This window comes from Paracraurococcus lichenis, assembly GCF_030657435.1.
GTDB classification, from domain to species: domain Bacteria; phylum Pseudomonadota; class Alphaproteobacteria; order Acetobacterales; family Acetobacteraceae; genus Paracraurococcus; species Paracraurococcus lichenis.
Genome location: NZ_JAUTWS010000021.1, coordinates 1 through 56,380 on the forward strand (window position 1 = coordinate 1; position 56,380 = coordinate 56,380).

The 56,380-nt window shown below is 72.9% G+C and carries 49 protein-coding genes and 2 pseudogenes (1 of these 51 cut by a window edge); 13 read left to right on the forward strand and 38 right to left on the reverse strand.

Annotation, left to right across the window (positions count from 1 at the left end):
* Positions 1-104 precede the first annotated feature (104 nt).
* From Q7A36_RS20585 to Q7A36_RS20615, 7 genes are all read right to left on the reverse strand, one after another.
* Positions 105-257, reverse strand: a complete 153-nt coding sequence (locus Q7A36_RS20585) for a hypothetical protein (protein WP_305105620.1) — start codon at positions 255-257, stop codon at positions 105-107.
* Between the two features lie 8 nt (positions 258-265).
* The gene (locus Q7A36_RS20590) at positions 266-1,000 is read right to left on the reverse strand and encodes a DUF1028 domain-containing protein (protein ID WP_305105621.1); all 735 of its coding nucleotides are present in this window, start codon (positions 998-1,000) and stop codon (positions 266-268) included.
* Between the two features lie 51 nt (positions 1,001-1,051).
* A complete protein-coding gene (locus tag Q7A36_RS20595; protein ID WP_305105622.1) occupies positions 1,052-1,759 on the reverse strand; it encodes an ABC transporter ATP-binding protein in 708 nt (235 codons plus the stop codon).
* A complete protein-coding gene (locus Q7A36_RS20600) occupies positions 1,756-3,618 on the reverse strand; it encodes a branched-chain amino acid ABC transporter ATP-binding protein/permease (protein WP_305105623.1) in 1,863 nt (620 codons plus the stop codon). The genes Q7A36_RS20595 and Q7A36_RS20600 overlap by 4 nt, the downstream gene beginning before the upstream one ends.
* Before the next feature lie 13 nt (positions 3,619-3,631).
* Entirely contained in the window at positions 3,632-4,468 is an 837-nt protein-coding gene (locus Q7A36_RS20605) for a branched-chain amino acid ABC transporter permease (protein ID WP_305105624.1), read from the reverse strand.
* 15 nt (positions 4,469-4,483) lie between these two features.
* On the reverse strand, positions 4,484-5,704 hold the full coding sequence (locus tag Q7A36_RS20610) for a substrate-binding protein (protein WP_305105625.1): 1,221 nt from the start codon (positions 5,702-5,704) through the stop codon (positions 4,484-4,486).
* Between the two features lie 753 nt (positions 5,705-6,457).
* Positions 6,458-8,242, reverse strand: a complete 1,785-nt coding sequence (locus tag Q7A36_RS20615) for an MDR family MFS transporter (protein ID WP_305105626.1) — start codon at positions 8,240-8,242, stop codon at positions 6,458-6,460.
* Between Q7A36_RS20615 and Q7A36_RS41610 the strand changes: the two are divergent.
* Positions 8,199-8,348, forward strand: a pseudogene (locus tag Q7A36_RS41610) (FAD-dependent oxidoreductase); the annotation flags it as partial. The gene Q7A36_RS20615 and the pseudogene Q7A36_RS41610 overlap by 44 nt on opposite strands.
* Positions 8,349-8,385: 37 nt before the next feature.
* On the opposite strand, the gene Q7A36_RS20620 reads toward Q7A36_RS41610, so the two are convergent.
* The gene (locus Q7A36_RS20620) at positions 8,386-9,303 is read right to left on the reverse strand and encodes a patatin-like phospholipase family protein (RefSeq protein ID WP_305105627.1); all 918 of its coding nucleotides are present in this window, start codon (positions 9,301-9,303) and stop codon (positions 8,386-8,388) included.
* Between the two features lie 192 nt (positions 9,304-9,495).
* Entirely contained in the window at positions 9,496-10,017 is a 522-nt protein-coding gene (locus tag Q7A36_RS20625) for an IS630 family transposase (protein ID WP_305105722.1), read from the reverse strand.
* A gap of 142 nt (positions 10,018-10,159) precedes the next feature.
* Between Q7A36_RS20625 and Q7A36_RS20630 the strand changes: the two genes are divergently transcribed.
* Complete coding sequence (locus Q7A36_RS20630) at positions 10,160-10,513, forward strand: hypothetical protein (RefSeq protein WP_305105628.1); 354 nt, start codon at positions 10,160-10,162, stop codon at positions 10,511-10,513.
* Positions 10,514-10,568: 55 nt separating this feature from the next.
* Here the strand turns inward: Q7A36_RS20630 and Q7A36_RS20635 are convergent, their stop codons facing one another.
* The 3 genes from Q7A36_RS20635 to Q7A36_RS20645 all read right to left on the reverse strand — a co-directional run bounded on the left by Q7A36_RS20635 (position 10,569) and on the right by Q7A36_RS20645 (position 16,229).
* The gene (locus tag Q7A36_RS20635) at positions 10,569-11,198 is read right to left on the reverse strand and encodes a 3-keto-disaccharide hydrolase (protein ID WP_305105629.1); all 630 of its coding nucleotides are present in this window, start codon (positions 11,196-11,198) and stop codon (positions 10,569-10,571) included.
* A 127-nt stretch (positions 11,199-11,325) separates the two neighbouring features.
* A complete protein-coding gene (gene putA, locus Q7A36_RS20640; protein ID WP_370655689.1) occupies positions 11,326-14,796 on the reverse strand; it encodes a bifunctional proline dehydrogenase/L-glutamate gamma-semialdehyde dehydrogenase PutA in 3,471 nt (1,156 codons plus the stop codon).
* Positions 14,793-16,229 carry an MFS transporter gene (locus tag Q7A36_RS20645; protein WP_305105631.1) on the reverse strand — a complete coding sequence of 479 codons (1,437 nt, stop codon included), beginning with the start codon at positions 16,227-16,229 and terminating at the stop codon, positions 14,793-14,795. The genes putA and Q7A36_RS20645 overlap by 4 nt, the downstream gene beginning before the upstream one ends.
* A 131-nt stretch (positions 16,230-16,360) precedes the next feature.
* Between Q7A36_RS20645 and Q7A36_RS20650 the strand changes: the two genes are divergently transcribed.
* Positions 16,361-17,497, forward strand: coding sequence for an NADH:flavin oxidoreductase/NADH oxidase (locus tag Q7A36_RS20650; protein ID WP_305105632.1), 1,137 nt, complete (start codon positions 16,361-16,363; stop codon positions 17,495-17,497).
* 64 nt (positions 17,498-17,561) lie between these two features.
* Positions 17,562-19,268, forward strand: a complete 1,707-nt coding sequence (locus Q7A36_RS20655) for a class I SAM-dependent methyltransferase (RefSeq protein ID WP_305105633.1) — start codon at positions 17,562-17,564, stop codon at positions 19,266-19,268.
* A gap of 80 nt (positions 19,269-19,348) precedes the next feature.
* On the opposite strand, the gene Q7A36_RS20660 is transcribed toward Q7A36_RS20655, so the two are convergent.
* Both Q7A36_RS20660 and nth read right to left on the reverse strand, forming a co-directional pair.
* Positions 19,349-20,566: a glycosyltransferase gene (locus Q7A36_RS20660; protein WP_305105634.1), complete on the reverse strand. Its 1,218-nt coding sequence runs from the start codon at positions 20,564-20,566 to the stop codon at positions 19,349-19,351.
* Positions 20,567-20,782: 216 nt separating this feature from the next.
* On the reverse strand, positions 20,783-21,427 hold the full coding sequence (nth, locus tag Q7A36_RS20665) for an endonuclease III (RefSeq protein ID WP_305105723.1): 645 nt from the start codon (positions 21,425-21,427) through the stop codon (positions 20,783-20,785).
* A 148-nt stretch (positions 21,428-21,575) separates the two neighbouring features.
* On the opposite strand from nth, the gene Q7A36_RS20670 reads away from it, so the two are divergent.
* Positions 21,576-22,085, forward strand: a complete 510-nt coding sequence (locus Q7A36_RS20670; RefSeq protein ID WP_305105635.1) for a DUF2244 domain-containing protein — start codon at positions 21,576-21,578, stop codon at positions 22,083-22,085.
* Between the two features lie 51 nt (positions 22,086-22,136).
* Here Q7A36_RS20670 and Q7A36_RS20675 read toward each other — a convergent pair whose 3' ends face one another.
* The 5 genes from Q7A36_RS20675 to Q7A36_RS20695 form a co-directional block, all read right to left on the reverse strand.
* Complete coding sequence (locus tag Q7A36_RS20675) at positions 22,137-22,589, reverse strand: helix-turn-helix domain-containing protein (RefSeq protein WP_305105636.1); 453 nt, start codon at positions 22,587-22,589, stop codon at positions 22,137-22,139.
* 207 nt (positions 22,590-22,796) lie between these two features.
* A complete protein-coding gene (gene lnt / locus Q7A36_RS20680; protein WP_305105637.1) occupies positions 22,797-24,353 on the reverse strand; it encodes an apolipoprotein N-acyltransferase in 1,557 nt (518 codons plus the stop codon).
* A gap of 47 nt (positions 24,354-24,400) precedes the next feature.
* Positions 24,401-27,037: an MMPL family transporter gene (locus Q7A36_RS20685; protein WP_305105638.1), complete on the reverse strand. Its 2,637-nt coding sequence runs from the start codon at positions 27,035-27,037 to the stop codon at positions 24,401-24,403.
* 39 nt (positions 27,038-27,076) lie between these two features.
* Positions 27,077-28,738, reverse strand: coding sequence for a CopD family protein (locus tag Q7A36_RS20690; RefSeq protein ID WP_305105639.1), 1,662 nt, complete (start codon positions 28,736-28,738; stop codon positions 27,077-27,079).
* A 9-nt stretch (positions 28,739-28,747) separates the two neighbouring features.
* The gene (locus Q7A36_RS20695) at positions 28,748-29,149 is read right to left on the reverse strand and encodes a copper resistance CopC family protein (RefSeq protein ID WP_305105640.1); all 402 of its coding nucleotides are present in this window, start codon (positions 29,147-29,149) and stop codon (positions 28,748-28,750) included.
* Between the two features lie 156 nt (positions 29,150-29,305).
* Between Q7A36_RS20695 and ispH the strand changes: the two genes are divergently transcribed.
* The 3 genes from ispH to Q7A36_RS20710 all read left to right on the forward strand — a co-directional run bounded on the left by ispH (position 29,306) and on the right by Q7A36_RS20710 (position 32,956).
* Complete coding sequence (gene ispH / locus Q7A36_RS20700; protein ID WP_305105641.1) at positions 29,306-30,256, forward strand: 4-hydroxy-3-methylbut-2-enyl diphosphate reductase; 951 nt, start codon at positions 29,306-29,308, stop codon at positions 30,254-30,256.
* Between the two features lie 173 nt (positions 30,257-30,429).
* Positions 30,430-31,599 (forward strand): adenosyl-hopene transferase HpnH, encoded by a 1,170-nt coding sequence (gene hpnH, locus Q7A36_RS20705; protein WP_305105642.1) that lies wholly within the window; start codon positions 30,430-30,432, stop codon positions 31,597-31,599.
* A 55-nt stretch (positions 31,600-31,654) separates the two neighbouring features.
* Entirely contained in the window at positions 31,655-32,956 is a 1,302-nt protein-coding gene (locus Q7A36_RS20710) for a hypothetical protein (RefSeq protein WP_305105643.1), read from the forward strand.
* Between the two features lie 7 nt (positions 32,957-32,963).
* On the opposite strand, the gene Q7A36_RS20715 is transcribed toward Q7A36_RS20710, so the two are convergent.
* Positions 32,964-33,602 (reverse strand): Fe2+-dependent dioxygenase, encoded by a 639-nt coding sequence (locus tag Q7A36_RS20715; protein WP_305105644.1) that lies wholly within the window; start codon positions 33,600-33,602, stop codon positions 32,964-32,966.
* A gap of 63 nt (positions 33,603-33,665) precedes the next feature.
* Here Q7A36_RS20715 and Q7A36_RS20720 point away from each other — a divergent pair, with 63 nt between their 5' ends.
* The gene (locus tag Q7A36_RS20720; protein WP_305105645.1) at positions 33,666-34,391 is read left to right on the forward strand and encodes a hypothetical protein; all 726 of its coding nucleotides are present in this window, start codon (positions 33,666-33,668) and stop codon (positions 34,389-34,391) included.
* Between the two features lie 80 nt (positions 34,392-34,471).
* Entirely contained in the window at positions 34,472-35,233 is a 762-nt protein-coding gene (locus tag Q7A36_RS20725) for an SDR family NAD(P)-dependent oxidoreductase (RefSeq protein ID WP_305105646.1), read from the forward strand.
* An 88-nt stretch (positions 35,234-35,321) separates the two neighbouring features.
* Here the strand turns inward: Q7A36_RS20725 and Q7A36_RS20730 are convergent, their stop codons facing one another.
* Both Q7A36_RS20730 and Q7A36_RS20735 read right to left on the reverse strand, forming a co-directional pair.
* Positions 35,322-36,506, reverse strand: coding sequence for an MFS transporter (locus Q7A36_RS20730; protein WP_305105647.1), 1,185 nt, complete (start codon positions 36,504-36,506; stop codon positions 35,322-35,324).
* Between the two features lie 75 nt (positions 36,507-36,581).
* Entirely contained in the window at positions 36,582-37,403 is an 822-nt protein-coding gene (locus Q7A36_RS20735; protein WP_305105648.1) for a class II aldolase/adducin family protein, read from the reverse strand.
* 138 nt (positions 37,404-37,541) lie between these two features.
* On the opposite strand from Q7A36_RS20735, the gene Q7A36_RS20740 reads away from it, so the two are divergent.
* Entirely contained in the window at positions 37,542-38,441 is a 900-nt protein-coding gene (locus tag Q7A36_RS20740; protein ID WP_305105649.1) for a LysR substrate-binding domain-containing protein, read from the forward strand.
* A gap of 45 nt (positions 38,442-38,486) precedes the next feature.
* Here the strand turns inward: Q7A36_RS20740 and Q7A36_RS20745 are convergent, their stop codons facing one another.
* The 5 genes from Q7A36_RS20745 to hpnA all read right to left on the reverse strand — a co-directional run bounded on the left by Q7A36_RS20745 (position 38,487) and on the right by hpnA (position 44,180).
* A complete protein-coding gene (locus Q7A36_RS20745; protein ID WP_305105650.1) occupies positions 38,487-38,747 on the reverse strand; it encodes a hypothetical protein in 261 nt (86 codons plus the stop codon).
* Positions 38,748-38,978: 231 nt separating this feature from the next.
* On the reverse strand, positions 38,979-39,635 hold the full coding sequence (locus Q7A36_RS20750; RefSeq protein ID WP_305105651.1) for a phosphorylase family protein: 657 nt from the start codon (positions 39,633-39,635) through the stop codon (positions 38,979-38,981).
* Positions 39,636-39,742: 107 nt separating this feature from the next.
* Positions 39,743-41,758, reverse strand: coding sequence for a squalene--hopene cyclase (gene shc / locus Q7A36_RS20755; RefSeq protein WP_456306819.1), 2,016 nt, complete (start codon positions 41,756-41,758; stop codon positions 39,743-39,745).
* A gap of 183 nt (positions 41,759-41,941) precedes the next feature.
* A complete protein-coding gene (locus Q7A36_RS20760; protein WP_305105653.1) occupies positions 41,942-43,105 on the reverse strand; it encodes a glycosyltransferase in 1,164 nt (387 codons plus the stop codon).
* Positions 43,106-43,187: 82 nt separating this feature from the next.
* Complete coding sequence (hpnA, locus tag Q7A36_RS20765) at positions 43,188-44,180, reverse strand: hopanoid-associated sugar epimerase (protein ID WP_305105654.1); 993 nt, start codon at positions 44,178-44,180, stop codon at positions 43,188-43,190.
* Positions 44,181-44,292: 112 nt separating this feature from the next.
* Here hpnA and Q7A36_RS20770 point away from each other — a divergent pair, with 112 nt between their 5' ends.
* On the forward strand, positions 44,293-44,895 hold the full coding sequence (locus Q7A36_RS20770) for an ABC transporter substrate-binding protein (RefSeq protein WP_305105655.1): 603 nt from the start codon (positions 44,293-44,295) through the stop codon (positions 44,893-44,895).
* A 64-nt stretch (positions 44,896-44,959) separates the two neighbouring features.
* Complete coding sequence (locus Q7A36_RS20775) at positions 44,960-46,096, forward strand: hypothetical protein (RefSeq protein WP_305105656.1); 1,137 nt, start codon at positions 44,960-44,962, stop codon at positions 46,094-46,096.
* A gap of 166 nt (positions 46,097-46,262) precedes the next feature.
* Here Q7A36_RS20775 and Q7A36_RS20780 read toward each other — a convergent pair.
* The 11 genes and pseudogenes from Q7A36_RS20780 to Q7A36_RS20830 form a co-directional block, all read right to left on the reverse strand.
* A pseudogene (locus Q7A36_RS20780) lies at positions 46,263-46,540 on the reverse strand (ISAs1 family transposase); the annotation flags it as partial.
* A gap of 205 nt (positions 46,541-46,745) precedes the next feature.
* Positions 46,746-47,087 carry a carboxymuconolactone decarboxylase family protein gene (locus Q7A36_RS20785; RefSeq protein ID WP_305105657.1) on the reverse strand — a complete coding sequence of 114 codons (342 nt, stop codon included), beginning with the start codon at positions 47,085-47,087 and terminating at the stop codon, positions 46,746-46,748.
* Positions 47,088-47,134: 47 nt separating this feature from the next.
* Positions 47,135-48,325, reverse strand: a complete 1,191-nt coding sequence (locus Q7A36_RS20790) for an NnrS family protein (RefSeq protein ID WP_305105658.1) — start codon at positions 48,323-48,325, stop codon at positions 47,135-47,137.
* Positions 48,322-49,035 carry a carbonic anhydrase gene (locus Q7A36_RS20795; RefSeq protein ID WP_305105659.1) on the reverse strand — a complete coding sequence of 238 codons (714 nt, stop codon included), beginning with the start codon at positions 49,033-49,035 and terminating at the stop codon, positions 48,322-48,324. The genes Q7A36_RS20790 and Q7A36_RS20795 overlap by 4 nt, the downstream gene beginning before the upstream one ends.
* Before the next feature lie 10 nt (positions 49,036-49,045).
* Positions 49,046-50,335 carry a molybdopterin molybdotransferase MoeA gene (locus tag Q7A36_RS20800; RefSeq protein WP_305105660.1) on the reverse strand — a complete coding sequence of 430 codons (1,290 nt, stop codon included), beginning with the start codon at positions 50,333-50,335 and terminating at the stop codon, positions 49,046-49,048.
* Between the two features lie 13 nt (positions 50,336-50,348).
* Positions 50,349-50,864 carry a hemerythrin domain-containing protein gene (locus Q7A36_RS20805; protein WP_305105661.1) on the reverse strand — a complete coding sequence of 172 codons (516 nt, stop codon included), beginning with the start codon at positions 50,862-50,864 and terminating at the stop codon, positions 50,349-50,351.
* Positions 50,865-50,866: 2 nt separating this feature from the next.
* Positions 50,867-51,613 carry a peptidylprolyl isomerase gene (locus tag Q7A36_RS20810; RefSeq protein ID WP_305105662.1) on the reverse strand — a complete coding sequence of 249 codons (747 nt, stop codon included), beginning with the start codon at positions 51,611-51,613 and terminating at the stop codon, positions 50,867-50,869.
* Between the two features lie 8 nt (positions 51,614-51,621).
* The gene (narI, locus tag Q7A36_RS20815; RefSeq protein WP_305105663.1) at positions 51,622-52,332 is read right to left on the reverse strand and encodes a respiratory nitrate reductase subunit gamma; all 711 of its coding nucleotides are present in this window, start codon (positions 52,330-52,332) and stop codon (positions 51,622-51,624) included.
* 6 nt (positions 52,333-52,338) lie between these two features.
* Complete coding sequence (gene narJ, locus Q7A36_RS20820; protein WP_305105664.1) at positions 52,339-53,061, reverse strand: nitrate reductase molybdenum cofactor assembly chaperone; 723 nt, start codon at positions 53,059-53,061, stop codon at positions 52,339-52,341.
* Between the two features lie 2 nt (positions 53,062-53,063).
* Entirely contained in the window at positions 53,064-54,692 is a 1,629-nt protein-coding gene (gene narH / locus Q7A36_RS20825; RefSeq protein WP_305105665.1) for a nitrate reductase subunit beta, read from the reverse strand.
* A protein-coding gene (locus tag Q7A36_RS20830; RefSeq protein WP_305105666.1) for a nitrate reductase subunit alpha crosses the window boundary here: on the reverse strand, positions 54,692-56,380 show its end. Its footprint extends 2,019 nt past the window's final position; only the last 1,689 of its 3,708 coding nucleotides appear in the window; its start codon lies beyond the right edge, outside the window; its stop codon occupies positions 54,692-54,694. Before Q7A36_RS20830 ends, narH begins: the two co-directional genes overlap by 1 nt.

A 56,380-nucleotide genomic window follows, 5' to 3' on the forward strand; every position in this document is an offset into this window, starting at 1 on the left:
CGAATACCGCGTCCGCTTGCCCGTCATCCGGGGCCGTCCTTCTCACAGGCGAACCGAGCTTACCCGCCTGTCCGAAATCCGGGGACCACCTCAAGGCACGGCGCCTACCTCATGCCGTCATGTTTGGCGCGAGCGCTGACAAAGCCCTCAGCGATGGTGCGGAAAACCGCGAGCTCGGCCTCATACTGTTCCGGCGGAAGCTCAAGGCCGAGGATGTCGCGGAAGGGGTCCATACCTTCGTTCGTTGCCTGCGGCATGGCCGGCCTCACGCGCTTCCACCGCCGCCCGGGCGGTAGGGTGGCGGGGTGAGGAGGAGCGAGGTCACTGCCTCCGGCGCGGCGCCGGCGGGCTGGCCCCGCTTCGGCATCCCGGTCAGGAAGGGACGCACCTGCTGCAGGAAGATGGTCCAGATACGCCGCAGTTCCGGCACCGGGTGCCGGTGTTCATCCACCCGCAGGTCCACCCAGGGATAGTCCTCCTCGTGATAGACGAGTAACGCGGCGGACTGCTTGCCGCGCTTGTCGCCACCCGCCGCCTGCCCCGCCTCGAGCGCGAGCAGCAGGCGCTCGGCCAGCTCTGAGGCCTCGCTGCCGAGGAGGGCCGCCTCCATCCGGTCGACGACCTCGGGGCCCGTCAGCATGTTGCCTTGGATCGCGTAGCCCGGGCCGGTGCGGTGGCCGAACCACGGGGTGCAGTCCTCACCCGACCAGGACGCCGCGCCGCCGCGCGCATCGACGATGCCGAGCTGGCGCGCATGCTTTGCGTCGTCGCCGGCGAGGACGCCCTCCAGCACCTCCTGTGCCCCGGCGCCGGAACCGAGACGATCAATCGCCTCGAAACCGAGATAGGGATTGACCCAGGACTGGGTAGTGACAGCTCCGACCCCAGGGCGCACATGCGGGCAGAGCGCGCCCACTGCGGGAACGGCTGTGCTGACCGCCACGCCGAGCATGCCTGTCCGTGGGCAACGGGCGGCGATGGAGAAAGTATTCAGTTGCACGGATCGGTCTCCTCCTCTCTCCGGCGCCGCCCCACCCGGCAGTGTCCGGTGTCAGACCGCAAGATGGGTATGGATCCGCTCCTCGGTGTCCGGCGCGGTGGCTGAGCCGGCATCGGCGATCTCACCGCGGGCGAGCACCGCGTAGCGGTCAGCGACTGAGAGGGCGAAACGGACATTCTGCTCGATGAGCAACACCGCCACGCCGAGTTCGTGCCGCGCATGGCGCAGCGCCTCTGCCATGCGCAGGACTACCGAGGGCTGCAGTCCCTCGGAGATCTCGTCCACCAGCATCAGCCGCGGGCGCGGCAGCAGCGCGCGCGCAATTAGCAGCATCTTCTGCTCGCCGCCACTCAGCGTGCCGGCGCGCTGGCGCCGCCGCTTCGGGAGAAAAGGAAAGGGGGCGGCGACGCGCTCGAACTCGCGTTCGAAATGGCGATCGCTGCGCAGGCCAAGTCGCAGGTTTTCCTCGACCGTCAGATCTTGGAAGATCGCCTGGTCCTGCGGGCAATAGGCGACGGCATGCGCCGCCATCCGGTGTGGCGCCGCCCCGGTCATGTCCTCGCCTAGGATGCAGATGCGCCCGGTCCGGGCCGGCAGGAAGCCCATGATAGTCTTGAGCAGCGTACTCTTGCCCATGCCATTCTTGCCGACCACGGCGAGGATCTCGCTAGCCGGCACTGCCAGCGCCACGTTCCGCAGCACCATGGCCTCACCATAGCCGCTGGTGAGGTCGACGACCTCGAGCGCCGCGCTGCTCACGATGGTGAGCTCCCGTTCGGGAATGCCCTATGCCGGCGGTCCTCCGTACCTGGCGGTCCGACCTCACCGAGTGCCTGCGGCTCCCCCGTGTAGATTGTTCGCACCAGCTCGGAGGACACGACCTCCTCGACTCCACCGTCGAGCATGATCCGGCCCTGGTGCAGAACCACGATACGCGAGCTGATCTCGCGCACGAATTCGAGGTCGTGCTCGATGATCAGCACGCAAAGCCCATGGTTACCGACCAGGTCGACAAGGATGCGGCCGATCAGGGTCCGCTCGGGCTTGGTCAGTCCGGCCGTGGGCTCGTCGAGCAGCAATACGTCGGGTTCCATGGCAAGGACCATGGCGAGCTCGAGTGCCTGCTTCGAGCCGTGCGAGAGGTGGCGCACCTCGGTGCCCAGCTCGCGCTCGAGGCCGGTCGCGCGGACCACCTGCATTGCCGCCTCCGGAAGCCGGATCTCATGATCGCGCCGCCAGCGCGAAAGCCTTTCGTGCCGTGTCCGCGCGATGCGTAGCGACTCGGCCACGGTGAGTGCGTCGAAGACGTTGGGGGCCTGGAATTTGCGTCCAAGGCCGAGGCGAACACACCGCTCGGGCGGCATGCGGCCGATCTCCGTGCCACGGATGACGACGCGCCCCGCCGTTCGTTCCCGGCCATCGCTGATGCAGCGGATCAGCGTCGTCTTCCCCGCGCCGTTCGGGCCGACAAGGCTGATCAGCTCACCGCGCTGGCCGCGGAGGGTGATGTCCTCCAGCACGTGCAGGCTGCCGTAACTGCGGGCGACTCCGACAATCTCGATGGCGGCCTCATGCCCTGTGCCCCGCGCCTCGTGCACCGGAGCGGTAACGAGATGCGCGCCCCTGCCGGTGGCCCGGTCACGACGGCCGATGAGAAGCCGCCGCACCAGCGCGACCAGGCCCGGGCCCAGCCCCTCCGGCATGAGCAGGATGACCAGAACGAAGACGGCGCCGACCAGCAGCTGCCATACGAAAGGCAGGCTGCCGCTGAGCAGGGCACTGGTGAAGTCTATAAGCACGGCGGCGAGTGCCGGGCCCAGGACGGTGCCGCGACCGCCCAGCGCCACCCAGATCACCAGCTCGGTGCCGAACTGGAAGCCGCCGAGGTCGGGGGCGACGACATTGTTGAAGGCGGCGTAAGCATAGCCCGCTGCCGCGGCGACCACGGCGGAGCCGACCAGGAGGAGCGTCTTCACTCCGCCGGTCGCGATACCGAGATATTTGCAGCGCTGCTCGTTCTCTCTGATCGCAACCAGCAGGCGGCCGGTATCGGAGCGCACCAGCACCCAGCAGAGGAGGGTCACCGCCACCAGGGCGCCGCCGGCAATCTGGAACCACGCCTCCATTGAGAAGTCGAAGGTCGGGAAGCCGGAGATGCCGCTGCTGGAGCCGGTGAGATCGCCACCAGCATAGATCAACTGCACGAAGACGATGGTCAGCACCAACGTCACGACCGAGACGTAGAAGGGCGAAACGCCATAGCCAAAGGCAAGCCATCCGGTCAGCCAAGCTGCGGCTGTCGCGACGAGACAGCCCCCGGCCAACGCCCCGAGCGCGACCGCCGGCGAGAGGCCCAGCCGGTCAAAGGCGAGGCCGCAGGCATAGGCGCCGATGGCGAAGAACGCCGATTGGCCGAAGGAGAGAACGCCCGCATAGCCCCAGAGCACGGCCAACGAGACCGCAACGCAGCCGAACAGGAAGGAGCGGATGAGGATGCTGACCGTATAAATATCGAGCAGGTAGGGGCCGCCGATCACGCCTGCCAGCGCCGCGAGCGTGAGTACCGCAGTCACGGCTTCTGCACGACGGTGTGGTGCGGGCGGCGCGGCCTGGCGCATCGCGGATGCCGGCCTAGCCACGGGCGAAGCCCGCCGGGCGGATGCGTAAAAGCAGGGCCGCCAGCACGACGATGGTCAGGCCACCGAGCACCGGGTTCGTATAGGTGCTGACCACCACCTGAGCGCCGCCCAGTACGAGCGATGCTGTGGCAAGAGCCAGGAGCGAGGTGCCGGAGACCATGACCAGCATGAAGGCATTGAGCAGCCAGGGGAGGCCCATCAGGGGATCCACGCTTAGCAGGGGAGTGAGAAGGCATCCGGCAAGGGCGGCAAGCCCCGCACCCGCCGTGAAGGTTACGAAACGCACCAGATCGCTGTTGATGCCGAGGCCACGTGCCAGGTTCTCGTTCATGATCACCGCGCGCGCGGCCAAGCCAAGGCGCGTGCCCTGAAGCACCGCGGCAACAGCCACGCCGAGCACCGCAGCGACACCGAGCATCAGCAGGCGGTAAAGTGAGTAGGATGTATCGAGCAGAGGGACTGCGCCGGAGACCGGGCTCTGGACGAACTGGACACCGCGGCCGAAGGCCACGGTGATCAGTTGCACCAATACGATGCTAAGGCCCCAGGTCGCGAGAATTGCGTCCAGCGGCCGGTTGTAGAGCGGCCGCACCACGACGCGCTCCACCGCGGCGCCAAGCACGAGACCAGTGCTCAACGCCAGCAACGGCGCGAGCCATGGGCTCCATCCCAGGCTCGTCACCACCAGGGCGGCATAGCCACCGATGGTGAGAAAGCCGCCATGGGCGAAGTTGATGATCTTCAACACGCCGTAGACGATCAGGAGCCCTAGGGCGACGACGAAGAGAATACCTGCCGTCGTCATGACGTCCAGGAGCAGACTAGTCACGCGTACCTGTCTCCCTCAGCCCAGCTTCGGGCATTGCTCGCCAGGATCGACGTTCTCGAATGTCTTGATCACGCGGATGCTGCCGTCCTGCTGCATCTGCCCGAGATACATGGTGAGCGGCGCGTGATGCTGGCGGTTCATGCGGATTACGCCGCGCGGCCCGTCGAAGCTCACTTCAGGCAACGCGTTGACCACCTTCTGCTTGTCCGGCGACCCGGCTTTCTCGACCGCTGCCTTGTAGAGATACACGCCATCATATTGCGGCACGGACAGATCGTTCGGGGTGCGCATGTCCTTGCCGAACATCCGCTGCAGACCCTCCTTGAAGGCCTTGTTCTTCGGGTTGTCGAGCCCTGTCAGGTAGGACTGCGACATGTAGACGCCGACCGAGTCAGCGCCGATCGCCTGCGCGGTGCCCTCATCGACGCCCAGATTGCCGAACAGCACATTGATGCCCGAGGCACGAAGCTGCTTTGTCAGAGTCACGTTTGGGGCACCACCGGCGGTGGAACTGATGAGGGCGTCGGGATTCGCGGTGCGCAGCTTGCTCAGCACCGGTGTCCAGTCGGTCGCGTCCATCGGCAGATACTCCTCGCCTACGACCGTGCCGCCCTTCGATTCGATGTAGCGGCGGGTGAAGCCCAGCATGCCCCTTCCGAATGCATAGTCGCTACCTACGAGGAAGAAATTGCGGGCGTTCTTTTCCGTGCGAAAGTAGTCGATCATGGGCGGGACCTGCTGGTCGGGCACCCAGCCGTTGCAGAACAGGTATGGGCTGCAGGAACGCCCCTCATAGCTTGACGTGTAAATGAAAGGCGTGCGCCCGCGCGCTACGACAGGTAGCCCAGCATTGCGCGCGGCACTGGTTTCCATAGTGATGATGACGTCGGCCTTCTGCTGGAGAATTAGCGAGTTAAAGGCCTTGACGGCACCATCCGCACCGCTGCCGTCATCTGCGACCATCAACTCAAGCTGGCGGCCGAGCACCCCACCTGCGCCGTTGATCTCGGCAATGGCGACTTGCGCCGCCTGAACGACTGAGGGTGCAACAACGCTGTTGGCGCCGCTGAGCCCGATGGGCATGCCAATCCTGATGGGCTCGGCCGCAGCGGCGAGCTTCGGCCGCCAGATAGCGGGAGCGGCAAGCAGCGACGCGCTGAGGAGGACCGACCGCCGGCCGAAGGGGCGGTAGGATGGCATGTGGTCGCCATGGGGAAGATGTCCGGTCGTCATCATGGTCTCTCCGCTCTGGGCTGCGTTGGGATGCATGCACGGGTCGGTGCTCGTAGCGTGATGCACGCCGGAGGCCGATGTCTCCTGGCATGGTGCGCACGTAGCGCAAGGGTGAGCGGAACAGCGCTTTGGACAATGCTGGTCACGCCAGGGAAGATTGCGCTACGGAAAAGAAGTGCCTGCACATGATGTGGAACATTCGTCGGTCCCATGGTCATTGGCTGTCAACCGCACGGTTGTACACAGTCCACGGCGCGAAGGTTGACGAGGCGCTTGGACTTCGCGTCCTTCGCGCGCCAGCACGGGTTGTCGCGGCAGTAAGCTGGCCGATGTTGTCGGGCGTGACGTGGTCCCGCGATGGAAAATCCGAACTCGGCAAGTACGATGCGGCCAGAGCGCCGGCCATACTGGCCAGCGATTGCGGGTACAGTCCTTCTTGGCAGAGAGTGTTCGTTCCCAGTTCTTCTCGCCACACCGTTCCTTCCTACGGAATCGCTCTCCGGTTCGCCGGCGACCGCGCGGAACCGCAGGTTCCGCCAGGGTTGGCGAAGGGACCTTGGGCGTGCGGGTCCGCAACGAGGTCCGGAATCGCTCGCCGTGCCGCGGATTGTCTCCGAACCTTGGGACTTGGCCGATTTCGTCCCAAGGTTTGGAGCCAGGAAAAAGGTCGGCTTTCTCGTGGCAACTCGCGCGATGGTTGGAAAGCCGATTGCCCGGCCACTCGGCTCTGGCGGCGAACCGGAGAGCACCGACACATCAGTGGGCCAGGGTCGCCGGCTGCGGCGACGGCTCACTGGCCGGCGCGGCACGCAGCGGCAGGTCGCGCATGCCGAGGGCTATTGCCACAGCGGCGGCCATTGCGATCGCGCAAGCCAGGAAGGCGATGTGAAATGCCCCGGCGAGCGCCACCTGCACCTGCGGCAGCAGCGCCGCTGGCACCTCCGCCAAGGCTCCGCCCCCATGGCGCACCTCACCGAGGTCGATGTGCGCGGTAATGCCGATCGCGGTCAGGCGGGACGCGAAGCCGCTGGCCAGCAGGGCGCCGACGAGTGTGCTGCCGAAGGCGCCGCCCATCGAGCGCAGGAACAACACGCAGCCGGTGGCAGCGCCGATATCCCGCCGTTCCGCCGCGTTCTGAACGCAGACCAGGCTGCTCGGCATCACCATGCCGAGGCTGAAGCCCAGCACCATCTGGAACGCTATCAGGACAAAACGTGGGGTCGCCGCATTCACCAAGGCCAACAGTCCAAGGCCGAGCACGCAGCCCGACAGACCAGCCACGAGGATGGCCTTCATCTTGCCACGCCGGCGGGCCAGCGCCCCGGCGCACCACGCGCCCACGCAATTGGCGCCGAGGAAGGGCACCACCAACGCGCCAGAGGCGGCGGGATCCACGCCACGCACCAGTTGGAAGAACAGCGGCAGCAGGAAGCTACCCCCGAACAGTGCCAGCGCCGCGCAGAAGGCGATGGCAACGCCGCGCACAAACACGGGATTGGCGAACAGCCGTGGCGGCAGAAGCGGATCGGGAAACTGCCGCTCCTGCCTCGCCAACAACAGGATCAGCACCGAGCCTGCCGCACCCAGCCCGAGGATCGGCGGCGAGGTCCAGGGCATCTCGACCCCACCCCAACTCAGCAACAACAACCAGGCGCTGATCGCCGCCGTCAGCAGCCCGGCCCCAACCCAATCAATTCGCGCACGTTGCGCTCGTGGCTGCAGCAGCCGCAGTGCGCGGTCGCAGAGCAGCATTGCCACAAGGGCGATTGGCAGGTTCACCCAGAAGATCCAGCGCCAGGACAGTGCCTCGGTCGCCCAGCCGCCGATAACGGGGCCGGCAACAGAGGCAATCCCCCAGGTCGTAGCCATGTAGCCTTGGTAGCGGCCGCGCTCCCGTGGGCTGACCACGTCGGCGATGGCAGCTTGAGCCATGGCCATGAGCCCAGCTCCACCCATCCCCTGCAATGCGCGGGCGGTGATCAACTGGCCGAGGCTGGTGGCGCAGCCGCAAAAAACCGATGCCAGCGCAAAAACCGCGAGCGCGATCAGCAACAGCGGCCGCCGGCCGTAGATATCCGACAGCTTGCCATAGATCGGAGTCATCGCCGTAGAGGTGAGCAGATATGCCGATACGATCCAGGCCAGGTGGCTGAAGCCGTTGAGGTCAGCCGCCATAGCCGGCACCGCTGGGATCACTACGGTCTGGTCGATCGCTGCAAGGAAGATGCAGAGGAGGACGCCGCTCAGGACCTTGACAATTTGCTGGTGAGTGAAGGGCGATCGGGTTTCGCCAGGCGCCTGCGATGTCGTGGTCTGTGCTTCTGAGGCCTGCATCCGCTCGTCTTTCATTGCGTCGTACCACAGAACGCCGCACGCCCAACCAGTTGTCTTCGCTGCAGGGTTCCGCAGTGCAGAATGCAGGATTTGGGCCGGAGAGAGACCAAGCTGATATAGCAGCTCTGAATTGCAGCCCGTGTGACACCGTTCGCCCAGATCCATGCGCATCGCAGTCATCGGCACCGGCGTGCTCGGCGCCAGCACCGCCTTTCACCTGGTCCTAGCGGGTGTCGAGTTGGTCGTGGCCGACCACGCTCATGCGGGGCAGGCCACCGCGGCCGGGACCGGCATCATCTCGCCCTGGTCCTCGGGCCTGGTTGTCGGGGAACCACTCATCCCACAGCGGGTCAGCTGTCCTCGGTCCGGATCTCGACGGCTTGCCTGGCGAACCGTGCAAGATCGAGGGTGGGGCGCGTCCCGATGGCGTCGAGGTTGTCGTCGAGCCATCGCTCCGCGGTGCTGCGTCCGAGGTCGCGCAGCCGCCGAAGGAAGTCCCAGCGAGTGTCCAGCGCACTGCCGCTCGGCAGGGCACGGAGCGCCTCCTCAGCGCCGATCACGTGCAGCCTGGCCTCGCGCAGCCGCGCCAGCCCGGTCCCCGGCGGCGGCGGCTCGGATAGCTCGGTGATCAGCCGCTGCGCCATGGCGAGCGAGCGTAACTCCAGCCGCAGGGCTGTTCCGAAGGCGATCTCGGCCGACCTCTCCCGGATATCGGCGGCGCCATGTGGCAACTCAGGCCGCTCCATCGGCGCGGTGGGGACGAGGATGACATCCGCTGGCGCCCCGGCCTCAATCAGCGGCCGCAACGGCGGATTGCTGGCGTAGCCACCGTCCCAGTAAGCCTCGCCCTCAAGCTCCACCGGCGGGAAGATCTGCGGCAGGCAGGCCGAGGCGAGCAGCACATCGGCCGAGACCTCTGCGTTCCAGAACAGCCGCACCTCGCCGGTGCGCACCCGCGTCGCCGAGACGACCAGCGTCGGCGCGCCCTCCGTCCCGAAGACGGAAGGGTCGAGCAGTCCCTTGAGCACGCTCCGCAGCGGGTTGGGACCCATTGGGGCGAGCCGCGACGGCGGCAGATCCTTGGCAGCATGCCGCAGTGCGTCGGCTACAGGGGAGAACATCCCGAAGAAGGGGCGGAGCCAGGCTGCGCTGTCGAGGTCGGGCGAGCCGGCAGCGACGGCGACGCGGCGCCAGAGCGCCTCGAGCAGGTGTCTGGCCTCAGCGGGGCCGCCATTCGCGAGGCCCTGGACGAGCATGGCCGCATTCATGGTTCTGTCACAGCTCGCGCCAAGGGTCCCGTTTGGCTTGGCGGGGTACCGCGGGTAAGATCCGGGACCAGCGGAGTGGGGGCAGAGATGGATTGCGTGGCCTGCGGCTCCGCCGCCGTGACGAAGCGGCCGATGGACCTCCCCGCAACTGGTGGACACCGCTGTTATTGATCCGGCCTGGGTGATCTTGAGCTATGCCGCGTAGCGGAAGGTCTTGTGCCCGAAGAAGCTGCGGACACGGTCGGGCAGCTTCGACAATCGGCGCATGTGGCCGATGGCGGCGCGCTTGAGCTGTGCCTTGCTGCGCACAGGCGCCTTGCCGGTGACCGCCTGCTTCAGGTCACCGTTGACCCCTTCATCGGGGTTCAATTCTGGGCTGTAGCCTGGGAGGTAGAACACCTCGATCTCGGCCTCCCGCCCAACGAGCCAGTCGCGGACCTTGGCCGAACGATGGACCGGCAGGCGGTCGAGGACGAGGAAGACCTTCTGCCCGGCGTCGCGGACCAGGCGGGCGAGGAAGCGCAGCAGGTCCGGTGCCTTGATGGCGCCGTCGAGGACCATCCAGCGCAGCTCGCCCTTGTTGGTCACCGCCGAGATCAGACCGAGATTGGCCCGCTTATGGTTGACCCGCACCTCCGGCGTGCGGCCCGGGGGCGCATAGCCGCGGCCACGCACGTCGTCGGAGCGCAGGCCGGTCTCGTCACCCCAGAGCAGATGGAGCTCACCGCAGCCTGATCACCCACAACCCGGTGTCCACTCAAGCCGGGGAAGTCCAGACTACCGCCCGGCGCGGCTGCTGAACATCCTGATGGTGGCCGGCACCGCCGACCCGCTGGTGCGCTGAGACGGCGAGGTGATGGTGGGCGGCCTCGCCAGCCTGCAGCAGCGCCTGTCGGTGCCCGCGAGCTTCGATGTCTGGCGCCGCGCCAATCGCTGCAACGGGCTCGCGCCGGTGCGGCCCCTGCCGCGACGCGGATCCGGCACGCAGCCGGATGTCCTGGTGCATGCGGCGACGGGCTGCGCCGGCGGGGTCAGCACCGTGCTCTACGAGGTGCGCGGCGGCGGCCACCGCCTGCTCGCGGGCGATGACTGGACGCTGCTGCGGCTGCTCGGCCGCGCCTCGCCGGACATCGACCCGGGCCGGCTGCTGCGCGCCTTCGCGCTCGACCCCCGCCGCATCCCGGGGCTGCCGCAGGGCGGCCCCGGCTGAAGGCGTCGCGGCGGCGAAGCCGTGCCGAGGCGTGCCGCCCAGGGGCGGCGCCGGGCTACAACCGCCGGATCTCCACCTTGCGGAACCGCACGGTGCCGCGGTCATTGGCGACGCCCTTGTCGTCTTTCACGCCGAGGCCGTGCTGCAACGCGATCCGCCCCGCCGCATGCTTCGCGTCCCGAGCCCCGTCCACCGTCGTCCGGCCGTTCAGGACCACGGTGAAGCTGTCGCCCTTCGCCGTGATCTCGAACAGGTTCCAGCGGCCGCCGGCCTTCGGCATCGGGTCGACCGCCGCGACATCGACGATGGCGCCGGTGCCGAATTTCGGCTCGGGCCGCTCGTCCCAGATATTCACCTCATAGGCATTGGCCGAGGTGATGTTCACCGGATCGGTCGCGCGGAGGAAGACGCCGCTGTTGGTGGCGGCATCCGCCCAGAATTCGATGCGCAATTGGTAGTCGCCGAAGCTCTCCCGCGTCACCAGGAAGCCGTTGCCCCGGTCGGCCACGACGGCGCCGTCCTCGACCCGCCAATTGGCATCGCCGACGCGGTCCCAGCCCTCGAGATCCCTGCCGCTGAGCAGGGCGGTCCAGCCGGAAGCCTGGCCCGCGGCGCCCTGCCAGGCCGCGGTGCCGGCCGACCAGAGCAGCACCGACAGGGCCGTGTTCAATGACCTTCGCTGCATCGCGCAGTTCCTCCCCATGCGTCCGGTTGGCCCGGCGCGGGGGAAGCCTAGGTCCGATCGCCGTGCCGGCCAAACCACTGATGCAACGGCGCAGCCTCGGCCGCAGGGGCGTGCTCGCCGTGCGAGGTCAGCCGATGGCCATCAGGCTCGCATTGCCGCCGGCCGCGGCGGTGTTGGTGGAGACCACGCGCTCCTCCACCAGCCGCAGCGGGTCGCAGCCCGCCGCGCCGCCGGGGATGACGGCGACGATCGGGCCGTCCCGGGCGGCGAGGCGCCGCTGCAGCGCGACCAGCGCCTCGCCCGCCGCATCGGTGACCACCGCCCGCAGCGCCGGATCGGCGCAGGGATCCGCGACGAATTCCAGGCCGGCGATGTCCCCGAGCGCGCCGCGCGCCGGATTGTCGGCCGCCACCAGCGCCCGGTTGCCCGCGGCGAGGATGGCGCCGACCTGGCCGCGCAGCGCCGCCGCCTCCTCCGCGAGCGCGGCTATGCGCCCGCGCGGGTGCAGCGCATAGCGGTTGCTCTCGCCGACCGGCCCGGCGAGGTCGCCCGCCACGACGGAAAGTGCCACGGGCCGCGCCTTCAGCCGCGCGAGATAGAGCGGCCCGCCCGCCTTCGGCCCGGTGCCGGAGAGGCCGGAGCCGCCGAAGGGCTGCACGCCCACCGTCGCGCCGATGATGTTGCGGTTGACGTAGCAATTGCCGGCAGGAACCCGCGCCAGCACATGCGCCGCGGTGGCGTCGAGCCGCGTGTGCAGCCCGAAGGTCAGCGCATGGCCGCCGGCGGCGATCTCGGCGAGCAGCCGGTCCAACCCCTCCCGCCGGTAGCGCAGCACATGCAGCACCGGGCCGAAGACCTCGCGCCCGACATCGGCGATGCGGCCGACCTCGATAAGGGTCGGCGGGACGAAGCAGCCATCGGGTGCCGCGACCTGCTCCACCGCGAAGCCGAGCCCGCGCATGCCAGCGACATGGCCGAGGATGTCGTCGCGCGCAGCCTCGGTGATCACCGGGCCGACATCGGTCTCGATCCGCGCGGGATCGCCGACCGCAAGCTCGCGCATCGCGCCGCGCAGCATGGCCAGCAGCCGGTCCGCCGCCTCCTCCTGCACGCAGAGGATGCGCAGCGCCGAGCAGCGCTGCCCCGCGCTGTCGAAGGCCGAGGCCAGGACATCCGCCACCACCTGCTCCGCCAGGGCGGAGCTGTCCACCACCATGGCATTGATGCCGCCGGTCTCGGCGATCAGCGGCACCGGCTGGCCGTCCGCCGTCAGGCGCCCGGCCAGTTGCGCGTTGATCAGCCGCGCGACGGCGGTGGAGCCGGTGAAGACCACGCCCTGCACGCGGGCATCGCCGACCAGCGCGGCGCCGACCTCGCCGGCGCCGGGCAGCAGGTGCAGCGCCGCCCGCGGCAGGCCGGCCTCGTGCAGCAGCCGGACCGCGGCGGCGGCGACCAGCGGCGTCTCCTCGGCGGGCTTGGCCAACACCGTGTTGCCGGCGGCGAGCGCCGCGGCGACCTGGCCGAGGAAGATGGCCAGCGGGAAATTCCAGGGCGAGATGCAGGCGACGGGGCCGAGCGGCGGCACCTCCGGCATCGCCTCGGCGCCCGCCGCGTAGTAGCGCAGAAAGTCCGCGGCCTCGCGCACCTCGCCGATGGCGTTGGGCAGGGTCTTGCCGGCCTCCCGCACCAGCAGGGCGACCAGCGGCAGGCGCGCCGCCTCCAGCGCATCCGCGGCGCGGCGCAGCAGGTCGGCGCGGGCGGCGGCCGGCATCGCGGCCCAGGCGGGCGCGGCGGCCGTGGCGGCGGCGAGCGCCGCCTCCACCTCCGCCGGCGTCGCGTCCGGTGCGGTGCCGACCAGGTCGCGCCGGTCGGCGGGGTTGCGGATCTCGCGCGGCGCGCCGGCGCCGGGGGTGGACCAGTCGCGCGCGCGGTTGTCCCGGACCGCGGCGGCGAGCATCGCCAGCGTGTCCTCGTCCGCCAGGTCGAGCCCCGCCGAATTGCGCCGCGCCGCGCCGTAGAGGTCGCGCGGCAGGGCGATGGCCGGATGCGGCGCGCCGGACGGCGCGATGGCCCGCGCCGCGGCGACCGGATCGGCGGCCAGCGCCTCCACGCTCACCCCCGCATCCTGGATGCGGTGGACGAAGGAGGAATTGGCGCCGTTCTCCAGCAGCCGGCGCACCAGGTAGGCGAGCAGCGTCTCGTGCGTCCCGACGGGGGCATAGACGCGGCAGGGCCGGCCGAGCGGGCCGACCACCGCCTCGTAGAGCGGCTCGCCCATGCCGTGCAGGCACTGGAACTCGTAGTCGCCGCTGCGGAATTCCGGCCCCGCCATGGCCAGCACCGCCGCCAGCGTCTGCGCATTGTGCGTGGCGAATTGCGGGAAGACCGCGTCGTGCGCCGCCAGCAGCCGGCGCGCGCAGGCGAGGTAGGAGACGTCGGTATGGACCTTCCGGGTGAAGACCGGGAAGTCCGCCTGGCCCTCCACCTGCGCCCGCTTGATCTCGCTGTCCCAATAGGCGCCCTTGACCAGCCGCAGCATGATCCGCCGGCCGCTCCGCCGCGCGAGGTCCACGACCCAGTCGATGACGAAGGGCGCGCGCCGGCCATAGGCCTGCACGACGAAGCCGAGTCCCTCCCAGCCCGCGAGCGCCGGGTCGAGGGCCAGCGCCTCCAGCAGGTCGAGCGAGAGGTCGAGCCGCTCGCTCTCCTCCGCATCGATGTTGAAGCCGATGTCGTGCCGCGCGGCGAGGCGGGCGAGGCCGGCCAGGCGCGGCAGCAATTCCGCCATGACCCGGCCGCGCTGGCTGCGGCCGTAGCGCGGATGCAGGGCGGAGAGCTTGACCGAGATGCCCGGCCCCTCGACCGGCCCGCGCCCGCCGGCCGCGGCGCCGATGGCCTCGACCGCCTCCTCGTAGCTGGCGAGGTAGCGGGCCGCGTCCCCGGCGGTCGCCGCCGCCTCGCCGAGCATGTCGTAGGAGAAGCGGAAGCCCTGCGCCTCGCGCGGCCGGGCATTGCGCAGCGCCTCGGCGATCGTCTCGCCGGTGACGAATTGCTCGCCCATCATCCGCATGGCGAGGTCCATGGCCCGGCGGATCACGGGCTCCCCGCCGCGGGCGATCAGGCGGGTCAGCGCGGCGCCGAGGCCGGCCTCGCTCTCGGCCGCCGCCAGCCGCCCGGTCAGCATCAGCCCCCAGGTCGCGGCATGGACGAAGAGCGGCGCCTCATGGCCGAGATGCGCGCGCCAGTCGCCGCGGGCGATCTTATCGCGGATCAGCGCGTCGCGGGTCGCGCTGTCCGGGATGCGCAGCAGCGCCTCGGCCAGGCACATCAGCGCCACGCCCTCGGGGCTCGAGAGCGCGTATTCGTGCACCAGCGCCTCGACGCCGGCGGCGCGCGGCCGCGCCCGCAACCGGGTGACGAGGTCGCGCGCGGTCCGCGCCGCGGCCGCCGCTTCCTCAGGTCCGGGCGCCGCGGCCGCGAGAAGCGGCGGCAGGCAGTCGGGCTCAGGCCTCCGGCAGGCGGCGCGGATGGCCGCGCGCAGGCGGTCGGCCTCGGGGGGGCGGCGCATGGCAGGGCTCCGGGCTGGATCGAGGGTCATGCTAGGCCTCCGGTGCCGGCGCGCGGCGGCGATTCCGGGCCGGGCGGCGCCAGCAGCAGCCAGGCCGCGGCGGAGAGCCCGGCGGCGAGGGCGAAGGCGGCGGCGAAGGCCCGCAGGAAGGCCTCCGCCGGTGCCGCCCCGCCCGCCAGCGCCGCCGCCTGCCAGTGGTCGAACCAGAGGGTCAGCAGCGAGGCGGCGCCGGTGATGCCGAGCGTGCGGGTCAGCATGGTCAGGCTGCCGGCCACGCCGCGGTCCTGCCGCGGCAGGGTGGCGGTGACGATCTCCGCGTAGCCGACCTGCACCAGCCCCTGGCCGATGCCGAGCAGCAGCAGGCCGGGCAGCAGGGCCGGCAGCGGCGTGCCGGGCTGCCAGGCCGCCACCAGCCCGAGGCCGAGGGCGCCGAGCGCGACGCCGGCCCGGGCCATCCGCCAGGCCGGCAGGCGCGCCAGCAGCCAGCCCGCCGGGGCGGCGGCGAGCGCGGTGCCGAGCGGCGCGACGGCGAGCACGAACCCGGCCGTCGCGGTCGGCAGCCGGGCGATGCCGGTCAGCCAATAGGGCACGAAGAGCAGCACGGCGAAGCCGGCGAAATTGGCCAGGGCATTGGCGGCGTTCAGCCGCGCGAAGCCCGGCCGGCGGAAATGCCCGGGCGCGATGACCGGCCGCGGCGCGGTGCGGCTGCGCCGGAGGAAGCCGGCCAGCGCCGCCAGGAACAGCGCCGCCAGCGGCAGCGCTGACATGCCGCCCGCGCCCAGGTGCCGCGCCTGGTTCACCGCCAGCAGCAGGCTGCCGGTCGCCAGCGCCACCAGCACCGCGCCCGGCAGGTCGAAGGGCTCCCGCGCCGCGGCCGGCGGCGGGGTGGGCAGGCCGCGCAGCAGCAGCAGCAGGGCGAGGAGGGCGATCGGGGCGCGGAACCAGAAGACCGCCGGCCAGCCCCAGGCCGCCAGCAGGACCCCGCCGAGCGAGGGCCCGATCACGCTGCCCGCCGCGAACATCAGCGCATAGAGCCCGAGGACCCGGCCGCGCTCGGCCTCCGGGAAGAGGCTGGTGGCGAGCGCCGGGCCGCAGCCGATGACCAGCGCCGCGCCGACCCCCTGCGCGACGCGGAGCGCCAGCAGCCAGCCGTAACCGGGCGCCACGGCGCAGAGCAGATAGGCCAGGGCGCTGGCCGCGAGGCCGGCGCGGAACACGCGGGCATGGCCGAAGATGTCCCCCAGCCGCCCGATGCCGAGCATCAGGCTGCCATAGGTCAGCACATAGCCGATCACCATCCACTGGATGTCGGGCAGCGCCAGCCCGAAGGCCTCGGTGATGGCGGGGAAGGCGATGTTCAGCGCGGTGTCGAGCGGCACGGCGAGCGTGCCGAGCCCGACCAGCCCGAGGCGCCAGAGCGCGTCGCGCCTCACCCGCGGGCCGGCGTATCGATCATGCGCCATTCTGCCGCGCCCGGCCGCGCGGCGGGAGGGGGCGCCCCGCGGCCCGCGCCACGCCGGCGCCCGGGTCGGGCCGCCGATTGCGGCGCTGCCGGCGTCACCTATGCTCCGCATGTCCTACAGGCAGGCCCCCGATGCCGGATCTCTTCAGCCCCTACACCCTCAAGGGCGTGACGCTGCGCAACCGCATCGCCATGTCGCCGATGACCATGTACCGGTCTGTTGACGGCCGGATGGGCGATTTCCACGTCATGCTCATGGGCTCGCGCGCCGCGGGCGGCTTCGGCCTGGTCTTCCCCGAGCAGATCGCCATCACGCCCGATGGCCGCACCGGCACCTGCTGCGCCGGGATCTGGGACGACGGCCAGGTCGAGGGCCTCGCCCGCGTCACCGCCATGATCAAGGCGATGGGGGCGGTGCCCGCGATCCAGCTCGGCCATACCGGCCGCAAGGGCAGCGAGAAGCTGCCCTGGCAGGGCAAGACCCAACTGCCGCCCGATCATCCCGATGGCTGGCAGGTCCGCGCGCCCTCCGCCATCCCCTATGGCGGGCGCTACCCCTATCCGGTGCATGCGCTGACGGTCGCGGAGATCCACGATCTCCACCGCGCCTATGCCGAGGCGGCGCGGCGGGCGCTCGCGGCCGGCTTCGAGTGGCTGGAGATGCATTTCGCCCATGGCTATCTGGGCGCCAGCTTCTTCTCCCCCCTCGCCAACCAGCGCACGGACGAATACGGCGGCAGCCTTGAGAACCGGCTGCGCTTCCACCGCGAGGCTCTGGACGCCGTGCGCGCCGTCTGGCCGGAGCGGCTGCCGCTGACCATGCGGCTCGGCTCCGACGACTTCAACGAGAAGGGCGTGCTGTTCGACGACGCCGTGCTCGCGGTCGGTATGCTGAAGGAGCACGGGCTCGACCTCGCCGATCTCAGCCTCGGGATGAACACCGACGACGTGACGGATCTGCCCTTCGGCGAGGTCGCCTTCATGGTGGAGCGGGCGCACCGGGTGCGGCGCGAGGTGGGCATCCCCGTGGGCGTGAGCTGGAACCTCGGCATCCCCGAAGTCGCCGACCGGGTGATCCGGGAGGAGCGGGTCGACCTGGTCTTCCTGGGACGGCCCGCCCTGTCGAACCCGCACTGGCCGGTCTGGGCGGCGCGCGAGCTCGGCCATTCCGACCCGCTGTCGCTGTTGCCGGAGGACTGGTCCTGGTGGCTGCGCAACCGTCCGGGGCCGGAGGGCTCGCTGGGCTGGCCACCCGTCCGGCCGGCCTGATGGCCTTCCGGCGCCGCGCCGGGCGGGTCTAGCCTGCGGTGGAGAATCGCACCCGGCAGCACCCGTGACCTGGGACACCGTCACCCCCTACCACCGCGGCTTCCGGGAATTCGCCGAGGCCTACGAGGCCTTCGGCTTCGAGGAGATCCACGCCCAGGCCCTGCCCTTCCTGCCGGCGAAGCCCGGCCTGATGCTGGATGTCGGCGCGGGCAGCGGGCGCGACGCCGCCTGGTTCGCCGCGAAGGGGTGGGAGGTGGTGGCAGTCGAGCCCGCCGCGGCGCTGCGCCAGGAGGCCGCGCTGCGCCACCGGAGCCCGCTGATCCGCTGGGTGGACGACCAGCTGCCGGCGCTGGCGCAGTTGCACCGCCTCGGCCTCGGCTTCGACCTGGTCTGGCTCAGCGGCGTCTGGCAGCACATGCCGCCGGAGGAGCGGCCGCGCGCCATGCGCAAGCTGGCGACGCTGCTGAAGCCGGGCGGGCGGATGGTGGTCACGCTGCGGCACGGGCCGCCGCCCGCCGACCGGCCGATGTGGCCGGTGAGCGCCAACGAGGTCGAGCGCCTCGGCCTCGACCACGGGCTCGCGCTGCGGCTGGCGACGGAGCATCGGCCGAGCACCCTCGGCGCGCCGGGCGTGACCTGGCAGACGGTGATCCTCGACCTGCCGGATGACGGCGGCGCCGCGCTGCCGCTGTTGCGCGGCGTGATCCTGCGGCAGGAGAAGTCGGCCACCTACAAGCTGGCGCTGCTGCGCTGCATCGCGCGCATCGCCGACACCTCGCCCAACGTGGCGCGGGAGGCAGGCGACGATGTCGAGCTGCCGCTCGGCCTCATCGCCCTCACCTGGATCCGGATGTTCAAGCCGCTGGTGGAGCAGGGGCTGCCGCAGCTTCCCGGCGAGCGGATGGGCTTCGTCAAGGATGCCTTCCGCACGCTGCTCCCGGTCTCGCCGCAGGAGCTGCGGCCGGGTGCTCGCTTCACGGGCGACATGGCGCAGGCGCTGCACCGGGCGCTGGCCGAGGCCGCGCAGGTGATCGCGCGCATGCCGGCGACGCACCTTACCTTCGCCGACGACCGCCCGGTCTTCCCGACCGAGTACGGCCGCCCGCCGCGGCCGGGCGAGACCATCGCGCTGGACCAGGACCTGCTCTGGCGCTTCGGTGCCACGCGCGTGCCGCTGCCGGTCTGGCAGGCGCTGCGCCGCATGGCCGCCTGGATCGAGCCGATGCTGGTCGCGGAGTGGGTGCGGCTGACGCAGCTCTATGCCGAGCGCGCGGGACGGCGCCTTGCCGCCGACACGGTGCTGCGCGCGCTGGCCTGGCAGGAGCCGGAGCGCGACACGCTCTTCGTCCGCGACCTCGCGGCGCGGCGGATCGCCGCCGGAGAGCGGGTGGACTGCGTCTGGACCGGCCAGGCGCTGCGCGGCGGCGCGCTGCAGGTGGACCATTGCCTGCCCTGGTCCGCCTGGGCCTGCAACGACCTCTGGAACCTGCTGCCCGCCTCGCGCGAGGCGAATGCGCGCAAGAGCGGGCTGATCGTCGCCGCCGGCGCGCTGGCCGAGGCGCGGCCGCGCATCCTGGCCTGGTGGGAGGCGGCCTATCTGGGCGCCGATGCCGCGACGCGCGCCCGCTTCGCGGAGGAGGCCCGCACGACCCTGCCCCTGCCGACGGACCGTGAGCCGGCGCTCGAGGAGCTCTTCGCCGCCCTCGACTTCCGCCGCCTCCGCCTGCGGCAGGAAACGCAGTTGCCGGAATGGCGGGGCGTGATGCCCTGAAAACCCAGGTCGGGGTCCGGGGGCCGACCCCGGCCCCCGGCGGGAGGGTGAGGGAGGGCAGAGCCCTCCCTGGGCGCCGCCTAAGCGATCCGCGCCGCCGCTGCCTCGCCCAGCGCCGGGGCGCGCGCCGGGGTCAGCCGCGCCGCCATCAGCCCCTTCATCTCCGCCCAGGTCCGGTCCCAGGAGATGCGCGCGAGCTTCCGGTCCACCTGCCGCAGCCATTGCCCGCGCGGCCGGGCCAGCACCGCCTGCAGCGCCGCGGCGAAGCGCGGGGGATCGTCGGCGATCTCGACCAGGCCCGGGCCGCCATCCTCCCGCGGGCCCCAGTCGCGCACCACGTCGAGGATCGGCGTGCTCACCACCGGCAGGCCGGCGGCAAGGAATTCCGGCGTCTTGGTCGGGCTGATGAAGCGCGTGCTCTCGTTCCGTGCGAAGGGCATGAAGCCGGCATCCCAGTTCGCCAGATAGGCCGGCAGCGCCGCATAGTCCTTTCCGCCGAGCCAGTGGATGTTCGGCAGCCGCGGCAGCGTGTCCGGGTGGATCTTCACGACCGGGCCGATCATCGAGAAACACCAGTCCGGCCGCGCCGCCGCCAGCGCGGCAACCAGGCCGAGGTCCATCCGCTCATCCACCACGCCGAAGAAGCCGATGCGCGGGCGCGGCAGCGCGGCCTGGTCCTGCGGGTCCGGCAGGCCCGTGCGCGCGGCGGCGAAATGCGCCGCGTCGATCGAGGAGGGGAAGCAGTGCACCCGCGGATGCCGGCCGCGCTTCGCCTCGTAGAGGCTTCGCCCGCCGGTGAAGACCAGGTCGGCGCGCGAGAGCAGCGCGCGCTCCAGCTCCAGCATGCGCGGCGGCGCGCCGCGAAAGGCGGAAAGCTCGTCCATGCAGTCATAGACCGTCAGGTCCGGCGCGAGATGGCCGGCGAAGTCGAGCGCCATCGGCGTGTAGAACCAGGCGATCAGCGGCCGCCCGCCCTCGGTCGCCAGCAGCCCGTCCAGCAGCCGGCGCTGCGCGGCGATGACGGCCTGCTCCGGCAGGCCCTCCGGCAGGACCGGCACGGCGACCGTCACGCCTTCCGGCACCCGGCGCAGCTCGAGCAGCGGCCCCGTGCCGGGCCGGAAGACGGGTTCCTCCAGGAACACGACCTCATGGTCGCGCGCCGCCCGCGTCAGCAGGTGCTGCGGCCGCTGGAAGACGAAATTCCATCTGAGGTGGGACAGGCACAACAACAGCGGCTGCCGGGGGGCGTGGGACAGGGCCGAGGCGTGGGCAACGCTGCCCGGCAGGGCATCGGTCATGCGGCATCCCTTCATGGTGCGGGCCAGGCGGGGGCTGCCGGCCAGGGAGGGCCGGCGGCACAGCGGGCCGGCGATGGGCCCGCCGGCGGCGGCCATGCGGCGGCAGATCGCCGTGCAACCATAACGCGCAGGTCCGACCGGCGGTTCCTATCACGCCCGCGTCGGCGGGAGCGGCGCCAGGAGCGGCGCCGGAGGCCGCGCCACGCCGCCCCGCACTCAGGCGCCCGGCGCCGGCACCTTGTCGCGGTAGTTGCAATGCGCCGCCGCCACGCAGCGCCAGCATTCCGGCGCCCGCGCCTTGCAGACATAGCGGCCGTGCAGGATCAGCCAGTGATGCGCATCCCGCAGCAGGTCCGGCGGGCAGCGCTTCACCAGCATGTCCTCCACCTCCCGCGGGGTCTTCCCGGGCGCCAGCCCGGTGCGGTTGCCGAGGCGGAAGATATGCGTGTCCACCGCCATGGTGCTCTCGCCGAAGGCGACGTTCAGCACGACATTGGCGGTCTTGCGGCCGACGCCCGGCAGCGCCTCCAGCGCGGCGCGGTCGCGCGGCACCTCGCCGCCATGCGTCTCGACAAGCTGCCGCGCCAGCGCCGCGACGTTGCGCGCCTTGGCCTGCCACAGGCCGATGCGGCGGATGTAGGGCGCGATGCCCTCCGCCCCGAGCGCCGCCATGGCGGCGGGCGTCGGCGCGGCCTCGAACAGCCCCGGGGTGCACTTGTTCACCGCCGCATCCGTCGTCTGGGCGGAGAGCGCCACCGCGACCAGCAGCGTGAAGGGATCGGTGTAGAGCAGCTCGGTCTCCGGGGTCGGCTGCGCCGCGGCGAGCGCGCGGATGAAGGCGGCGGCCTGGTCGCGCGACATCAGGCGGGCGCGGCGCGGCGTGCGCGCGGTGCCATGCAGCGGCGGGGCCTCCCGGACGGGTTGACGCGGCATGCGAACTGCTCCGAGGCTGGCGCGCTGCAGGGCCGGCCCTGGCGCAATGGCCTGTCCATCCCATGTCGGGAGCGCGATGTCAGCCCATCCGGACCGCATCCTGTTCGAGGCGATCTGCACCCCGGCGCGCAGCCTGGGCCGGCGCGGCATGCTTGCGGTCGCCGGCCTGCTGCTCGTGCTCTCGCTCGGCATCGGCTTCGCCTTCTCGCTGCTCGGCGCCTGGCCGGTGCTGGGCTTCACCGGGCTGGAATCGGGGCTGGTGCTCGGGCTGATGCTGCTGCACCGGCGCTGGGCGGCGCGCTCGATGGAGGTGGTGCTGCTGACCGAGAGCAGCCTGACCATCCGCCGCACGGATGCGCATGGGCGGCGGGAGGCGCTGGAGCTCGACCCCTACTGGGCCCGGCTGCGGCTGGAGGAGCGGCCGGGCCGCGTCAGCCTGCTGCTGCTGCGCCAGCGCCAGCGCAGCGTGGAGATCGGCCGGCTGCTGGGGGAGGAGCAGAAGCGCGACCTGGCCGCGGCGCTGGAGGCGGCGCTGCGCCGCTACCGCGAGCCGGTCTTCGACAACCCCCAGCTCCGCGACAGCTGATCGGGATGGCTGAACGGGGCGGGCCGGTCTGCGGCACCGCCTCGGAGGCGCTCAATCCGGCGGCGTCAGGCTCTTGATCAGCTCGAACACACGCTTGCGGACGGAGGCATCGTTGATCCGGTAGTAGGCGCGGACAAGCTCGAGCGTCTCGCGCCGATGCAGCGTCTCGTCGTCGAAGCCATCCTGCTGGTCGGCGAAGCCGAAGCTGTTGCGGCGCGCGGCGGACTGGCCGCCGCCGAGCGCATCGGGCATGTCGTCGAAGAAGAAGCCGATCGGCACGTCGAGCACGCGCGAGAGGTCGAAGAGCCGGCTGGCGCCGATCCGGTTCACCCCGCGCTCGTACTTCTGCACCTGCTGGAAGGTCAGGCCGAGCGCATCGCCGAGCTTCTCCTGGCTCATCCCGAGCAGGGTGCGCCGCAGCCGCACCCGGGCGCCGACATGGACATCGATCGGGCTGGGTCGGTGTTCGCGTTCGGCGCGCTCGCCGCTGTCGTCGCTCGGCATGGGCCGCCCTTCCTACTCGCGGGCGGAGGTGTTTCGATCGTCGCGCACAACGCTGCCGCGCCGAACGCCCCCGCTGCACCCGCTATACGGGAGCGTTAAGAGATGGTCAATACTCGAACGAAGTCTCAAAAACGAGCCGCGCCAGTGAGGTCGGGCAGGATACGCGCCGCGGGCGCCGGGGGACAGGGCGCCCTTGCCCCCGCCCGGTCAGGCCGAGCGCGCGCCCCGCCCCATGCCGCGCCCGCCTCGCCTGGCCATCAGGGCGACCAGCATGCAGGACAGCGCGGCGAGGCCGGGGAGCAGCAGGCCGAAGCGGGCGAAGAGGGTGGGCGGCCCGGCGCCGGGCAGTGGCAGCGTCAGCGTGCCGGTGGCGCCGGTCGGCAGCAGGCCCAGCCGCTGCCCCCGGGCATCGAACAGGGCGGAGATGCCGGTCTGCGCGGCGCGCGCCAGCGGCAGCCCCTCCTCGACAGCCCGCAGCCGGGCTGCCGCCAGGTGCTGCCAGGGGCCGGAGGAGACGCCGAACCAGGCATCGTTGGTGATGTTCACCAGCCAGTCCGGCCGCGGCCGCGGCGTCACGGCGCCGGGGAAGATCACCTCGTAGCAGATCAGCGCGCCGAAGGGCGGCAGGCCGGGCGGCGCCAGGGTCACCGGGCCCGGGCCGGCGGAGAAGTCCATCCCCCCCGTCACCATGCGGATCGGGATGAGGCCAGAGAGCGGCATGTATTCCCCGAAGGGGACGAGGTGGGACTTGTCGTAGACCGCCGGCACCTCGCCCTCCGGCGTCACCACCGCGAGGCTGTTCCAGACCTTCCGCGCCCGCCCCTCCGGCCCCCATTCCGCCCGCACCGTGCCGGCGAGCAGCGTGCCGTCGGGGGGCAGCGCCTCGGCGGCGGAGCGCCGCGCCTCCGGGTCCTGGGTCAGCAGGAAGGGGCTCGCGGTCTCGGGCCAGACGACGACCACGCGCGAGGCCGGCGCCGCGGCCACGGCGGCGCGCGCGGCCTCCCCGGTCAGGGACAGGTAGCGGCGGAAGATCGGCAGGCGCTGGTCCTGCCGCCACTTCACCTCCTGCGCCACATTGCCTTGCACCAGCACCAGTTGCACCGGCTGGTCCGGTGGCGCGGGCTGGGCCAGCCGCCAGGCGCCGAAGCCGGCGAAGCCCGCCAGCGCCAGGGCACCGAGCGCCCATGGCCGCCAGCCCTGCAGCAGCGGCAGGCCGGCGAGCAGCATGGTGGCGAGCGACAGGCCATGCACGCCGACCAAGGCTGCGCCCTGCACCGGCAGGGCGGCGAAGGCCCAGGCCGAGCCGATCAGGTTCCAGGGAAAGCCGGTGAGGACCACGCCCCGCGCCATCTCGGCCAGCACCCAGGCGCCGGCGAAGCCGAGCAGCCGCGGCCAGCCGGGGGGCAGCGGCCGCGCCGCCAGCACCGGCGGCACGGCGAAGACGCCGAAGGCGATGGCCAGCGCCGGCGCCGCCAGCGGCACCAGCCACCAGAACTGCGCCGTGTCGGTCAGGATGGCCTCGGTCACCCAGTAGATGCCGGCCAGCCCCTGGCCCCAGCCCCAGGCGAAGGCGATCCAGGCGGCCCGCCGCCAGGTCGCCTGCGCCCCGGCCAGCACCAGCAGCCCGGGCACCGAGAGCAGCAGCACCGGCACCGCATGCACCGGCGGGAAGGCGAGAGCGGAGAGGAGGCCGAGGAGGAAGGCCGCGAGGAGTTGCCGCCGCCAGGGCAGCGCCGCCAGCCGGTCGAGGAGGGAGAGGAACACGCGCTCCCCTACCCCCCGCCGCGCCGCCGGGGCAAGGGACGGCCGCGTTACGATCGGGTGGCGTCCCGGGCAAACAGCGGCAGCAGCGCCGGCAGGGTGAGCATGACGGAAGCGAGGGCGAAGAGCAGGCTCAGCATCAGCAGCAGCCCCATGCTGGCCGTGCCCGGATGCGCCGAGACGGCGAGCGAGCCGAAGGCCGTGCCGTTGGTCAGCGCGCTGTAGAGCACCGCCCGCGTCAGCGGGGAGGCGAGCAGCGAGCGCTCCCCGTGCTGCCACTGCACGACATAGTAGATCTTGAAGGCGACGCCCTGGGCGAAGAGCAGCGGCAGGGCGATGATATTGGCGAGGTTGAGCGGCTGGCCGATGAATACGCAGGCCGCCATGGTCAGCAGCCCGGCGAGGCTGAGCGGCGCGAGGGCCAGCAGCGCCAGCCGGACCGAGCCGAGCGCCACAACCAGCAGCAGCACGGTCAGCACGCTGGCGATGACGCCGGCCTGCAGGAAGGCGTGCTGGATGGTGCGGGAACTGGCCTGGATCGAGATGGCCGGGCCGGTCGCGGCCGGCGCCACCGCCTGCACCGCGGCGGCGAAGCGGGCCATGGTGTCGGAATCGTCGGAGAGGTCGCGCGGCCGCACCTCGACCCGGGCGCGGCCGTCCGGGGCGATCCAGTCGCGCCGCAGGGTATCGGGCAGGTCGTCCAGCGTCACCGGCCGGGCGGCCAGCGCCAGCCGCAGGGTGTCGAGGGTGGAGGCGAGGCCGGGCAGCAGCGCGGTGGCCAGCCGCGCGCGCGCCTCGGCCGGGCTGCCGGCGACCTGCGCCAGCGCCGCGGCCAGCCGCCCCGCTTCGGTCGCCAGCGCGCCGGTGGTGCCGCGCAGCGCGGCGGCGGCCTTGCCGAGCGCCGCCGCGGCCTCGGCATCGCCCGGCGCCGGCCGGGTCTCCGGCGGCTCGAGCGTCGGGCCGAGCAGGTCGCGGGCATCCTCGATCAGCGCGAGCTTCGCCTCCTGGCGCTCCGGCACGAAGCTCGCCAGCGTCACCGTCCCGGAGACCTCCGGCAGCGCCGCCAGCCGCCGGGCCAGGGCCTCGGCGGCGGGCAGGTCGGCCGCCAGCGCCTCGATGGTATTGGGCGTGGTGTCGGGGTCGCGCATCAACTCGCGGAAGGTGGACACCGCCTCGGTATGCGGGTCGCGCAGGTCGAGCGGGTTGGTGTCGAAGCGCAGCCAGTGCAGCGTCGCGGCGCAGCCGAGGCCGAGCAGCAGCACCACCAAGGCGGCCACCCCCGCATGCCGGGCGAGGAAGCGGTCCACCGGCGCGAGGAAGGCATAGCCGACCGGCTCCTTCTCCGGCCTCGGCCGGGTCAGCATCAGCCAGGCCGGCAGCGCCGTCAGGCTCAGCACGACCGCGACCGCCATCCCCGCGGCGGCGATCAGGCCGAGCTCCGAGACGCCGCGGTAGTCCGTCGGCAGGAAGGCGAGGAAGCCGCAGGAGAGCGCCATGGCGGCGAGCGCGATCGCCTCCCCCGCGCCATGCGCGGCGCCGACCAGCGCCTCCGGCAGCGGCCGGTCGGCCAGCTCGTAGCGGTATTCGCGCAGGCTCACGGCATACTGGATGCCGAAATCGACCCCGAAGCCGATGAAGAGCACCGCGAAGGCGATGGAAAGCGGGTTGAAGGGCCCGACCACCAGCAGGCCGAAGGCGGCGGTGATCGGCAGGCCGAGCACCAGCGTGCCGAGGATGGGGAAGATCAGCCGGCCCGAGCGCAGGCCGAGCCAGAGCAGGAAGGCGACCGCGACAAGCGAGAGGAGGTTCTCGACGATGGCGCTGCCGAAGACGGTGGAGAACTCCTCGTCCGACATGACGAGGTCGCCGGTCAGCCGCACCCGCACCCCGTTCTCCGGCGAGAGGCCGAGCCGCGCCGCCTCCGCCCGCACGGCGTCGGTCGCCGCGGCGACGGGGGCGAGGGCGCCGTAGTCCGGCACCGGCTTGACCAGCACGAATTGCCGGAAGGCGACCGGGTCCGGCGCCCGGCCGGTGAAGAGCGCGGCCCAGTCGAGCGGCGCGAGCCGCCCCGCCGCCGCGGCCTCGGCGCTGGCGGAGAGCGCGCCGAGGGCCGGCCGCAGCACCGCCGGGTCGCCCTCGCCCCGCTTCAGGCCCTCCGCCACCAGCTCCAACGTGCGGGCGACGCCGCGCAGGCTGGGATCGCCGGCGAGCGTGCCGAGCAGGGGCTGGGCGGCGATGATCCGCTCGGTCGCCCGGGCGACCTCCGGCTCCTCCAGGAAGAGCAGGGCGTTGCGGTGGAAGAAGGGCTCGGCGCCGGGCCGCTCCACCGCCCGGAACAGCCCCGGCCGCGCCTCGAGCGCCGCGGCCAGCGCCGCCGCCGCGCGCTCGGCGACGTCCGGCGTCGCGCCGTCCACCACCACGGCGATGAGGTCCGCGCGCTGCGGGAAGGCGCGGTCCATGGCGACCTCGGTCTGCCGCCAGGGCAGGTCCTGCGGGAAGAGCTCGACGACGTCGGTATTGAGCGCGAAGCGGGTGGCGACGGTCCAGCAGCCGAGCAGCGCGACCAGCAGGGCGAGCGCCAGCACCAGCCGCGGCCGGCGGATGCTGGCCGCGACCAGGACGGCCGCGAGGCGGCCGGGCAGGCCCCGGCGCGGGGCGGAGCGGGAGGAGTCGGGCAGCGCGTTCACGAGGGCCTGTCGGAAAAGGGCGGGAAGGCCAACGCGGCTTCAGGCCTCGCGGTAGAGGATCAGCAGCACCCCGATCAGCACCAGGCAGACCGGCCAGATCCAGCGGGCGAGGCGGGAGACCTCGCCCGGTCCCCGCAGCTCGGCGAAGCGGGCGCAGCCGCCGACCACCGCCAGCACCGCCAGCGGCAGGTGCGACAGCTCGACCAGCAGCGCCTCCTTCACATTGGAGATGGCATGGGTATGCGCCAGCAGCAGCACGCCGCCCGCGACCATGGCGCTGGGGAAGACGAAGCGCGCCCGGCCGGTGATGCGGCCGAGCCGCACCCACCACTCCGCGACCGCGAAGCCCACCACCAGCAGCGCGGCGAGCTTGTGCTGCACCACCTCCGGGTCGCGCAGGCTCTCGAGCAGGCCGATCTCGCCGAGGGGCCAGGCCTCCGGGTCCGAGCGGACCAGGATGAAGCCGGCGAGGCCGAGGAAGAGCAGCGGCCAGTGCCGGGCCAGAGGCACCACGCCGGTCGCGTCCAGCAGCGCTGCGAGGCCGACCAGCAGCACCAGGATGCCGGCCCAGTGGTGGTTGTACTCGCTCCAGGCGATGTCGTTGGCGTTGCGCGGCGGCAGCAGCCCCTCGCCCGGGGTGAAGGCCTGCGGCTTGCTGGCCTGCGCCGCCTGCTTCGCCTGCCACTCCGCGTCGAGCTGCGCCTGCAGCCGGGGGATCGCCAGGTCGGCATGGCCCGGGCTCGCCAGCCGCGGCCAGGCCGGGGTGAAGCGCTCGGTGATCTCGGCCCAGGTCACCCGGTCCTCCGGCAGGTCGGCCGCCGGCGGGACGGAGGTGAGCGAGCCGGCGACCGCGAGGACGGCGATGCCGATGGCGATCTCGGCCTCGACGAAGCGGCGGATCCGGACGAGGCGGAGCGGCGAATCGGCCAGGCGGTGCAGCAGCAGCCAGTTCGACCCGCCGAGCAGGAGCAGGAGGCCGAGCATGACCAGCTTGGTCGCCGACATGGCGCCATAGGCGGTGCCGTAGACCGCCTCGATCCCGCCGATATAGCCGACCCAGTAGCCGGCGATGCCGAGCAGGATCAGCCCGACGCCGCCGGCCGCGAAGGCCGAGTAGCGCTGCCCGACCCGGCGGGCGGAGCCGGGGGAGAGGCGGAAGCCCGCCAGCAGGGCGGGCAGGCCGCCGATCCAGAGGGCGGCGCCGGCCTGGTGCAGCGCGGTCGCCGCCAGCAGCATGGGCCGCTGCTCGGTCCGCGCCACGGCATGGCTGCCGGCGGTGGCGCCGACCAGCAGGGCGAGGCCGCCGAGCAGGAGCACCGCCTGCCGCCAGCGCCCGGGCGCCGGCCCGTCGAGCGCGACGACCAGCAGCACCGCCATGGCGGCGACGGCGGCCGTCGCGGCGCGGACGAAATCCGCCCCCAGCAGCTCGCGGAGCGGCGCATCGAGCGTGGCGGCGAGGGCGAGCAGGGCGAGGCCGGCGGCGGCCGAGGCGGTGACGATGCCGGCCAGGGCCGACCAGAGCGTCGCGCGCTGGCCGATCGCGCGCAGGCGCATCGCATCGCCGGCCGGCAGGTGGGCGGCGAGGGGCAGCGCCAGCAGGACCCAGAAGACCACGCTGCCGAGCAGCGCCGTCCGCGCCACCAGTTCCGCCGCATGCAGCACGACGCTGGCGAAGCCGTAGAGGTCGAGGAGCTGTTCCACCGGCCCGGCTCAGCGCGCCTGCAGGGTGAAGGGGATGTCGCCGCGGGTGATGTGGCCGTCCACCGCCAGCACCTGCCAGCGCAGCCGCCAGGCGCCGGGCGCCAGCGCGGGGGCGGGATCGAGTCGCGCCTCCAGCACCGTCGGCTCGCCCTCCGGCGCCGGCTCGAGCGGGACCTGCGCGCCCTCCGGCCCGACCAGCAGCAGGCGGCTGCGGACATGGTCGATGCGGCTGTTGAAGCGCAGCGTCACCTGCCGGGGCGGGGCGGGCAGGCTGGCGCCGGCCGCGGGGTCGGAGGTCACCACCACGGCATGGGCCGCGGCCGCCCGCGGCAGCAGGGACAGGGCAAGCAGGGAGAGGGCGCCCAGGCCGGGCAGCAGGCGCCGGCGGGGGCAGGCAAGGGGGGCTGGCAAGGGCAGGGCCAAACTCCTCGGGGCGGGCGCGGCGGCCCCCCGGTTGCAAGCGTGCCGCAAGGTGCAGCAAAATTCCCACGGCGCAAGATCCCGCCATGCGGAATGCGTTTCCCTGTGGCATCACGGGAATTGCACCAAAAACGGGAGCGGAGGGGGATGCGGATCATACTGGCGCAGCCCAGGGGCTTCTGCGCCGGGGTCGTCAGGGCGGTGGAGATCGTCGAGCGCGCGCTCGAATCCTATGGTCGCCCCGTCTATGTCAGGCACGAGATCGTGCACAACCGGCGCGTGGTCGAGTCGCTCGAGGCCAAGGGGGCACGCTTCGTGGGCGAGCTCGAGGAGGTGCCGGAGGGCGCGGTGACCGTCTTCTCCGCGCATGGGGTCGCGCGCTCGGTCGAGGCCGCGGCCTCGATGCGCCGGCTGCCGGTGCTCGACGCCACCTGCCCGCTCGTCGCCAAGGTCCACCACGAGGGGCGGCGCTACCAGGCCATGGGCCGCGCCGTCATCCTGATCGGCCATGCCGGCCATCCCGAGGTGGTGGGCACGCTCGGCCAGATCCCGGGGGAGGTGCACCTGGTCGCCAGCGCGGCGGAGGTGGAGGCGCTGCCGATCCCGCGGGACCGGCCGGTCGCCTACATCACCCAGACCACGCTGTCGGTCGATGACACCCGCGCGACCATCGAGGCGCTGCACCGGCGCTTCCGCGACATCCAGGGGCCGGACACGCGCGACATCTGCTACGCCACCCAGAACCGCCAGACCGCGGTTCGCGAACTGGCGAAGCGCGTGGACATATTGCTGGTTGTCGGCGCGGCCAACAGTTCCAATTCCAACAGGCTGCGGGAGATCGGCACGGAGCAGGGCGTGCCCTGCTACCTGATCCCGGATGCCACGGCGCTGCGGCCGGACTGGCTGCGCGGCGCCGATACCATCGGCATCACCGCCGGGGCCTCCGCGCCGGAGGAGCTGGTGCAGGAGGTGGTTGAGGCGATCCGCCGGCTCGGGCCGGTCGAGGTCTCGACCATGCCGGGCCTGGTGGAGGACGTGCAGTTCAAGCTGCCGGCCGCGCTGCTGGAGCAGGAGGCGCGGACCGCCGCCGCGTCCTGAGCGCGCAAGAAGGCAAAGGGGGAGGGCCGGGCCCGCTTGGGTTCCGGGGCAGCGGCCGTCGCCTGGCGCGACCCTGCCCTGCCGGGAAAGGATCTGGTCCATGCCGGGGGCCGCGTGCCATCGGTGACGGTCATCGCGGGTGGCGGCGCCGCCCGAGGGGGAGTGGAAGGCGTATGGGTATCCCGCTGCGGCAGCAGATCAAGGTCGGCGCCTATATCCTGAAACAGCATCTGGCGGGGCGGAAGCGCTACCCGCTGGTGCTGATGCTGGAGCCGCTGTTCCGCTGCAACCTGGCCTGCGCCGGCTGCGGCAAGATCGACTATCCCGATCCCATCCTGAACAAGCGCCTCTCGGTCGAGGAGTGCCTCGACGCGGTCGACCAGTGCGGCGCGCCGGTGGTCGCCATCGCCGGCGGCGAGCCGCTGCTGCACAAGGAGATGCCGCAGATCGTCGAGGGCATCCTGGCCCGCGGCAAGATCGTCATCCTCTGCACCAATGCCCTGCTGCTGGAGAAGCGGATCGAGCAGTACAAGCCGCATCCGCGCTTCACCTGGGACATCCATCTGGATGGCGACAAGGAGCAGCACGATTGGGCGGTGTCGCAGACCGGCGTCTACGACCGCGCCGTCGCGGCGCTGAAGGATGCCAAGGCCCGCGGCTTCCGCGTCGCCATCAACGCGACGCTCTTCAACAATGCCGAGCCCGAGCGGATGGCGAGGTTCTTCGACGCCGTCACCGGGATGGGCGTCGACGCCATCATGGTCTCGCCCGGCTATGCCTACGAACGGGCGCCGGACCAGCAGCACTTCCTGAACCGCCGCAAGACCAAGGAGCTCTTCCGCGGCATCTTCGCGCGCGGCAAGGGCAAGGGCTGGAAGATGGGGAATTCGCCCCTCTTCCTCGACTTCCTCGCCGGCAACCAGACCTACCACTGCACGCCCTGGGGTAACCCGACGCGCAACATCTTCGGCTGGCAGCGCCCCTGCTACCTGCTGGGCGAGGGCTATGCCAAGACCTATGCCGAGCTGATGGACGAGACCGACTGGGACAAGTACGGCACCGGCAATTACGAGAAATGCGCGGATTGCATGGTCCATAGCGGCTTCGAGGCGACCGCGGTGGTCGATGCCGTGAAGCGCCCCTGGAAGGCGCTGGCGGTGCAGATGCGCGGCCCGAGGACGGAGGGCGATTTCGCCCCCGAGATCGACCTCTCCAACCAGCGGCCGGCGGACTACGTCTTCAGCCGCCATGTCGAGAAGGCGATGGCCGAGATGGCGCACGAGAAGCCGACCCGCGGCGCCAAGCATGGCGGCACCGCGCCGCCGGCCGTCGCCGCCGAGTAGCCCCGCCTTCGGGGGCGGCCGCGCGCCGCCCCGCCCGCCGCCCGAGCGCCCCGCCATGCCCCGCCTTCCCCGCTGCAGGCTCCCGCGCCCGCCGTTCTTCCGGGCCTGGATCCTTGGGGCGCTGGCGCTCGCCGGCTGCTCGCTCGGCGCCCCCATCGCGCGGCAGGCGATCGACTACAACGGCACGGTGGAGCAGGCGGCCAATGCCCTGCTGGTGCGCAACATCCTCCGCGCGCGGGACGAGACGCCGCTGCACTTCACCACCGTGCCGCAGATCCGCGGCTCGCTGAACCTCGGCCTCGGCCAGCCGGGGCTCGGCCTGCCGCTCGGCGGCGCCGGCTCCACCAGCGGCCTCGTCCTCGGCCTTGGCGGCGGCGTCTCCCCCAGCTTCGACGTCTCGGCGCTCGACACGCAGGAGTTCACCCGCGGGCTGCTCGAGCCGCTGGAGCCGCAGGTCGTCCGCTACTACTGGGAGCGCGGCTATCCGGAAGAGCTGCTCCTCATCCTGCTCTTCAACGCGGTGCAGGACCCGGTGACCGGCCGCAACCAGCCCAACGACCCGCGCTGCTGGCTGGACCGGCCGGACTGCCCGGTGGCCGGCAGCGGCGCAGGGCTCGAGGAGGCGCTGCGCTCCACCCTCGCGCTCGGGCCGATCATCTTCCACCCCTACCTCGCCCTGCATCCGGTCGGGCCGCCGCTCTCGGCGGCGCAGGCCGCCGACCCGGCCCTGCTGGCGCTCGCCGGCGAGGCGCGCATGCGCCTGGCCCGCCTGCCCGACGGCCGCTGGCAGCTCGAGCGGGAGGAGCCGCGCGTCGCCGCCTGCCGGCGGGTCGAGCTTGGCGGCCGCACCGTGCTGCTGCCGGTCGAGGGCACGGGGGGCGCGACGTCGCCCGACCGCGACGCGCCGGTCTGCGTCCGGGCCGAGATGCCGGCCGCGGAGCTCGCGGCGGCGCCGGGCCGGCGCGCCCAGCGGGTCGAGGTGCGCTCGGTCCTCGACATCATCCGCTTCCTCGGCCTGCTGCTGCGGGTGCAGGCGGGCATGCCGCCGCGCCCGGACAGCGGCGCGCCCTGCCTGACCTTCACGGTCCGCGCCGCGCGGCCGGAGGCGCCGGCGCGGCGCGCCTGCCTGCTGCGCCTGCCGCGCGCCGGCCGGGATGCGCCGCCGGCACGGGTGGCCTGGACGGTGGAGCATGACGGCGCGACCTGGCTGGTGCCGGCCTATGCCGAGCCCCCGGAGGACGGCGCCGAGCCGGGCGACTACTCCGTCCGCGTCCTGGCCCTGCTGACCGAGCTGCTGAACCTGAAGAAGAGCTCGACCGCCATCCCGACCACGCGCGCGGTGCAGGTGGTGCGGTGACGCGTGGTCAGCCCTCCGCCCACATCCGCAGCAGGTTGGCGCGGGCGAGCTGGACGCGCAGCGCCGCGTCCGCCACGCCTTGCTCGGCCAGGTGCAGGTCGAAGAGCAGCGCCCGCCGCGCCGCGTCGCGCACCCGGCTCTGCACCCAGCCGAAGGCGACCAGGCGCTCGCCCCGCGTCACGGGCTCGACCCGGTGCAGGCTGGTCGCGGGGTAGAGCACGAGCAGGCCGGGCGCGGGCGCGACCTCGCGCTCCCCGCCCGCCTCCTCCACCACCAGCGCGCCGCCCGCCTCCGGCCCGTCGAGGAAGAGAGTCCAGGCGAGGTCGGTCCGCACCTGCCCCATCAGGGCATTGTCGACATGCCGTCCGTAGCCGCCGCCCGGCGGTGTCCGGCTGAACAGCGGCCGGGTCATGCGCAGCGGCAGGGCGGCGGCGGCGAAGACCGGGTGGGCGCGCAGCGCCGCCTCCAGCTCCGCCGCGGCGGCGCGGGTCGCGGCATGCGCCGGGTCGGCCTGCAGGTTGGCCTTGACCGCGGCGGCGCGGCTGCCCGCGGTCGCCCGCCCGTCCTGCCAGGGCGCCGTCGCCAGCAGCCCGCGCAGCCGTGGCAGCGCCGCCGCATCCAGAATTCCGTCGATCGGCAACAGCATCGCCGTTCCCCCGTGCCCGCTCTACCCATAGTATTGCGAACTGCTCGCAACAACTGAGGCCGCATGTCCCCCTATCGTCCCCGCCTCTGGCTCGGCCTCGGGCTTTCGGTCCTCGCCGCCGGCGGCATGCCGGCGCTGGCCGCCGACCCGGCCTGCCAGCCCGCCGCCCAGGTCCCGCTGGGGGAGGCGGGGGAGAGCGGCGAGGGCGAGGGTGGCCCGGCGACCCCGGCCGCCCGCGCCCTGGTGCTGGACCGGATGGCGGCGCAGATCGCCGCGGGCGCGACCGCGCGCGCCGCGGGCGATGCCGACAGCGCCGAGATCCTGGTCGCCGCCGCGACCGACGAGGGTCCGGCGCGCCTTGCCCGCCGGGGCGACGGGCCGGATCCGGCGCTGGAGGCGGCGCTCGCCCCGCTGGCCGCCGCGCCCGGCGATGCCGCGGCCGGCACCGCGGCGCTGCGGGCGGTGGAGCAGGCGCTCGCCACCACCACGACGCCGATTATCGAGCGCGCCGCCGGGATGACCGCCGCGGCGCTCGAGGCCTTCACCGCCGCGCTGGACTGCGGCCGCCTCGCCGACCGCGCTGCCTATGCCGAGGCCGGGGCGCTGGTCCGCCGCGCCCGTGCCGTGCTGGCGGGGCTGCCGGGCGATGCGGTGCGGGAGATGGCGGGCGACCTCGATCGCCTCGCTGCGCTGCTGCCGCCGGCGCCGCCCGAGCCGCCGCCCGCGACCGGCGCGGTCTCCGCCCTCGTCTCCCACGCCCTGCTGGCGGCGAGCGACGCGGGCCGCTGAGCCGCGCTTCCGGTTGGCCCCGCCGCCGCCAGCCGGCACACTCCTCCCCACGGCACAAGGCCGGATGGGAGGAGAACGGGATGCGGTTCCAGGATCGCGCGGTGCTGGTCACCGGCGGGGCCAGCGGCATCGGCCGGCAGGTCTGCCTGATGGCGGCGAAGGAAGGCGCGCGGGTCGCGGTCGGCGACCTCGACGCGGCGCGGGCGGAGCAGGTCGCCGCCGCCATCCGCGAGCAGGGCGGGGAGGCGCAGGCTTTCCGCCTGGACGTCGCCGACCCGGCCTCGGTGAATGCCTTCGTCGAGGGCGCGGAGACGGCGCTCGGGCGGCTCGACGTGCTGGTCAACTCGGCCGGGGTGCGGGAGATCGCCTCGGTCCTCGACCTGCCGCTCGAGGAATGGACGCGGGTGCTCACCATCAACATGACCGGCACCTTCCTGCCCAGCCAGGCCTTCGCGCGGCGGCTGGTGGCAGAGGGCAAGCATGGGCAGATCGTCAACCTCGCCTCGACGCTCGGCATCTCGGCGGCGCCGAACCGCGCGGCTTATACGGCCTCGAAGCACGGCGTCGTCGGCCTGACCAAGGAGATGGCGCTCGAACTCGGCGAGAAGGGCATCCGGGTGAATGCCGTCGCGCCCGGCGTCATCCGCACCCCGCTGACCGAGCGCTACTTCCAGGACCCCGACATGGCGGCGACCATCCGCGGCCTGCACGCGACGGGAAGCTGGGGCGAGCCGGAGGACATCGCCCGCGCCATCCTCTTCCTCGCCGAGGAGGCGAACGGCTTCATGACCGGCGCCGTCTTGGTGGTGGATGGCGGCTGGACCACGGGCAAGAAGATGTAGTGCCGGGGCTCCCAGGCCGTCCGGTCGGCGTGGAAGCGCGCCGACCGGGCGGTTGCAGGGCAGCGGCACGCGCCCGGGCGAATCTCCCCTACCGCCGCCCGACCAGGGCCAGCGCGCCGCCTGCCACCGCGATGCCGGCGGCCAGCGGCCCGAATCCCGAAAAGCCCCACTCCGCCATCATCCAGCCACCGAGTGCGGCGGCGCCGAGCCAGCCGAGGCTCGCCGCGGTGACGTTGAGGCCGAGCACGGTGCCGCGCACCTCGTCCGGGACATTCGCCATCGCCGCCATCAGGCTCGGCCGCGCGATCGCCATGACCAGCACATAGGCGAAGCCGAGCGCGACGCTGGTGACCATGCCGGGCGTCCAGCCAAACAGCGCCAACGCCGCGAGCGCCGAGCCGAACATCGCGCCGGCGAAGGTCAGCAGCCGGTCGCGCAGCCGGTCCGCCATCTGCCCGCCGAGCACCGTGCCGAGGATATTGCCGAGCGCGAAGACGGCGAGCGGCAGCGCGACCTCCCCGAGCGTGAGGCCGTAGGTGGTCTGCAGGAAGGTGGCGAAATAGACCGCCGTCATGCCGTAGCAGATGCGCTCCGCCGTCCCCATGGCCAGCAGCCGCAGCACGGGGCCGGACATGGCGGCGCGGAGGCTCGGCCGCGCCGCGCCGGCGGCGCGCGGCCCGTCCACCGGCCGCAGCGTGGTCAGGAACAGGCCGGCCGCGGCGAGGACCGCGAGGCCGGCGGCGCAGAGATTGACCCCGCGCCAGCCGACGAAGGTGCCGATCCAGGCGGCCATCGGCACGCCGACCAGCAGGGTCAGGGACTGCCCGGCCATGACCCAGCCCAGCGCCCGGCCGCGCTGGCGGTCGACGGTGCGGGCGGAGGCCTCGGTCATCAGCACGCCGGTGAAGCCGCCGGCGCAGCCGCCCGCGAGGGTCGACCAGGCCGCGGCCTCCGGGAAGCCGGCCGAGGTCGAGAGCCCGACCATGCAGCCGGCGAGGCCGATCGGCCCGCCGACCAGGAAGGGCCGCCGCCCCCAGCGGTCCGACCCGGCGCCGGCGAGGAGCGAGGCGATGCCCCAGGAAACGGAAGTGAGCGCCATCAGGTTGGCGACCAGCGGCAGGCTCGCCGAGAGGTCGCGCGCCATGTCGATCAGGAAGGGCGCGCGGGTGGTGCCGGAGGAGGAGGCCGCGAACATGCCGAAGCAGCAGGCCGCGAGCAGCGCCCAGGGCATGCGCGGAAGCGCCTGGGCCGGCGCGGCTTGGGTCGGGGGCATGGGCAGGCTTCTAGGCTGCCCCGGCCGCGGGCGGGAGAGGGGGACGGACGGTCGTCCGTCCGGCCCCGGCCGCGCCTACTCGAACATGTCGGGCTGCGTCGCGGCGATCTGGCTGTAGATCGTCTGGAAGTGCAGCCAGCCGATGAAGTCGTTGCCGACATGGTCCTGGCTGTACTGCGCCGTCTTGGCCGAGAGAAGCTGCGGCTTGATCCCCGTTGCCTCGACCAGCAACTGCTGCTGGCAGGCGCGCTCGAGCGCGATGAACCAGAAGGCCGCATCGTCGATGCTGTGCCGGCTGCAGGTCAGCAGGCCGTGGTTCTGGTGCAGGACGCCACGGTTGCGGCCCATCTCCTTGGCGACCGTCCAGCCGCTCTCGCGCTCCACCGCGACGGCGCCGGCCGAGGCGCCGATGACCGCGTGGTTGTTGTAGAAGGCGGCCGCGTCCTGGCTGATCATGTCGAGCGGCCGGCCAGTCGCGCACCAGGCGGTGCCATAGGTCGTGTGCGCGTGGCACATCGCCACGATATCAGGATATTCCTGATGCACCGCGGCGTGCAGCACGAAACCGGCGCGGTTGATGGCGTAGCGGCCCTCCACCACCCGGCCCTCATGGTCGGCCAGGATCAGGTTCGACATCCTGACCTGGGAGAAATGCACGCACATCGGGTTGGTCCAGTAGAGCTCCGGATGCTCCGGGTCGCGGACCGTGAGGTGCCCGGCGAAACCGTAGTCGAAGCCGTGCATGCCGAAGGCGCGCGTCGCCGCCACGAGGTGCTGCTTGCGGTATTCCCGCTCCTCCGCGACGGAGGCGAATTGCGGGATCTCCGGGAAGATCAGCCCCTCCTGCTCGGGCTGGTAGATCGAGACGCGGTTCCTGCCCGGGACGTTGTCCAGCATCGGGTCGTTCCTCCCCTTCCCTTGGCCCATCCCTTGGTGACGCGGCGGGTCCGCGGAGGCACCCGTCGTGCCCGGGGGCGGGGCGGTTGACAAACGCGGTCTCTTCAGCCCGTCATGAATCGGATTCACGGGTCCCCGATGCGCCGCCTGCCCAGCTTCTCCGCCCTCCGCGCCTTCGAGGCGGCGGCCCGGCTCGAGAGCTTCGCGCTCGCGGGCGCCGAGCTGCATCTCAGCCCCTCGGCGGTCAGCCATCAGGTGCGGGCGCTGGAGGACTGGGCGGGCCGGAAGCTCTTCCATCGCCGCAGCGGCCAGGGGGTGGAGCCGACGCCGGAGGGCCGGGCGCTGCTCGGCCGCCTGACGCCGATCCTCGACGAACTCGAGGCCGCCTGCGCCGCGTTGCGGCCGGAGCCGGCGGCCGAGGCGCTGGCGGTGCATTGCGTCCCCTCCTTCGCCGCGAACTGGCTTGGCCCGCGGCTGCCCGGCTTCATGGCGCGGCATCCCGGCCTCGGCATCCGCGTGACCGCCAGCGCCGAGCCGGTGGACCTGGCGCGGCAAGCGGAGATCGACCTCGCCATCGCCTATGGCGCGGCGCCGGCGCAGCCCGGGGTGACGGCGGAGCCGCTGGGGACGGAGCGCGTCACCGCCCTGGTCGCGCCGGCGCTCGCGGCCGGGCTCGACTTCTCCGGGCCCGCCCTGCCGCGGGGCCTGACGCTGATCGACTCCGCCGTCAGCCCGGTGCGCTGGGAGGACTGGCTGGCGCTGAACGGGCTCACGACGCCCGCGGGCGGGGCAAGGCCCTCCTTCGACCGGGGGGCGATGGCGATCGCGGCGGCGGCGCAGGGTGTCGGCGCGGCGCTCGAGAGTACGCGGCTGGCGGCGGAGGACCTGGCGCGCGGCGACCTGGTCGAACTGGACGGTAGCCGCTTCCGCGCGGTAGAGCGGGTGCTGCACCACCTCTGCTACCGGACGGGGCAGCGCAACCTGCCGAAGGTCGCGGCCTTCCGCGCCTGGCTGCTGGAAGCCTGCGCACGGGATTGACGCCACGCCGGGCTGGCCAGCGCGCGAGAGGGCCGAGGCCCCGCCTCAGCGGCCGTCCTCGTCGTGACTGCGCCCGAGGCGACACAGGAGCAGGATCAGGCCTCCAAGGGCGCTCGTGATCAGGGCTGCCTTCAGATAGCCCGCGGTCGGCCCCCAGCCTCCCCGCGGGTCGATCACCGACAGCAGCGCGAGGATGAGCAGCAGCAGGGCCACCCCGACGAAAGCCCCGCCGAAAAGATGCAAGCCGACCGGCTCATAGATCAGCGCCCCGTGGAACAGCCGCGGCCACTTCTCGTTCCTCGGCATGCGCAATTCCGTTGCGGGGTCGTGGTGACAGCATACTGCCACCGGCGGATCGTTTCCGATCGGCAGAAATCGGCCCACGTCGCGGGAGCGGATCACATCCCGTTCGGGTGACCCTCCCCGTTGCCGCATCGCGCCCAGTGGCATGGTGCGGGGCAGGCAGGCCGCCCCGCAGCAAGGATCACCCTCGTGTCCGGCCGCCTGTCCGCGAGGCGCGGGGGTCAGGCTGGTCCGCTACGCCACGCAGGCCTGCCGCAGCCCGTCCCGGGCGCCGCCGAGCGCCTGCAGCGCCACGCGGCTGCGCTTGGCTACCGTCAGCAGCGCCGGCAATTCCCGCGGCTGGCGCAGCAGCGCCAGCGCCACCCGTCCCGCGGCCGGGCGGCCATCCGGCGTCAGCCCGACCGCCGCGGCATGCGGCAGCACCTCCTCCGCCGTATCGGCCACCGCCCGCAGCGCCGCGAAGGGTAGCCGGCGGGAGGCCGCGAAGGCCGCCGCCGCCTCGGTTTCGAGGTCGACGACCATGGCGCCGGTCGCGGCCCGCAGCAGGCGCTTGCGCGCCGGCTCGCCCACGACAGCCGGCGCGCCGGCGACCATGCCGAGCCGCGCGCCGCAGCGCCCGGCAAGCTGCGCCGCCCAGGCGAGGTCGGCGGACCAGGCGCCGGCCGCGCCGCGCACCCGCGTCGCCACCACCAGGTCGCCGCAGGTGAGCGAGGGGTCGAGCCCGCCGGCGATGCCGAAGCTGAGCACGCCGGTCAGCCCCTCCGGCGCCTGCCGCAGCAGCAGGCGCAGCCGGACCGGATCGCCGCCGCTGACGATCACCGGCATCTCCTTCGGCAAAAGCGCGGCTTCGGACCGCATGCCGACCACGGCCAGGATCGAGGACAGGGGCATGACCGGGGCGCATCCTCCGAATTCTGCTGCGATGCAGTATAGCCGGAGCGGCGGGCCGTGCGCGGCGAAAATCCACACTCCGGCCACAATTCGCCGGCAGCCGCAGACTAGAGCCCGTGCACCACCCGCCGGGAATTGCCCTTTCGTAGCATCCGCAATCGCGCCAGCGCCCAGAGCGGGAAGAGCTGCGCATAGCCATGGTATCGAAGGTAGAAAACGCGCGGGAAGCCGGTGCCGGTATAGTCCTCCTCCGGCCAGCCCCCATGCGCCTCCTGCTGGCCGAGCAGCCAGCGCGCGCCGCGCTCCACCGCCGGCGCATCCACCGCGCCCGCCGCCATCAGCGCCAGCAGCGCCCAGGCGGTCTGGCTCGCGGTGCTAGGCCCCATCCGCACATCGGCATCGGCATGGGTGCCGCCGCAGCGCGGATAGGTGAAGCCGTCCTCGCCCCAGCCGCCATCCTCGTTCTGCCGGGCCGTCAGCCAGGCGACGGCCTTCCGCATCGCCGGGTGTTCCGGCGGCAGGCCGGCGGCGTTCAGCGCCGTGACCGCCGACCAGGTGCCGTAGACATAATTGACGCCCCAGCGGCCGTACCAGGAGCCGTCGGGCTCCTGCTCCGCCAGCAGGTAGTCGATCCCCTGCCGCACCGCCGGATGCTCCGGCCCGTGGCCAAGCTGGGCGAGCATGGCTAGGCAGCGGCCGGAGACATCGGCGGTCGGCGGGTCGAGCAGCGCGCCATGGTCGGCGAAGGGGATGCTGTTCAGGTGGTGGTGGGTATTGTCGGCGTCGAAGGCGCCCCAGCCGCCGCCCTTCGACTGCATGCCCACCACCCAGTCCGTGGCGAGCGAGACGGCGCGCCCGAGGCGCGGCCCGGCCCCGCCCAACTGCTTCTGCGCGCGGTCGAGGGCGAGCACCACCACGGCGGTGTCGTCCACGTCGGGGTAGTGCGGGTTGGCGTACTGGAAGGCCCAGCCGCCGGGTGCGAGGCCGGGGCGCTGGTCGGCCCAGTCGCCGGCCACGTCGGTCACCTGCCGATCCAGCAGCCAGGAGAGGCCGCGGACGACCGCCGCCTCGGCCCGCGGCTCGCCGGTCTCAAGCAGCGCATGCGCGACCAGGGCGGTGTCCCAGATCGGCGAGAGGCAGGGCTGGACATAGGTCTCCCCGGCCTCGGGGTGGTCCCCGGGGCGATCCCCAGGGCGATCCATGACCAGCTTCTCCACCGCCGCCCAGGCCGTCACCACGCGCGGGTCGTCCGGCGGGACGCCCAGGCAGTGGTACATCCAGATGGCATTGGCCATGGCGGGGTAGATGGCGCCCAAGCCGTCCTCGCCGTTCAGCCGCTCGGTCACGAAGGCTTCCGCGACAGCCTCGGCCCGCGCCCGTGCGGCGGCGGGGAAGAGGTGCTGGGTCCGCTGCAACGCGCCGTCGAGCAGACCGAACAGGGTCTTCCAGGGCTCGGCCGCATGCGCGCCGCCCGGCCAGCGCCGCACCATCTCGGGCGGCGTGACGAAGAGTTCGCGCAGCGAGACGCCGGTCTCCGCCAGCGGCCGCGGCCGGCGCGCCATCACCACCGTCAGCGGCACCAGGACCGTGCGGGCCCAGTAGCTGACCTTGGAGAGGTGGAAGGGGAACCAGCGCGGCAGCAGGCAGATCTCGGGCGGCATCACCGGCACCGCCCGCCAGGGCACCTGGCCGAAGAGCGCGAGGGTCGCCCGGGTGAAGACGTTCGACCGCTCCGCCCCGCCGGCGCGCAGGATGGCGTCGCGGGCGCGCGCCATGTGCGGCGCCTCCGGCGCGTCGCCAATCAGCCGCAGGGCGAAATAGGCCTTCACCGAGCAGGAGATGTCGAGCGGCCCGCCATGGAAGAGCGGCCAGCCGCCGGCACAGGTCGCGGCCTCCTGCGCCTGGATCCGCCGCAGGTAGCGCCCGATTCGCGCCTCCTGCGCCGGGTCGCGCTTGCCGAAGAAGCGCTTCAGCATGAGGTACTCGGCCGGGATGGTTGCGTCCGCCTCCAGCTCGAACACCCAGTGGCCGTCGGCCTGCTGGCGGTCGAGCAGATGGGTGGTCGCGCGGCGGATGGCGGCGTCCAGCGGGTCCCGGTCCTGCGGGGCGTCCTCCTCGGCCAGGGCAAGGTCCGGCCGCGCCGCCGCGGCGGCTAGGTCCTGGATTCTCGACAACTCAGACAATCTCCTTGCCTGCCGGCGCGGTGACCCGCCCGGCATGACGCCATTTCAGATCGAATACGTCGGTTTTTTGCGGTTGCGAAGCCCGATCCGCCGGCTGGTGTCGCTTTAATGCAGCGGTGTGGCTCAGTTCACGCGCGGACCGGCTCCTGACTCCGCCCGCGGGCCGGCTTCCCCCTTCCACATGCCGCCGCGCCCGCGCCACTCGGCCAGCGCCGAGTCCAGGGTGAACGCCATGTAGGCGGCGGCGATGGCCGGCAGGGCGAGGCCACGAAACGGCGAGAGGCCGAATCGGCGGAGCGTCGGCGCAAAAGCCACAGCCATGCCGCCCCAGGCCAGGCCGCCGAGCCAGGCGGCCGGTCCCGCCACCAGCAGCGCCAGCAGCGGCGGGGCAAGGAAGACCAGGCCGAGCGCCAGGATCATGCCGGCCAGCAGCAGCGGGCTGTAGCCGAGTTGGGCATAGGCCGTGCGCGCCACCATCCGCCGGATCGGCCCGACCGTCTCGTAAAGGCGGAGGCTGTCCACCCGCCCGGTCAACCCGATCCAGATCGGCCCGACGCGCTTCATCTGCCGCGCCAGGGCGCAGTCGTCGATCAGCGCGCCGCGGATCGGGGCGAGGCCGCCGGCGCGCGCGAAAGCCGCGCGGTCGAGCAGCACGCAGCCGCCGGCCGCAGCGGCGGTGCGGGCCCGCGGGTCGTTCGACCAGCGGAAGGGGTAGAGCATCTGGAAGAAGAAGATGAAGGCCGGGATCAGCCAGCGCTCGGCCGCGCTCTCGCAGCGCAGCCGGGCCATGAGCGAGACCAGCACGCGCCTCTCCGCCACCGCGCGGCGGACCAGCAGGCGCAGGCTGTCCGGCGCGTGGCGGATATCGGCATCGGTCAGCAGGAGGTAGTCGGGCGCGCCCGCCTGCGCCTCCCGCAGCCCCTGCTCCAGCGCCCAGAGCTTGCCGGTCCAGCCCGGGGCGCGCGGCCCGCCGGTGACGACCGTGAGGCGGGGGTCGCCGGCCGCCGCGGCGCGGGCGAGATCGCCGGTGCCGTCGCTGGAGCGGTCGTCCACCACCACCAGCCGGAAGGCGCCGGGATAGTCCTGGGCGAGCAGCGAGGCGACGGTGGCGCCGATCGTCTCCGCCTCGTCCCGCGCCGGGACGATGGCGGCGACCGAGGGCCAGGCCGGCGGGTCGGGCAGGCGGGCTGCGTCGCGGTCGTCGTCGCGCGCCAGCCAGAAGAAGCCGCGGCCGAGCAGCAACACCAGCCAGGCGAGTCCGGCGGCGAGGGCGAGCCAGAAGGTCATGGGCGGGCCGGGCGGTCGGGCGGCAGGCGGCGCGAGGGTCCCGGCCTGCCGGGACGCGGCGAGGTTCCTGGCAGGGGCGCGCTCACCGGATCATCCCCTGCTCGCGGAACCAGGTGACGGCATCCGCCACCCCCTCCTGCCAGGGGCGGGCGCGGTAGCCCAGCACCCGCTCCGCCTTGGCCGAGGAGAAGTACATCCGCTGCCCGGCCATCCGCAGGCCATCCAGGGTCAGCATCGGCTCCCGCCCCGTCAGCCGCGCCGCCGCCTCCGCCCCCAGCGCCAGCGGCCAGAGCGGCGCGATCGGCAGCCGCACCGGACGACGGTGGCCGAAGAGCGCCGCGATCCGCGCCAGCAGGTCGCCGAGCGGCACGTCCTGTCCGCCCAGGATGTGCCGCTCCCCGACCGCGCCGCGGGCGAGCGCCGCGACGCAGCCCGCGGCGACGTCCTCCACATGCACGAGGTTCAGGCCGGTATCGACATAGGCCGGCATTTTCCCCCGCGCGGCCTCGAGGATGATGCGGCCGGTCGGCGTCGGCCGGCGGTCGCGCGGGCCGATGGGAGTGGAGGGGTTCACGATGACGGCCGGCAGGCCGGCCTCGGCGACCAGCCGCTCCACGAGCCGCTCGGCCTCGGTCTTGCTGCGCTTGTAGGGGCCGATCGCCTCCGCCGGCGTCGCGGCATCGGCCTCGGTCGCCGGCGTCCCGTCCCGGCGGGGCTTCAGCGTGGCGACGGAGGAGACATGGACCACGCGCCGGCAGCGCGCCTCCAGCGCGGCGCGCATCACCGCCTCCGTCCCCGCCACGTTCACCGCCGTCATGCGGGCGGGGTCGGGCACCCAGATGCGGTAGTCGGCGGCGCAGTGGATCACGGCGTCGCAGCCCCGCACCGCCGCGGCGAGGGAGCCAGGATCCGTCAGGTCGCCCGGGCAGAACGCCACCGGCACGCCCGCCAGCACGTCCCGCGGCGTGCCGGGCCGGGCCAGCGCCCGCACCTCGTGCCCCGCCGCGACCAGCGCACGGGCAATGGCGGAACCGAGGAACCCGGTCCCGCCCGTCAGCATCACGCGATCCGCCATGCACCCCCGCCCCTTCCGGCCGGGGTTGTGGCCCGGCCGCCGGCGCTTTTCCAGCCGGCTTGATCGCGCCCTGTCGTCGCCGCCGGGCCGCGCCGCGTGTTAAGCGCGCGCCATGACCATGCCGACCCGCCGCACCCTCCTCCTCCTCGCCGCGCTCGCGCCGCTGCCGGCGCTGGCCCAGGGTTCACCCGCCGCGGTGATCGAGGGCTTCAACGCCACCCTGCTCGCGGTGATGAAGGATGCGCAGCGCCTCGGCCTGCGCGGCCGGGCGCAGCGGCTGCGCCCGGCCATGGAGCAGGCCTTCAACCTGCCGGCGATGACGCGCATCTCCGTCGGCCCGGCCTGGACCCAGATCCCGCCCGCGGGGCAGCAGTCCCTGGTCCAGGCGTTCTCGGACTGGTCCATCGCCACCTTCGCCCACCGCTTCGACGGCTTCTCGGGCGAGAGTTTCCGGATCGAGGGGGAGAACACGCTGCAGAGCGGCGACCGGCTGGTCCGCACGCAGCTTGTCCGGCCGGCCGACCAGCCGGTGGCATTGAACTACCTGATGCGCGAGTCGGGCGGCGCCTGGCGGGTGGTGGATGTCTATCTCGAGGGCACGGTGAGCGAGCTGGCGAGCCGCCGCGCCGAGTTCACCACGCTGCTGCGCGAGGGCGGCGCGCCGCGGCTGGAGGCGGAGCTGCGGCGGCGGACAGAGACGCTGCTCGGCGGGTGAGGCCGCGCGGCACCTCCCGCCCCCGCCACTACCCTCCGGCGGGCGCTGGCGTTAGGCCGGCAGCATGATCCGCCCCCTCCTCCTCGCCGCGCTCCTGCCGCTGCTGCCGGGCTGCTCGCTCTCCTCCGTCATCGGCACCCACAGCATCGACTACAACCACAGCCTGGAGGTGGCGACCGACACCCTCCTCGTCCTCAACATCCTCCGCGCGCGGGACAACGCGCCGCTGCACTTCTCCACCATCGGCGCCATCCACGGCGCCTTCAGCCTCTCGGCCGGGATCGGCTACGACCTGACGGCGGTGAACAACGGCGTGCAGCCCGCCGGCCTCGTCGCCTCCAATCCCAGCTTCGACATCGGGCCGCTCGACCGGCAGGAATTCGCCCGCGGCCTGCTGCGGCCGATCGACCCGGCGCTGTTCCGCCTGCTCTCGGACCGGGGCCTGCCGGACCCGCTGCTGCTGCACCTGCTGGTCTCGCGCTTCGACGAGGGGCCGGGCGGCCGCGCCATCCCGAACACCCCCGGCAATCCCGACTTCGCCGCGGCGGTGGAGGCGCTGACCCGACACGGCAGGCTGCAGTTCAACGGCTATACGAGGCTGATCCCGCTCGGGCCGCGGTTGACCGGGCCGCAGGCCGCGGCCCCGGAGGTGCTGGCGGAACTGCGCGAGCCCGGGATCTCCATCCGGCAGGACGGGCCCGGCTGGCGGCTCTACCGCGCGGTCGGCCAGCTTGCGCTCTGCGTCGCCGAGGGCGGCGGGCGCTACCGGGCGCTGGCGATGGATACGGAACCGCCGCAGATCTCGCCCATGAACCAGGAAGGCAGCCCCTGCACGGCCGAGGAGGTGGCGGACCATCCGATCGCCGCCGGCCGCGCGGCCTCGCCCGGCCTTTCCTGGTGGCTGCGCTCGGTCGACGAGGTGCTGCATTTTCTCGGCGCGGTGCAGCGGCGGGAGGAGGCGGGCGAGCCGGTGCGCATCCGCATCGGCGAGGCGACGCCGCGCTTCTTCCGCCTCTGGCCCGCGCCGCCGCCGCGGCCGCGCCTCTCGGTGGACTACCGCGGCGGGCGCTGGTGGGTGGCCGAGCAGGACCGGCGGGAGGACATGACGCTCTCGGTGCTGGCGCTGACGGCGCAGTTGCTGAACCTGCAGAAATCCGCCGGCGAGATCCCGGCGACCGGGACGCTGCGGTTGGTGCGATAGCGCGGCCCCGGCGGGGAGAAATCCGGCCCAAACCGCCTCAAGGGCGCCCGATCCGGCGCAATTCCGCTGAGGCCGGATCGGCCCTTTCGGCCGCAGGCCCAGGAATTCCGCGGCATCCCGGGCTCCGGATCCTAGATCAAGGTATGGCTGGGCCGAGGAGGTCGGCGAGGCAGGCCGGGCCGGGCAGGCGGAGTTCGCCGGGAAAGCGCCGCTGGCCGCGCAGCCAGTCGACCTCGTGGAGCAGGCTGACGGTACGGCGCTCGAGGCGGCCATGCCTGTTGTCGATGTCGGTGCTGGTCTGCGGCCTGGCCGCCGGCGCGGCGGCGAAGGCGGCCTCGACTGGTTGGCCTTGACCGCCAGCAGGTCGTCGGCGCCGCCGAAGGCCTGGGCGATGCTGGCTTTGGTGGCCGTGGCGTCGATCGAGACCAGCGCCCCCTCGCGGCCATCCACCGCGGCGAGGGTGTGCTGTGCCGGGGCGCGGGATGGCCGGATGGAACGGCCGGCGCAACCCGGGGTGCCGCCATCGCGCACGACGCTGCGCTCAATGTGTCGGATAAGGGCGGCAAGGGGCGGTGGCCACCTCGCTGCCGATGCCCGGAACCCCGGCCGGCGACGGGGCAAGGGGCCGTCGTCCCGGCGCCGCCGGACCTCAGCGCGATGCCCGCGAGGGCCTGCCCTCGGTGACGTCCTCGATCCAGGTGAGGGCGGCGACCGCCCGCGGGAAGCCGAGCGTCGGGATGGCCAGCAGCGCCACCTGCTTCAGCGCCTCCTTAGGGACGCCCTCCTCCAGGGCGCGGCGGCTATGGGAGTGCACGCCGCCCTCCGACCCGGCCCCGATGGCGAGCGCCAGCTTCACCAGCCGCAGCGCCTCGCCCTCGACCGGGCCCGCCTTGGCGCAGGCCTCGCCGAGGGCGGCATAGGCCCGGTAGAGCTCCGGATAGGCCCGCGCCACCTGTCCGGCCGCGGCGGGCAGTTCCTGGTCCTGTTGCATCGGTGCGCCTCCCCCTCCGGTCCTGCTCCGCGAGGAACGCGGCAGGGTCAGCCCGGCTTCCCGTCCGCCCGCGGCCGCAGCAGCATCGGCCCATGCGCCAGCAGGAACAGCCCGAAGGCCAGCGCCCAGAGCGCGCCGGCGGCGGCATAGGGCAGCGGGCTCGGCAGGAGTACCGGCCCGAAGGCGCGCAGCAGCGCCGCCAGGGGCAGCAGCGCCCAGGCCGCCAGCATGGCGGGCGAGGCGGCGAGCGGGTGCCCGGTATGGCCGAGCGTCGCCCGCGGCATGACCGCCAGGATCATCATCGCCACCGCGCCGATGCCCTGCAGGTGCAGCCAGTTTGCCGCCCAGCCGGCACCGCCCAGCAGGTGCGCCGCCTTCACCGCCAGCGCCACGGGCAGCAGGAGGTAGGCGAGGTGCAGCACCGCCAGGATCGGGCGCCCGAGCGTCCGCAGCCCCTGCCAGCGGGAGAGGCGCAGCAGGGCCAGGACCGATGCGACCGCCGCGACGGCACCGGCTGCCATGCCGCCCGGCGCCGCGAGGTCCACCAGCACCACGGCGAGCAGCGCCGCCATCCCCGCCGCGTCCAGGCCCGGCAGGGGGCGGATGTCGAGCTTCAGGGCATTGCGGGTAAAGGCCGGGATGATGCGCCCGCCGATCAGCCCGACCAGCGCCAGGGCGATGTCGAGGCAGAGCAGCTCGCCCGCGGCGAAGCGCCCCGTCCACCAGCCCGCGGCATCGCCGAGCATCAGCAGGTCGCCGGCCCAGAAGGCCAGGATCAGCGCCGGCGGGCCGAAGAGCCGCGGGGTCGCCGCCCGCACCAGCGCAGGCAGCACCGTCAGCAGCAGCGCCGGCAGCGGCAGCAGCGCGACCACGGCCGCGGAGGCCGGCGGCACCGGCGACCCGGGCAGCAGCACCAGCCGCGCCGCGACGAAGAGGCCGGCGAGCAGGACCAGCGTCGCCCCGGCATAGGCCGGGCGCCCGGTCCAGTTCGGGATGGCGGTCAGCACGAAGCCGGCCAGCGCCGCGCCGACGACGCCGGCCAGCATCTCGTGCCCGTGCCAGCGCGCGAGCGGCAGCGGCCCCTCGGGCAGCGCGGCACCGTGCAAGGCGGCGACCCAGATCAGGATGGCCAGCACCGCCCAGGCGGCGCAGAGCAGGAAGAAGGGCCTGAGACCCTGACGGAACAGCGCGGGGCCGGTCGGCATCGCCGCGGCTTGCGGCACGGAGGTGGCGCTCATCGATGCATGTCCTCGAGGCTCGCGCAGGCGCCGATGGCGGGCGGTGGCGCCGCCCCGTCGACCTGCCGGAAGGGGCCGTGCGGCCCCTCGGCCGCCTGCAGAACGCCCCAGCCGAAATGGAAGTACCAGCCGTGCAGCGCGAGGCGGCCGGCCGCCAGGCGCTCCGCGACAAAGGGATAGGTGGCGAGGTGCCGCAGGCTGGACAGCACCGCCGCCTGCTCGGCGCGGCGGGCGACCAGCAGGCGCTCCGCCTCGGTCACCAGCCCGTCCATCTCCGCTCGCACCTCATGCGCCACGGCGACCCAGTCGGTGACGTAGTCGAAGGCGGGCGCGCCATGGCGGTGGTCCAGCAGGCAGCGCACCCCGGCGCAGAAGGAATGGCCGAGCACGACGACGTGCCGCACGCCGAGCACGACCACGCCGAACTCGATCGCCGCGGCGGTGCCGTGCGGCTGCCCGTCCGGCTCGTGCGGCGGCACCAGCGCGGCGACGTTGCGCAGGACGAAGAGCTCGCCCGGCCGGGCGCCGCAGATGATGGCCGGGTCGGTGCGGCTGTCCGAGCAGGCGATCACCATCACCTCCGGCCGCTGCCCGTCCAGCAGCCGGTCGTAGAGGTCGTGGTCGGCCTCGAAATGCGAGCGGCGGAAGCGGCCGAACCCGGCCACCAGGCGGTGCAGCGCGTCGCCTTCCGCGGGCAGGGGCAGGTCCACCTGCGCCTCCTCAGGCCAGGCCGAAGCCGGCGGCGAAGGGATGGAAGCGCAGCGCGTCGCCGGGCCGCACCTGCGCGATGTCCGCGGGGACCCAGAGCAGCCCGTCCGCCGCGGCGAGCGGCACCAGCCGGGCGGAGCCGAAGAGGCCGGCGGGCTCGACCAGGGGCAGGCCGGAGGCGTCCTGGCCGATGACCCGCGCCGGCAGGAACTCCTCCCGCCCCGGCTTGCGGGCGAAGCCGCGCGCGGCGAGGGCGGCGACCGGCGCCGGGCCGGCCCCCTCGGCGGCGCCGGCGAGGCGCGCCAGCAGCGGCCGGCCGAGGGTGAGAAAGCCGACCAGCGCGGCCAGCGGGTTGCCCGGCAGGAAGAGGCAGCGCGCGGCGCCGAGCCGCCCATGCGCCAGCGGCTTGCCAGGTTTCTGCGCCAGCTTCAGCACTTCGACCTCGCCGCCCGCGGCGCGCAGCGCGCCCGGCAGGTGGTCCGCATCGCTGCCGGAGATGCCGCCCGAGGCGAGGATGAGGTCGTGCCCCCGCGCCGCCTCCGCCAACGCGGCGGCGAGCGCGGCCGGGTCGTCCGGCAGCACGCCGAGATCGGTGAGCGCGATCTCCGGCCGCGCCAGCAGCGCCGCCAGCATCGGGCGGTTGCTGTCGCGGATGGCGGCGCCGAGCTCGTTGCCGTTCGACAGCAGCGCCACCCGGACGCGGCGCCGGACGGCGACCTGGTCGATATCGGCAGCCGCGAGCAGCGCCAGGTGCCGCGCATCGAGCCGCGTCCCGGGCGCGAGCAGGAGGTCGCCCTCGGCCAGGTCCTCGCCGCGGCGGCGGATATTGGTGCCGGGCCGCGGCGGGCGGCGGGGCTCCACCCGCCCCTCCCGCAGGGCGACATGCTCCTCCATCACGACGGCCGCCGCGCCGGGCGGCACGGGCGCGCCGGTCAGGACGCGGACCGCCTCGCCCGGGCCGATGGCGGGGCCGGGCGGGTCGCCGGCGGCGATGCGGCGCAGGACCAGCGGCGCCGCGCCCGCGGCCAGGTCCGTCGCGCCCGCGGCGAGGTCCGCCGCGTGCAGGGCATAGCCGTCCATGGCGGACTGGTCGAAGGGCGGCAGGGAGCGCGCCGAGCGCGGCGCGGCGGCGAGCAGGCGGCCGAGCGCCGCGGTCGGGGCCAGGACCTCCTCCCCCGCCACCGGCAGGGCGCCGTGCAGCAGGCGCGCCCGCGCCTCCGCCACCGGCAGGAGGCCCGGCTCCTCGTCGCAGCAGGCCAGAGGGGCGTGGATTGGCGTATGGATGAGCGTGCCGTCGGGCATCGTGGCATTTCCTTCAGGAGCGGCGCCGGGCCATCTCGTCGGCCAGCGCGGCCAGGGCCTCCGGCGTAAGGACCCGGCGGGCGAGCGGCATCACGGCCGATTCCTCCAGCGCGAGGTGTCGCCGGTGGCCGGCGGCGAAGGCGAGCGCCGCGGCGGCGAAGCCGGGATCGGGCGCCTCGCCATCCGCGGCGCGGCGCAGGCCGTCCTGCACGGCGCGGATGTCACGCCGGTCCTCCCGATGCTGCGCCTGCAGGCCGGGCAGCAGGCCGGTCGTGTCGTGGGCGGCGAGGCGCGGATGGAGGGAGCGCTCCTCGTCCTCGATATGCAGCGGCAGTTCGGCCGCGAGCCAGTCGAGCAGCATGGCGGCGAGGCCCCGGGCGGCGCGCCCGAGCGGCGCGCGCGCGACCCGCTCGAGATGGCCGAGCAGCACGGTCTGGCGGGCATGCTCGGCCGAGAGGAAGCCGACGGGGTCGTCGAGCAGCAAAGCCTGCAGCGGCGCCACCCGTGCGCGGGCCAGGTCCGAGGCCATGGCTACTGCACCAGCGGCCCTTCCGCCGCGGCGAGGGCGATGCCTTCGATCCGCGCCCGGCCCGCCAGCACCTGGATGTACTGCCGCACCGCGGTGCGGAAGCTCGCCTCCCGCAGCCAGCGGGCGATGCGGGCCTGCACCGCCTCGAAGGGCAGGTCGCGCGGCGGCTCGTGCTCGAGAAGCTGCACGACATGGTAGCCGTAGCGGCTGGCGACCGGCGTGGCGTGCAGCTCGCCGGGCCGCAGCGCACGGAGCGCGGCCTCGAATTCCGGCACGGTGGTGCCCGGCTCGATCAGGCCGAGATCGCCGCCCTCCTCGCGGGAGGTGCAGGCGGAGCGGGCGGCGAGCGCAGCGAAGCGGTCAGGTTCGACGCACAGCGCGGCGATGATCGCGCCGGCCTCGGCCTCCGCCGCGGCGCGCGCCGCCGCATCCGCGGGATCGGCCGCGAGCAGGATGTGGCGGGCCTGCCAGGCCTCGGGGCTGCGCAGGCGGGCGCGGTTCGCCGCGAACCAGCGGCGGCAGGTGGCCTCGTCGGCCTCCGGCAGCGGGACCTGCCCGGCGAGGAGGGCGTCGACCGCCTCCTCGCCGGCGCCGTGGCCCTGCCGCCCGACCTCGGCAAGCAGGAGCTGGCGGACCACCAGGGCCTGCGCCGCCGCCTGCCAGGCCGCCTCGCGCGAGGCGGCCGGGTGGTGCTGCAGCTCGGCGCCGATCGCGGCCTCGGGGATCTCGACGCCGTCGACCCGGATCATCGCGCCGGTCACCGCACCGACCCCGCGATCGGCCGCGCCGCGCCGCGCCGGCGGACGAGCTGGTAGGGGCGGACGACGTAGCCGACTGGCGCCGACCAGATATGGACCAGGCGGGAGAAGGGAAAGGCGACGAAGAGCGTGACGCCGAGCAGGATATGCGCCTTGAAGACCCAGTCCACCTCGGCGAGGGTGGAGGCCGCGTCGCCCTGGAAGGTGACGATGTGCTGCGCCCAGTGGCTGAGCTGCATCATCACATGGCCGTCGCGGTGGCCGAGCGAGAGGGGCAGCGTCAGCAGGCCGAGCACGAGCTGCAGCCAGAGCATCGCCAGGATGGCGATATCGGCGGCCGAGGAGGTCGCGCGGATGCGCGCGTCGAAGAGCCGGCGGTGCAGCAGCAGCGTCAGGCCGAGGAAGCAGAGCGTGCCGGCGGCGCCGCCCGAGACGATGGCGAGCATCTGCTTCTGCGGCGCGGTGATCAGCAGGCCATAGACCTCGTGCGGGGTCAGCAGCCCGATGGTGTGGCCGGCCATCAGGAAGAGGATGCCGACATGGAAGCAGTTGCTGCCGATGCGGAGCTGGCGCCGCCGCAGGAGCTGCGAGGAGCCGGACTTCCAGGAATACTGCTCCCGCTCGAAGCGGATCAGGCTGCCGAGCAGGAAGACGGCGACCGCGACATAGGGGTAGATGCCGAAGGCCAGGGTGTGGAGGGTGTCGCGCATGGCGGGTCAGCCTTGGCTGGCGGCGGCGACGTGACGGATCACGGGCCGCGGCGCGGGCATGGGGTTCGGGTTGCGGTGGGCGGCGCGCAGCTTCGCGGCCAGCGCATCCACGCCGCAATCCGCCGCGGGATCGGCGCCGGGGCCGAAGACGACCGGCGCCTCGGCCCAGGCGGCGTCGAGCTGCTCGGGCGTCTGCTCGGGCTCCGGCTGCTCCGGCACCTGGCCGGTGGGCTGGCCGGCAACCAGCAGCACGGCCTGCAGCACCGCGGCCTGCGGGGCATGGCGTGCCGAGAGGCGGCCATGCAGCAGGTCCAGCACCGGGGCGGCATTGGCCAGCAGCTCGGCGCCGCGGCCCGGCTCGACGGCCGCGTATTCCAGCAGCATCGGCAGGTAGTCCGGCAGCTCGGCCGCCACGGGTTCCAGCCCCGCGGCGGCATAGAGGCCCTTCAGCTCGACCATGGCCGGGCCGCGTTCGCGGCTGTCGCCATGCACATGCTCGAAGAGGTTGAGGGAGAGGCTGCGCGTCCGGTCGAAGAGGGCGACATGCTCCTCCTCGAGGTCGAGCGGGTCGCCATCCCCGAGATGCGCGAGCAGCCGGGCGAGACCGGGCATGGCCGGGGCCAGCGCCGGGTCTGTCTCCAGCGCCGCCCAGATCTCGGGCAGCGCATCCAGCACCTCGGCCGAGGGGTAGGAGAGCAGCGCCGCGAGGGCGCGGAGGGAGGCGCGCATGCTCACACCTCCTCCGGCTGCGTCCGCGCCGCCGCGGCGGGCGGCACTGCGGGAGGGGCGGCCCTGGCCGGCTCCGGCCGCGCCGGCACATGCCGGAACTCGACGCGCGGCGCCTGGTGGCCGGCCGAGGTCTTCTTCGTCGAGAAGAGGTTCGCGCCGGTCGAGCCGCTGGTGGAGCAGCCATTGCCGAAGCTGAAGCCGCAGGAGGACTTCAGGTCGAAGGTGTTCTCGGCATACTCGCGGTGGGTGGAGGGGATGACGAAGCGGTCCTCGTAATCCGCCAGCGCCATCACCTTGTACATCTCCTCGACCTGCTCGACCGAGAGGCCGACCTGCTTGAGGACATCCGCATCCACCCGGTTCTCCACCGTGCGGGCGCGCATGTGCACGCGCATGGCCATCATCCGCTGCAGCGCGAGCACCACAGGTGCCTCCGCGCCCGCGGTGAGCAGGTTGGCGAGGTAGCGGACGGGGATGCGGAGCGACTTGACGTCCGGCAGGCCCGAGGCCTCGTCCCAGCCGACATGGCCGGCCTCATGCGCCGCCTGCACCGGGGAGAGCGGCGGCACGTACCAGACCATGGGGAGCGTCCGGTATTCCGGGTGCAGTGGGAAGGCGACGCCCCATTCGATCGCCATCTTGTAGACGGGCGAGCGGCGGGCCGCTTCCAGCCAGAGCTCCGGCACGCCGTCGCGCCGCGCCTGGGCGATCACTTCGGGGTCGGAGGGATCGAGGAAGACGTCGAGCTGCTCGCGGTAGAGCTGCTGCTCGTTCTCGGTGCTCGCCGCCGCCTCGATCCTGTCGGCGTCGTAGAGCATGACGCCGAGGTAGCGGATGCGGCCGACGCAGGTCTCGGAGCAGATGGTCGGCTCGCCCGCCTCGATGCGCGGGAAGCAGAAGGTGCACTTCTCCGCCTTCCCGGACTGCCAGTTGTAGTAGATCTTCTTGTAGGGGCAGGCGGAGACGCACATGCGCCATCCCCGGCACTTGTCCTGGTCGACCAGGACGATCCCGTCCTCCTCCCGCTTGTAGATGGAGCCCGAGGGGCAGGCTGCGACGCAGGCCGGGTTGAGGCAGTGCTCGCAGAGCCGCGGCAGGTACATCATGAAGGTCTTCTCGAATTCGCCGTAGATGTGGCGCTGCACGCCTTCGAAATTGGCGTCCTTCGAGCGCTTGGCGAATTCACCGCCCAGGATCTCCTCCCAGTTCGGCCCCCACTCGATCTTCTCCATCCGCTGTCCCGTGATCAGCGAGACGGGACGGGCGGTCGGCATGGCCTTCGACTCGCCCGCGGTCTGCAGATGGGCATAGTCGAAGGTGAAGGGCTCGTAGTAGTCGTCGATCTGCGGCATGTCGGGATTGGCGAAGATGTTCGCCAGCACCCGCAGGCGGTTGCCGATGCGCGGCTCAATCCTGCCGTTCCGCTTACGCTTCCAGCCGCCCTTCCACCTCTCCTGGTTCTCCCAGTCCTTGGGGTAGCCGATGCCGGGCTTGGTCTCGACATTGTTGAACCAGGCGTATTCGACGCCTTCCCGGCTGGTCCAGACCTGCTTGCAGGTGACCGAGCAGGTGTGGCAACCGATGCACTTGTCGAGGTTCAGGACCATCGCGATCTGGGCGCGGACCTTCATCACACATTCTCCTGCGCCGCAGGGGCGTCCATCCAGTCGACCGTCGCCATTTTGCGCACCACGACGAACTCGTCGCGGTTGGTGCCGATGGTGCCGTGGTAGTTGAAGCCGTAGGAAAGCTGCGCGTAGCCGCCGATCATGTGCGTCGGCTTCGGCGTGGTGCGGGTGACGCTGTTGTGGATGCCGCCGCGGGTCAGCATGACCTCGCTGCCCGGCATGTTCACGATCTTCTCCTGGGCGTGGTACATCATGGTCATGCCTTCCGGCACGCGCTGGCTGACCACCGCGCGCGCGGTCAGCGCGCCGTTCAGGTTGAAGGCCTCGATCCAGTCGTTGTCCTCGATCCCGGCCTTCTTCGCGTCCACCTCGCTCAGCCACACCACCGGGCCGCCGCGGTTCAGCGTCAGCATGATGAGGTTGTCGCTGTAGGTGGAGTGGATGCCCCATTTCTGGTGCGGCGTGATGAAGTTGAGCGTGATCTCCGGGTTGCCGTTCGGCTTGGCCCCGACCATCGCCATATGCGCCTTCAGGTCCACCGGCGGCTTGTAGACGCAGAGCGCCTCGCCGAAGGCCAGCATCCATTCGTGGTCCTGGTAGAGCTGCTGCCGGCCCGAGAGCGTCCGCCAGGGGATCAGCTCGTGCACGTTGGTATAGCCGGCGTTGTAGCAGACCTCCTCGGACTCGATGCCGGACCAGGTCGGGCTGCTGATGATCTTGCGGGGCTGGGCCTGCACATCCCTGAACCGGATGGCTTCGTGCTCCTTGCCGCGGGCGAGGTGGGTGTGGTCGCGGCCCGTGGCCTTGCCCAGCGCCTCCCAGGCCTTCACGGCGACATGGCCGTTGGTCTCGGGCGCGAGGGAGAGGATCACCTCGGCGGCGTCGATGTCGCTCTCGATCCGCGGCCGCTTGCCCTCGGTGCCCGGCACGCTGGTGGTGCCGTTCAGGCCGGCGAGGAACTCCACCTCATGCCCGGTCTTCCAACCGATGCCCTTGCCGCCATTGCCCAGCTTGTCGAGCAGCGGGCCGAGGGCCGTGAAGCGGGCATAGGTGCGGGGGTAGTCGCGCTCCACGACTGCGACCGCCGGCATGGTCTTACCCGGCACGGGCGCGCATTCGCCGCGCTTCCAGTCGCGCACCACACCCTGCGCCAGCTCCTGTGCGGTGTCGTGCATCAGCGGGTTCAGCACCACGTCCTGCTCGGTGCCGAGATGACCGTGGCAGAGCTCGGAGAATTTCCGGGCGATGCCCTTGAAGATCGCCCAGTCCGTCCGCGCCTCCCAGGCCGGGTCCACCGCCGCGGAGAGCGGGTGGATGAAGGGATGCATGTCCGAGGTGTTGAGGTCGTGCTTCTCGTACCAGGTGGCGGTCGGCAGCACGATGTCGGAATGCACGCAGGTCGTGCTCATCCGGAAGTCGAGCGTGACCAGCAGGTCCAGCTTGCCCTCCGGCGCGTCACGCCATACCACCTCACTCGGCTTGGCCTTGCCTTCCTCGCCCAGGTCCTTGCCCTGCACCCCGTTGGTGGTGCCGAGCAGGTGCTTGAGGAAATACTCGTGCCCCTTGCCGGAGGAGCCCAGCAGGTTGGAGCGCCAGATGAACATGTTGCGCGGCCAGTTGGCCGGCGCCTCCGGATCCTCGCAGGACATGCGCAGCGCGCCGTCCTTGAGGCCCTGCGCCACGTAGTCCGC

Bases quoted from the DNA above. Each gene is read 5' to 3' on its own strand.
- Q7A36_RS20600 (WP_305105623.1), bottom strand. From the start codon at position 3,618: ATGCGCCAGGCCGCGCCGCCCGCACCACACCGTCGTGCAGAAGCCGTG.
- Q7A36_RS20645 (WP_305105631.1), bottom strand. From the start codon at position 16,229: ATGGCGCATGATCGATACGCCGGCCCGCGGGTGAGGCGCGACGCGCTC.
- nth (WP_305105723.1), bottom strand. From the start codon at position 21,427: ATGTCGCGCGACCAGGCCGCCGCCTTCATCCGCGCGCTCGCCGCGGCG.
- Q7A36_RS20735 (WP_305105648.1), bottom strand. From the start codon at position 37,403: ATGCTGGACAACGTCCCGGGCAGGAACCGCGTCTCGATCTACCAGCCC.
- narH (WP_305105665.1), bottom strand. From the start codon at position 54,692: ATGAAGGTCCGCGCCCAGATCGCGATGGTCCTGAACCTCGACAAGTGC.
- Q7A36_RS20610 (WP_305105625.1), bottom strand. From the start codon at position 5,704: ATGATGACGACCGGACATCTTCCCCATGGCGACCACATGCCATCCTAC.
- Q7A36_RS20730 (WP_305105647.1), bottom strand. From the start codon at position 36,506: ATGCCCCCGACCCAAGCCGCGCCGGCCCAGGCGCTTCCGCGCATGCCC.
- Q7A36_RS20775 (WP_305105656.1), top strand. From the start codon at position 44,960: ATGATCCGCCCCCTCCTCCTCGCCGCGCTCCTGCCGCTGCTGCCGGGC.
- Q7A36_RS20660 (WP_305105634.1), bottom strand. From the start codon at position 20,566: ATGACCGATGCCCTGCCGGGCAGCGTTGCCCACGCCTCGGCCCTGTCC.
- Q7A36_RS20750 (WP_305105651.1), bottom strand. From the start codon at position 39,635: ATGCCCCTGTCCTCGATCCTGGCCGTGGTCGGCATGCGGTCCGAAGCC.
- Q7A36_RS20675 (WP_305105636.1), bottom strand. From the start codon at position 22,589: ATGCCGAGCGACGACAGCGGCGAGCGCGCCGAACGCGAACACCGACCC.
- Q7A36_RS20715 (WP_305105644.1), bottom strand. From the start codon at position 33,602: ATGCTGTTGCCGATCGACGGAATTCTGGATGCGGCGGCGCTGCCACGG.
- Q7A36_RS20720 (WP_305105645.1), top strand. From the start codon at position 33,666: ATGTCCCCCTATCGTCCCCGCCTCTGGCTCGGCCTCGGGCTTTCGGTC.
- Q7A36_RS20650 (WP_305105632.1), top strand. From the start codon at position 16,361: ATGCCGGATCTCTTCAGCCCCTACACCCTCAAGGGCGTGACGCTGCGC.
- Q7A36_RS20710 (WP_305105643.1), top strand. From the start codon at position 31,655: ATGCCCCGCCTTCCCCGCTGCAGGCTCCCGCGCCCGCCGTTCTTCCGG.
- narI (WP_305105663.1), bottom strand. From the start codon at position 52,332: ATGCGCGACACCCTCCACACCCTGGCCTTCGGCATCTACCCCTATGTC.
- Q7A36_RS20805 (WP_305105661.1), bottom strand. From the start codon at position 50,864: ATGGCCTCGGACCTGGCCCGCGCACGGGTGGCGCCGCTGCAGGCTTTG.
- Q7A36_RS20810 (WP_305105662.1), bottom strand. From the start codon at position 51,613: ATGATCCGGGTCGACGGCGTCGAGATCCCCGAGGCCGCGATCGGCGCC.
- Q7A36_RS20745 (WP_305105650.1), bottom strand. From the start codon at position 38,747: ATGCCGAGGAACGAGAAGTGGCCGCGGCTGTTCCACGGGGCGCTGATC.
- putA (WP_370655689.1), bottom strand. From the start codon at position 14,796: ATGACCCTCGATCCAGCCCGGAGCCCTGCCATGCGCCGCCCCCCCGAG.
- Q7A36_RS20740 (WP_305105649.1), top strand. From the start codon at position 37,542: ATGCGCCGCCTGCCCAGCTTCTCCGCCCTCCGCGCCTTCGAGGCGGCG.
- Q7A36_RS20670 (WP_305105635.1), top strand. From the start codon at position 21,576: ATGTCAGCCCATCCGGACCGCATCCTGTTCGAGGCGATCTGCACCCCG.
- Q7A36_RS20790 (WP_305105658.1), bottom strand. From the start codon at position 48,325: ATGAGCGCCACCTCCGTGCCGCAAGCCGCGGCGATGCCGACCGGCCCC.
- Q7A36_RS20760 (WP_305105653.1), bottom strand. From the start codon at position 43,105: ATGACCTTCTGGCTCGCCCTCGCCGCCGGACTCGCCTGGCTGGTGTTG.
- Q7A36_RS20620 (WP_305105627.1), bottom strand. From the start codon at position 9,303: ATGAATGCGGCCATGCTCGTCCAGGGCCTCGCGAATGGCGGCCCCGCT.
- Q7A36_RS20635 (WP_305105629.1), bottom strand. From the start codon at position 11,198: ATGCAGCGAAGGTCATTGAACACGGCCCTGTCGGTGCTGCTCTGGTCG.
- Q7A36_RS20585 (WP_305105620.1), bottom strand. From the start codon at position 257: ATGCCGCAGGCAACGAACGAAGGTATGGACCCCTTCCGCGACATCCTC.
- hpnA (WP_305105654.1), bottom strand. From the start codon at position 44,180: ATGGCGGATCGCGTGATGCTGACGGGCGGGACCGGGTTCCTCGGTTCC.
- ispH (WP_305105641.1), top strand. From the start codon at position 29,306: ATGCGGATCATACTGGCGCAGCCCAGGGGCTTCTGCGCCGGGGTCGTC.
- Q7A36_RS20630 (WP_305105628.1), top strand. From the start codon at position 10,160: ATGGTGGGCGGCCTCGCCAGCCTGCAGCAGCGCCTGTCGGTGCCCGCG.
- Q7A36_RS20800 (WP_305105660.1), bottom strand. From the start codon at position 50,335: ATGCCCGACGGCACGCTCATCCATACGCCAATCCACGCCCCTCTGGCC.
- Q7A36_RS20785 (WP_305105657.1), bottom strand. From the start codon at position 47,087: ATGCAACAGGACCAGGAACTGCCCGCCGCGGCCGGACAGGTGGCGCGG.
- hpnH (WP_305105642.1), top strand. From the start codon at position 30,430: ATGGGTATCCCGCTGCGGCAGCAGATCAAGGTCGGCGCCTATATCCTG.
- Q7A36_RS20770 (WP_305105655.1), top strand. From the start codon at position 44,293: ATGACCATGCCGACCCGCCGCACCCTCCTCCTCCTCGCCGCGCTCGCG.
- Q7A36_RS20725 (WP_305105646.1), top strand. From the start codon at position 34,472: ATGCGGTTCCAGGATCGCGCGGTGCTGGTCACCGGCGGGGCCAGCGGC.
- narJ (WP_305105664.1), bottom strand. From the start codon at position 53,061: ATGCGCGCCTCCCTCCGCGCCCTCGCGGCGCTGCTCTCCTACCCCTCG.